We start from the raw sequence: 53,751 nt of genomic DNA, 5'->3' as shown, positions 1-53,751 counted from the left end.
GTCGAGGATATCGATCTCCATGGCAGGTTCGATCTCCTCGGCTTCATCCTTCTAAACCGGTGATATCGGCAGATACGATCGCTATTCAACACAGCAATTGAGATAGTTCTCTAGTGAAACTGTGGCACCGATATGATACAGATTGCTGGTCAGTTTTGAGCAGACAGCGGTCAGAGTGATCGCGGGTCGTTATCGACGATACGCGCGAATGCGACGTTCTCCTGAACTTGTTCAATCTCGACAGTAGGTTCGTCTCCTGGTTGGGCGCCAGGAATGATCACGACGTAGCCACGTTCGACTTTCGCAATACCGTCGCCCTGATCGCCGACAGTCTCGATCGTTACCTCACGGACTTCACCTTCGTCGACGGGCGGCTCCGACGGCTCGCGGCTTTCGGTCTCTGGAGAGGAAGACTGCGGTGACTCCGGTTGTCTCGATCCCTCTGTCGAGGTCGACGACTCGAGAAGTGCTATGCGATACGTTTCGCCAGCTGACACTGCGTTCTTATTAATTTCACTTGAAGGAACTTCGATACTATACGTCCCATCTTGCTCTTCGATCGGCGCGCTGAACAGAGATTGAAGGGAATTCGGAATTTCGACCATTGAGGTTCGTATCTCCTGTTCAGAACCCACTAAATAAGAAAGTTTGATGTGAGGCATTCATGAGCCCGCCAGTCAAAATTGAGGATATACGATGCTTTCGAGAGAGCTGACAGAGAGATTACGCTCTGATTTCACAACACATTTTTAGAAATTTTTAGAGGTGATACTCGCTCACGCGATCGCGCGCGACGTACATCGAAACGGCACCAACAAGACACGCGAGTGCGGCCGAAGCGACCGTCCCACTAAGACCAACCACGAATCGCTCAACACCAACAAACGAGGCGAGCGCGTGCCCAGCAATGCCCGAATGAGCGATAACAGTCGGGAGTGCAACGATAAGCACCGCGACTGAATAGATCACAAAGGCGAAGACGCTCGGAACAATCGCCTTGGTGCTTCGAGAGACGCTCACGGCCTCGAAGCGTGGGAACCCGACGCCGATCCCGGTCGCGATCGCACCCGACACGACCGATAGGACGAGTGCCGACACGCCGAGGCTCGCGACGACCGGTACCGAATGCGGACTCAGAAGCCCTGCGATAACGGTCGCCACAACGGTCACCGGCGCGATCAGGAGGGCACCAGAAATGACGTGTCCGATGACCAGCGAGCGTTCAGGCGCTTCTGAGAGCAGTGTGATGGGCAGTGCTGCGCCTTCTTGGCCCACCACGTTGAGCGCGAATAGCGACCCGACGATCCATGTTCCACTAACGAGCAGCCATAGTGGAAGGCTTGTGCCTATCTCGCCGGTCTGGACGGCAGTAACGATTGGGCCGGCAAGGACGATCAGTGGGTACAAGGCGAACGACAGTGAGATTGGCGACCGGCGGGCGCGTTTCCAATCGACTGCGACGACGGCAAAAATCGGTTGTGAGAGCACTCGTGAGAGCCCTTTGAACCAAGAAGAGCTGTCGGCCGGCCGCTCAGCCTCATGAGTAATGTGAACCCCGTCGGCGTACCAGAGCCACCCTGCGAGTCGGAACAGCGATGCAACCGCTGCGGCGACGAACACACCTGTGAACCCCACCGCGCCGATCGCTCGAAACGGTGACGCCCCGACACCAAGCCCTATTGCGGCCAGATCGCCGAACCAATCGATCGGCGTCGGTGCGAGCACTCGATAGATCGGCTCCAAGACCGACGCAAACGCGTTCGTGAAGATCAGCGCGAAGTATCCAATACCGAGTAGAACGAGAAACAGCGTTCGCAGACGGCTGAGCAGCCGCGAGCGAACGCCGGCGTTTCGCACGCCTAGTGCGAGAATGAACCCGGCCGGGATCCCGGTTACGAGGAGGAGACACAGTGTGAGCAACAGGGCGGGGATTGTGAGTAGTGAGCCGGCACCGACGGCGAACGCTACTGTGGCGGCGCTCCCAACCGTGAGGAAGAATGCAGACCATAGCACGAACTCGGTGAGGACGAGGCCGCCGATCACCTCTCGATGTGACACTGTCGTCAATAAGCCATCGAGATTGTCGGGACGAAGTGCGACGGTATACGCACGATATCCACCGAATCCGACCACGAAGATCCACCCGTAGACGAACGCCATCCGCGTCCATTCGATGAGTGGTTCGGTCTCGCTTCCAGCGACGAATCCGCCGGCGAGATACGCCCCGAACACACCGCCGAGCGAGAACGGAAGCAGCATGACGGCCGCGAACGCCATCGCCAACAGCTGCGTCGTATTCGCTTTCATCGTCCGCCAGCGACGTCGGAGTTCGGTCAGAACGATGAGCCGCGGCCGTTTCGCCCGCGTCATCGGTCCTCAACCCGACCATCCTGTAGGTCGGCAGCGTCTCCAGTGGTTTCAGAAGCTGAGTCGGAGACGGCTGGTCCACGTTTGGCGGTGACCGAGAGGAACACGTCCTCGAGCGTCGTTCCCTCCTCGGCTTCCATCCGCGCAGTCAGTTCCGCGGGCGAGCCCTCGGTGACGAGGTCACCCTCGTAGAGGACGCCAACCACGTCCGCAAGCTCCTCGACAACCGAGAGAATATGCGTCGAGAGGAACACCGTGTGGCCGTCGTCGGTCAGTTCCGCAATGACGTCGAGGACGGTCCGAGCCGCTCGCGGGTCCAGCCCGCTGGTCGGCTCGTCGAGAAACACCACGTCGGGCTCGTGTAACAGCGCCTGAATCAGGCCGATCTTCTGACGCATCCCCTTGGAGTAATCGTCGATCCGCTTGTCGGCATCGTCGGTGAGATCAAACCGATCTAACCAGTCTGTGATCCGAGTCTCTATTTCCGGAGCAGGGAGATTACGGAGCCGACCGAAGTACTCGAGTTGTTCGCGGCCCGTGAGTTCATCGAAGACCGGCGGTTCCTCGGGAAGATAGCCGATCGATGCCCTGATCGCATCGCGATCCGAGACAGGGTTCCCGTCGATCCACGCCTCGCCGTCGGTTGGCTGCGTCAGCGATGTTAACATCCGCATCGTGGTTGTCTTTCCGGCGCCGTTCGGTCCGAGAAAGCCGTACACGGTGCCGTGGTCGACGGTTAGATCGAGTCCGTCGACGGCGGTCTCGGTCCCGAATCGTTTCGTCAGGCTACGCGTCTCGATGGCGTCTGTGTCTGGTGTCATTGTAAGGGTCGGGTGGTTGGTTTCGTACTGCAGTCGGTCATAGAACGATGCCTCCAACTCCGACAGCAACGAACGCCATCGCGATTACCGCCGGAAATGACGCTTTCCAGAGGCGTGTAAGTGCGAACTGTCTCGGAGAGCGATCGGTAATGATGAGATTGCCTGTGAGGACGGTCTCGTTCTGTTGGTGTTCTGTGTGTCCCGCAATGAGGTACTCCTCACCAGGATCGATCCGTCGTTCGACGTACCGCCGCGTGCCGAGTCCCGGAACAATTCGCACCCATCTTGCGACCGGTTCGAGGTCATCTCGCACGTCGACAAACTGTTGAATACGTTTCGGCGGCGTATCGCTGGCTTCGACCGTGATGACCGTCGAGTCCGTATCGAGCGCGAATCGTTTTGCGGACGGGACGACGTTGAGGGTCCCGCTCGGACCGTCGAGGGTGAACGGGCGTGTCGCCACGCCATCGTCGAGATGTGCCTGAAACCACGGGACTCCGATTCCGAACGGCTGCCGTTCGGTGACCTCAAACTCGAACCCGAGGCAATGAGACCCCGTGAACGGAGCCGTAATGGTCTCGCTCGATTCGTTCGCAACGCCGCGGCAGACGACGAAGGAGCCGGTGTCCGTCACCTCGCTTGGGTCTTGGACGTTGGTACGGAGGACGCTTGGCACAGTCGCGAGTGGCCGAAGACCGTACCAGCCGATTGCGAGGCCGAGGGCAATGAATCCAACTCCGCCGACAATGTATAGCATCAATCGGAGGGGTACTAGCCGTCGAACGTGAAGCCGAAATCAGTCGTCGCCACATCTGACTGGGGCAGTGTTCCGTCTGCCTCGACGGATGTCCGATAGAAAACGAGGAATATCGTCACCAACACGAGCAGTATCAGTTGCTCAGGGAGGATCCGTGGGGGTTCGAGGAGGGCCATACCCTATATGACTACGAGATGTATAAATAATAATGGGATGGCCTAATCTAGAAAACGGAGAGACAAAAATACGGCACTCAATATTCTGAGGGCTCGTGAGTGTAGTTTCCGTGAGTCACCACCAGAAGGGCTAACTATGCGGTTTGCGTCTTCTGATACTGTCGGCTGAATATTCTTTAGGCTAGAGTGTGATTAAGAGGTATGGCTACGCTTGACGCAGCCACCCTCAACGACCTCCGCGACGCGCTCGCGGAGGTCGAGGGCAAGAAGTCGACACAGCGGCTGATGGCGGTGATTAACTACCTCGAAGAAGACGACGCAACGATGGCAGAAGTAGCTGAACGGTACGGATACACCGGTCCATGGCTGTCTCGATGGGTTGGCCGGCTCGACCGGCTCGCCGATGAGCCGGTCGAGCAAGTCGTCTACGACGATCCGCGTGAAGGCAGACCAACCGAACTCTCTGATGAACAGTACGACCAGTTCGTTGAGGCTCTCCACGAATCGCCCGAAGAAGTTGGATTAGACGCGCCCGCGTGGTCTGTTCCATTAGCGCGTCACTATCTCGTCGAAGAATTTGACGTTGAGTACTGTGAGCGGCACGTCCGGCGATTGATGTCTGAGGCCGGGCTGTCTTGGAAGACAGCCCGGCCGGAGTTCTACACATCCGACGAGAGAGCCCAAGAGGCGTGGCAAGAAGGCTTCAAAAAAAGCGCAACGACTTGGACGACGAATACACAATCCTGACCATCGATCAGACGCGTCAGGTACTCTCGACGCTGATTTATGCGTGGTTTCCGGAAGGGGAGCGCCCGTCACTGCCGGTGACGGGCGCGTGGGATAGCATCAAGCTGCTCGGTGCAGTCAGCGACGGCGGTGAGACGTTCTTTCTGCCCTGTGCCGAGAACTTCAACAGCGACACGACGATCCGTTTACTCGACGCACTCCAAACAGAGTTCGGCGAGAAAATCTGCGTCGTCTTGGATAACGCCTCGTATTTCACGGCCAACGCAGTGCAGGAATTCGTCGAAGACACACCGATCGAACTGTGCTACCTTCCGCGGGGTTCACCAGAGCTGAACCCCGCGGAAGAGTGCTGGAGACAACTCGATCAAGAACTTGGGAACCGCCTGTTCGAGACACTTGACGATCTCCGTGATGCTGCTCTCTCTGCGCTCAACCGAATCAACGTTCCAGATGTCTTTACGTATTTATATCCATGAGTATGAGTAGGAGATCGAGATTATTGAGGAGATCGTGGGAGACGTGAGCTTGGAATTCTATAATCGGCGCACTAGTCGATAAACTGTGTTGTGCCCTTCGCCACAACTCCCACACGGCGGCAGGGTGTCGTCTGCGTCGTCAAGCGTTACCTCCCACGAACAGTTGATACAACGATACACGCCTTTTCCGGGCTTCTCACCTACGTTGTAAGTCATTACATGCTAGTGTTAAACAGAATACATATGTAAGTGCGGAAACCGTACCGAAAGTAGTGTCTTGGACGGTTCTCGCCGAAGAGGAGTATCGCTCCCGATCTGTCGCGTGTGGATATACAGTATTACCTATGTATTTACAAAACTATCGGATATCTTTAGTTACCCGGAATCGGTGTGGCCGTGTCGCGCTCGCGACCGCTCAAAACCGGATCGAAGCCGTTTTACCCGCCAGATCGACCCGTAATCGACGTTTCAGACCCTCTGACTCGTCTTGCCGCGCGTGCGCATCCGCGATTTCGATGGGATGCCGTGGAACGGTCATACGCTGACGGTACGTCCTCGATCGCCGGGGTTGCGGGTGTAACGCGCTCAAATCCGATCTGTGTCTGTCGTAGGTGGATAGCGTCGATCTACTCGGCTTCCGGAACGAGATAATATATAATTGATATTAGATATACAATGAAGTATGATATATTCGCCTAGTCCGTCCGTCTCGACACCGGTCGTGCGGACGAATCGGAGACGCCGATGCCGGACCGGCTTATCCACCGGAAAAGCGTCGACTTATTCCACACATGCGAGATACCACTCCGCAGCGGCGGCCGGAGAGTCCGCGCCGTTCCTGCGAGTGGATATCACCGTCCGGATGAATCGGGAATTTCCCCGGACGCGATCGATCGCCACGAATTTGCATTACGTGTCTACAATCGTAATGAAAATATCATGCACGACGAACGTCCCTAGCCGCGATTTCGGCGTTTCACGGAGGAAAGCCCTCGGCAGCAACGTCTGAGCCGAATTGGTGGATCGATCGGAAACGCCTTCGTCGGGCGGCGGCCGGCGTGGTCCGAGCGCGATTCACGGGGAGGTTCATCGTCGGTTGTGTTCCACGATACGTGGATTTATATGTCGCCGATGAAACACGGGGACGTGAGCGAAGACAGTCAACTGCTGCGGACGACCGAGAGGTCGCTCGGCGTGATCGAGGCGTTACGGTCGGGCGGCGAGATGACGCCGGACGAGCTCGCGTCGGCGCTCGACCTCTCGCGAAGCGCGACGTACAAGCATCTCCACACGTTGCGAAAGCACGGATACGTGGTCGTCGAGGGGGCCGAGTACCGTCTCGGCGGCCGGTTCTACGACATCGGGATGTACGTTCGGAACCGTGAGAAGGCGTATGAACTGGCCGGCAAGTACGTCGTCGAGATCGCCGATCAGGCGAACGAGGAGTCGGACTTCGGCATCGAGGAAAACGGCCGCATCGTGACCCTGTTTGACTCGGTGGGTCCCTCGGCACAGCCGAGCAGCCGTATCGAGAACTACGAGTTCATGCACACGACCGCGATCGGCAAGGCCATGCTCGCACGGTTCCCGAGCTCGCGCGTCGACGACATCGTCGATCGATGGGGGCTGCCGGCCGTCACCGATCGGTCGATAACCTCGCGCGACGCCCTCGAGGCGGAACTGGCCGCGATCCGAGAGCGGGGGTACGCCACCAACGACGAGGAGTCGATCCCGGGAAAGCGCGTCGCCGGAGTGATAGCCGAGGAACCCTCAGGGAACGTCATCGGTGGCTTCACCCTCTCCGGCCCGGCGTACCGAATCGAAGACACCGACCTGCACGGCGAGTTTCCGGACATTCTCAACCGCGTGGTCCCGGAGTTCGAGACCGATCTCACCTCTCAGGATCTCGTCTGAACCGAAGGACGGCGTCTGCTTCTCGGCCCTTCTCGACAAACGAGAGATGAAGGTATTGATCGGTGCGCGGAACCGGTGAAACTGAGCACGCTCTCGGATGAACGATCGGTTCGTGTGTGGCACACGTGAAAACAGTTAAGTGGAACCTCCCTACAGGTAGGTACCGTATGACATATCAGGCGCTTCCGTTCGCGGCGCTAGCGTTGGCGCCGCCGCTGCTCGCGATCGCTCTCGCAATGTACACCCGACAGGTGCTCGTTTCGCTCTTTGCGGGCGTCTGGGTCGGTGCACTACTGATCGCTGACTTCAACCCGATCGCGGCGACGGCGCTGTCGATGGACTGGCTCGTGGAGGTGGTGCGATCGCCGTTCGACACGAAGTTCCTCATCCTCATCATGTTCATGGGGGCCGGTGCGGCGTTCATCTACAAATCGGGTGGCATCCTCGCACTCGAACACTGGATCGGTCATCGGGTGAACACCGCCCGCGACTCGCAGGTGTTGACGTGGGTGATCGGGGTGTTCATCTTCTTCGACTCGTACACGAGCACGATCGTGACCGGCAACGCGACCCGCGATCTCTCGGAGGACAACAACACCTCGCGTGAGATGCACGCGTACGTGCTCGACTCCACCACCTCACCGGTCACGACGTTCGGGCCTGTCTCGAACTGGATCGGCTACCAGGTCTCGATGATCATTGTCGGCTTCGAAGCGGCACGCTTCAGCGCCGATGAACTCGGCGTCACGGCATTCGGGCTCTTCTTACAGAGCATCCCGTGGAACATCTACTGTTTCCTCGCGTTCTTCATGGTCGGGTTCATCTCGCTCACGCAGCGGTTCTACGGACCGATGCTCGACGCCGAGTGGCGGTCGCGCTCGACGGGGCAGACCCTCCGGGAGGACGCGACTCCGCTCTCGGACGTCTCGACCGACGTCGGCGAACCGAGCGAGGCGAACCCGTCGCTCGTGAACTTCTTCGCGCCGATCCTTTCGCTTCTCGCGGTGGGGATCGTTTCGATGTGGTGGCTCGGCGGCGGTCACCAGCCCGGCGTCGACATTGCGACGGCGTTCCAGGAGACGGACGTCGCACTCGGGCTTCTGTACGGGTCGTTCGCGTTCCTCGCCGTCGGAATGGTCGGTGCGCTGGGCCTCGGGACGATGGATCTCGACGAGGCGAGCGACACGGTTATCGACGGGTTCAAGACGATGATGATCGCCGCCGCGATCATCGTGCTCGCGTGGAGTATCGGCCACGCGGCGGAGCAGGTTGGGACCGCGGAGTACATCGTGGACGTGATGGTCGGCAGCGGCGTCCCCGGCTCGCTGTTACCGCTCATCGTGTTCGTCGCCGCGATGTTCATCGCGTTCACCACGGGCACCTCGTGGGGGACGATGGCGATCCTGACGCCGCTCGCGATCCCGCTCGGCTACGAGCTGGTCGGTGCGTCCGTCCTTCCGGTCCTCATCGGCGTGCTCTTCGGCGGTTCGATCTGGGGCGACCACGTCTCGCCGATCAGCGACACGACGGTCATGTCGTCGATCTTCGCCGGGTCCGACCACGTCGACCACGTCAACACGCAGATTCCGTTCGCCATGACGGCCGCGGGCGTGACGGTTATCGCGCTGCTGCTGTACGCCGTCGGGCTCACGTCGGCGTTCGTGCTCCTCCCGCTGTCGATCGCGCTCGTCGTGGTCGCCGTGCTCGGGCTGAACAAGTTCGACGCCAAGCGCAAGGGGCTCCCGGAGGTGATGCCGACGGCCGACGAGATCGGCGAGGACGACGAGCCCGTCGAGGGGAGCTACGGGTACCTCACGTCGCTTCCGGTGATCGCGGTCACCGTCGTGATCGCGTATCTCTCGCTCGTGTTCCTGTTCGTCTCCTTCGGGGGGTGAAGCGAGGGGACCGAAAGCGGCTCGACGCGACCGGAGCCGTTATCAGTCGCTCCGGCGGACTCTGAGCCACGATCCGCATATGTCCTCGATCCATATCGTCGCCACCGGGGGGACCATCGCGGGAACTGACGGTGGTCGTGGCGTATCGCCGAGCCGGTCCGGCCGGGAGCTGATCGAGAGGGTTCCGCAGCTCTCCGACCGGTTCGACATCACCGTCACGCAGGTCACACAGCGACCGAGCTCCGAACTCTCGACCACCGACCTCACGGCGATCGCGAAATCGGTCCGACGGGTCGCTGAGGCGGCTGACGGCGTGGTCGTTCTTCACGGAACCGACACGATGGCCGAGACCGCCTACTACCTCGATCTCGTCGCCGGCTCGTCTGCCCCGGTCGTTCTGACGGGGTCCCAGCGGACGGCGGCGGACACGAGCCCCGACGGTTCCGCGAACCTCGTCGGGGCCGTCGAGGTGGCGGCACACGACGAGGTCGAAACCGGCGCATACGTGTTCTTCAACGATCGGCTCCACGCCGCGCGCGCGGTCCGGAAGCGACACGCGAGCAACCTCGCCGCGTACGACTCGGGACACTACGGGCTCGTCGCCGAGCGGGTTCCTGACGGGCTGTGGTTCTACCGACGCCCGAGGAGCCTGTCCGCGACGCTCCCTGCCACGGAGCTCACGGCCCGCGTGAGACTGGTCACGACATCGACCGGAACGGACGGCAGCGGGCTCCGGCACGCCGTCGACCGCGGTGTCGACGGGCTCGTCGTCGAGGGGCTCGGAATGGGTAACGTGCCGCCCGACGTGGCCGCCGCCCTCGAAACGGCAACCGACGCGGGCGTCAGAGTCGTGGTCACGAGCCGCTGTATCGCCGGGACTACCGCGCCGGTGTACGGCGGACGCGGCGGCGCGGCGGCGCTCGCGGAGACGGGCGCGATCCTCGGCGGGACCCTCCCGGCACACAAAGCCCGGATAGCGCTGCTCGCGGCGCTGTCAGCGCCGGAACAGATCGACGTTGCGGCCCTGTTCGATCCCCGCACCGCCGAGGGCCACGGCCTCGCCGAAGTCGGTGACGAACGCTAGGTGGAAGACGAACGCTAGGTGGAAGACGAACGCTAGATCGGCGGCGGACGCTAGATCGCCGGAGACCGCGCGATCGTGATATCGGTCGTCCCTGAAGGAACGGTTCCCCTCCCACGCATTAATAACAAAAAATATATAATATTCTGTTCTGTTCATATTTCTATAATTCTTAACGGTAATGGCATCTCGCGGGTTCGCAGGGAGCGTCCCGGCCGCGCCTTCCAGTGCCACTTCGTCCGGTGTCCGGAGCACCGCGAACCGGTGTTTAATCGCGGTGCGTGGCCGCTCCGAAGCGCTCATCGAGGGGACGGTCGGCGAACCCGATCGAGGCCTCGGAGCCGGCGATCGGGGTCCGACCACGGACGCCCGTTCATCGGAGAACCCCGACGCTCGTGCCGAACGAGACGCCGAAACGGGTCGAAAATCCTCCTCGCGCCACCCCTGCGGACAGTTCGACTCGGGGTTGCTCTCCGGCCGTCGGTCCACTTTCTGAGCCCGGCTGTGAACGGCAGTTCTGCTTCGATTCTCGTCAAAAATAAGATATTGATGTATTATTTGAAACTGATAGTTAGGCAGAGTGAGCCCGACCGCCGACCGCTATCGCTCGTCGGGACTCCGTCATGCTTCTCGAACGCCCGGTCGGTACGCGGCACCCGCGCTGCGGCAGACAGATACGGCTGAAGGGGCCCCGAAGACGCGACGGGCGGTCCCGCACGGAACACGATTCGACCCGCTCACCTGATGGCGTACATCCGGCCGTCGGTTCCGCTGACGTACAGCGTTCCGTCGACGAGCGCGGGGCTCGATCCGACGCCGCGGCCGCCGATTTCGATGAACCACGCCTCGTCGCCGTCGGTCGTGAGTCCGTGAACGCCGAGGCCGCCGCGCTCCGTCTGGCCGTGCGTGCCGAAGTAGAGCCGGTCGTCCGTGACGACTGGACTGCTGCCCACCTCAAGCGCGTCGGTCTCGAAGCTCCACAGCTCCTCGCCGGAGCGTCTGTCGAGCTTGAACATCTCGCCGTAGTGCGTGCTGGGATCGTCCAGCGTGTTGTACGGCGTGTCTCCCACGTAGACCCCCGAGTCGTCGACGGCGACGGACCCGGAAATGTAGCGCGCAAACGGGTCCGCGGTCCATTCGGCCTCCCCCGTCGCGGCGTCGACCGCGTGGACGATCCCGTTCCAGTCGCCGAAGTACACGGTCTCGAACGCCAGGGCCGGGCTCGACCAGACCATGTCCCCCACGTCGTAGGTCCAGACCTCCTCTCCCGATCCGGCGTCGAGCGCGTAGAACGTGTCGTCAGAGGCTCCGACGTACGCCGTCTCGTCGCCCACCGCCGGCGTACTCACGACCTCGTCGCCGACCGCGTACCGCCACTCGGTCTCGCCGGTGACCGCGTCCAGCGCGTAGACCCACCCGGCTTCGGTCGCGTTGGGCGCGTCGGACTCCGCCGCGAACGCCGCGCACGCGAGGTTGTGACAGCCCGCGCCGATGTACACCGTCCCACCGGCCAGCGTCGGGCTCCCCCGGATCAGCCCCCCGAGGTCACGATGCCAGCTCTCCTCGCCGCTGGCGGCGTCCACCGCGTACACACGCGTGTCGTAGGAGCCGACGTACACCGTGCCGTCGGCGTACGCGGGCGACCCCTCGATCCGGTGATCCGTCGCGAACGTCCACAGTTCCGCGCCCGTCGCCGCGTCCAACGCGTACAGCGTCCCGTCCGTGCTGCCGACGAACACCGCGTCGTCCGCGACCACCGGGCTCCCCCAGAACGGCCCGTCGGCGTCGTGGGTCCACTCGATCGACGGGTCCGCGCCCGTCGGTGAGACGCCCCTCGCGAACCCGGTGTTGTAGCGGTCGCCCCGGAAGGACGGCCACTCGGTCACCGGCTCCGAGACGGGGTGCGATCCCGAGTCGCCGCCCCGTATGCCGGCACATCCCCCGGCGAGACCGATCGTGGCCGTCGACACGGCGGCGAGAACGGCCCGTCTGTTACGCATCACCATGTCACGGTTCACCTGTCGTCGCGTAATAACGCTTTGGGCGTCGGTAATCGACGGACTGCGAGGGGAGATGGCCGATCGTCCGCAGGTAGTCGCCTCGGACCCGAGGTGTCGCGGTCGGCTTCAGACGACGAGGTAGTCGTCCAGGTCTTCGGCTTCGAGCTCCTCGACGGTCCCCTCGTAGACCATCTCGCCCTGATCTAAGACGTACCCGCGGTCGGCGAGTTTCAGCGCCTCGCGGACGTTCTGTTCGATGAGGAGGACGGTCAGTCCCTGATCCGAGATCTCCCGGATCGACTCCGAGACGGACTCGATGATCTGCGGTGCCAGCCCCTCCGTGGGCTCGTCGAGCAGCAGCAGGTCGAGGTCGGGTAACCGGAGGGTTCTGGCGATCGAGAGCATCTGCTGTTCGCCGCCGGAGAGCGTTCCGGCCCGCTGGGAGCGACGCTCCTCCAGCCGGGGGAACAGCTCGTACAGCTCGTCGATCCCCATCGTGGGAGATCCGCTTCCGGGCGCGCGGCGGCGAAGCGTGTTCCACGAGGCGCTGGCGATCTTCGACATCGTGAGATTCTCCTCGACCGTCAGCTCGGTGAACAGCCGGCGCCCCTCAGGAACCACGCCGACGCCGGCCCGCGTGATGTCGTCGGTCGGCCAGTCGGTGATGTCCGTCCCGTCGAACCGGATCGCGCCGGAGCGGACCTCGGGCGGTTCCGCGCCGGCGATGCTTCTGACGGTCGTGGTCTTGCCGGCGCCGTTGCGGCCCAGCAGCGAGATAACCTCCCCCTCGTCGATCGCCATCGACACCCCGCGCAGGATGTGGCTCGCCCCGTAGTAGGCGTGGACATCGTCGAGTTCGAGCAGCGTCATATCTCTCCACCCCCCAAGTAGGCCTCGCGAACCGCGGGGTCGTCTTTGATCTCCTCGGGCGTCCCCTTCGCGATGATCGCGCCGTCGTTGAGCGTGAAGATCCGGTCTGAGACGTCGAAGATGACGTCCATGTCGTGTTCGACGAGGAAGATGGTCATGTTCCAGTCGGCGAGCAGTTCCCGGATGAGCGACACCGTCATCTCGGTTTCGCCCGGCGACATCCCCGCCGTGGGCTCGTCCATGAACATCAGGTCGGGGTCCGTCGCCAACCCGATCGCCACCTCCAGTCGTCGCTTGTCACCGTACGGGAGCGACTTCGCGGTCTCCGCTGCGTCGTCTCCCAGCTCGATGGTCTCGAGGATGCGCTCCGTGCGCTCCCGGACCTCGTCGTAGCCGTCGCGTCGGCTGAGGAAGTTGACGCTGAACGACCCGTGTTCGGTCGCGAACGCCGCCACCTGGACGTTCTCCCTGACCGTGAGCTCGGGGAATATCGACGCGGTCTGGAACGATCGACCGACGCCGAGCTGCGCGATCTCGAAGGGGTCGAGGCCGACGAGATCGGTTCCCGCGTAGGTGATCTCGCCGGACGTCGGCTCCAACATCCCCGTGATGGTGTTGATCAGCGTCGATTTCCCGGCGCCGTTCGGACCGATGAGCGAGACGAGCTCGCCCTGATCGACCGAGACGGTCACCTCATCGAGCGCTTTCAGGCCGCCGAACGTCTTCGTGAGGTCGCGTGTTTCGAGTAGTGGCATCACTGATCACCTCTCTGTGATCGCAGCTGCGAGCTGACGCTCGTGATCATCCCCCAGATTCCGTCGGGGTACTTCCAGACGACCGCCGTGAACGCAAGCGCGAGCGTGAGCAGCCAGTAGCCGCCGATCACGTCGAGCCCGTTGACGACGCCCTCGAAGTAGAGGAAGACGATCACGCCGATGATCGGACCCGCGACCGTTCCCAGCCCGCCCAGCACGGTCATCATGACCACGTCGCCGCTGAGCGTCCAGTGGAGGCGTTCGACGCCGGTGAAGTACGTCTCCATCGGCAGGAGTCCCCCGGCGATCCCCGCGACGAACCCCGAGATGACGAACGCCGCGAACTTGTACCGCCAGACGTCGAGTCCGACGAAGGACGCCCGGGTCTCGTTTTCCCGGACCGCCTTGAAGATCAGCCCGTACGGCGACTTCCGGACGCGCGTGATGAACGCGACGACGGCGACGAAGAACGCCGCGACGAAGAGGTACATGTACGTCCCCCAGAGCGCGCCGAAGACCCCCGGGAGATCTGCACCCAGCTCGACGAGGCCGAAGAGCGGGTTCCGCTCGACCCCGAGGCCGTTTATCCCGCCGGTTATCCCCTCGAAGGGCTCTCTGGCCATGTAGTACAGCATCTGTGCGATCGCGAGCGTCACGATCGCGAAGTAGACCGTGTGGAGCCGGAGCAGGATGAACGGCGTCACGACGGCCAACAGGAGCGCGAAGCACACGCCGACGACGACCGAGAGGAGCGGGTCGGCGACGACGTTGTTCGCGAACAGAGCCGTCGCGTACGCCGAGCCGCCGAAGAACATCGCGTGACCGAACGACAGCAGTCCGGTCTGGCCCAGCAGGTGGTTGAACCCCAGCGCGAAGATTCCCCAGATGAGGATCAGGCGAACGAGCTGATCGTACCCGAGCAGGTCGCTCGGGACCAGCGGGGCGCTCGTGAACACCCACGGGAACACCGCGACGAAGACGACGGCGGCGATCAGCACGAACCGCTCCGTGTGCTTGATCCGGTCCCACGTCTCGAGCGCGCTCGACGCCGGACCGTCGTCGATGGTCTCCTCCGTGCCCTCCGAGATATCCGTATTCTCCGTGTTCTCCGAGATATCCGTATTCTCCGTGTTCTCGGTACTCATTGGCCGATCTCCCCCGTCGGGTAGATGCCGCTCGGTCGGAGCGTCAACACCACGATCGCCAGCGCGTAGATGCTCGCCGTCGCCATGCTCGGCCAGACCTGCGTCACCGCCGCGAACACGAAGCCCGCGAGCAGCGCCCCGACGGTGGTCCCCTTGATCGATCCGACCCCGCCCATGATCACGATGACCAGCGCGGGAATGATGTTACCGAACCCCATCCCGGCGTTCACGCCGAACAGCGAGCCGCCGAGGATGCCGGCGAGGCCGGCGTAAGCCGCGCCGATGGCGAATATCAACAGGAACGGCCGCCCGATTCTGATGCCGAGCAGCTCGGTCATCTCGGTGTCCTCGGTGCCCGCCCTGACCGCGAGGCCGTAATCGGTGTACTTGTAGAAGGCGAAGAGGACCGCCAGGAAGACGAGCGCGAGGACGACGACGTACACTCGCCACCGCGACACCGATCCGACGCCGGGGATGAGCACCGGTCCGGACGCCCAGCCGGGCCGGGCGTAGTTGAAGCCGGTCCGCCCGAACACGAGGTTGAATCCCTCCTGAAAGATCAGCAGGACGCCGAACGTCACCAACAGCTGATCGAGCAGCGGGCGGTCGTACAGCGGCTTCGCGAGGAGCCGCTCCATCGCGATTCCGGCGACGAACACGACGATCGGCGTCACGACGAGGGCGGCGAAGAACCCGAGATCGAGCCCCAGCGGCGCGAGCCCGTATCGGTCGAGCAACCCGCCGAACTCGACCTCGAACCCGACGATCAGTCCGACGTACGCCCCGATCAGATACAACGCTCCGTGGGCCATGTTTACGAACTGGAGGGAGCCGAACACGATCGACAGCCCCAGCGCCACGAGGAGGTACACCGACGCCACGCTCAGCGCGACGAACAGGAACTGGACGGACGATTCTACGAGACTCATCCGAACCGCCACCTATTGTCTACTGTTGCCATGTCTTGACGGTCCTTTCATTCGCCGTTGGATCGTGCGTCGCACCGGGCGGTCGTCGAACGGGAGCACGGGCTCGACGCGGGGCGCGCTACGAGTCGGACGCCGCCCCGAGACGGCCGTCCGAGAGGCGCGTTACTCGTCACCGTACTCGTTCTCGTCCATCGCACACTCGTTTGCCGGGTAGGCGTCGCACTCGTACACGATCGGATCGGTCGTCTCCATCACCTCGGTCCGAATGCCGATCTCCTCGGCCGTGGCGTCGTCGACGCCCTGCACGAGGTGCCACGGCCGCTCGACTTGGTGGTCGCACTCCCGGAACTGCGAGGACCCCCACGCCTGCTCCCATTCGAACTCCTCGAGGGTGCGCACGACCGTCGGCGGGTGGAACGCCCCCGCCTCCTCGACGGCGGCGGCGTACACCAGCATCGACTCGTAGGTGTGCATCGAGCTCTGGTTGGGGATCTCGTCGTACTCGTCCTGATACGCCTCGACGAAGGTGTTCGACGCCTCGTTGTCGTAGTTCGGGTTCCACGGCTCCATGCCGTAGACGCCCTCGGCGTCGGACCCCATGGGATCGAGGGTGAACGCGCTGACGTGCGGGATGAACACGTCGACGTCATCGGTGACGCCGGCGTCGACCATCTGCGAGAGCCCGCTGGCCGCGAACTCGCCGAAGCTGGCGAAGTGGACCACGTCGGCACCCGAGTCCTGCAGGTCCTGGATCTGCGTCTGGTGGTCGCTTTCCCCCTCGGCGATCGCCGAGCCGCCCGCGTCCTCCCACGGGCCGTTCTCCGTGAGGTGCGTGCGCATGGCGTCGCGGTTCGACTGGCCGTAGGAGTAGTCCATGTAGATGTGGAACAGCTCCCGGTCCTCGCCGAGCACCTCCGGGAGCAGGGTCCCGGCGGCCATCCCGATGATCTCCGCGTGGAAGGTCGGGTGGAAGTAGTACCGTGAGCAGTTCTCTCCGCTGATCCCGGACGAGGTCGAGTTCCCGCCCATGAACGGGACCTTCTCCCGCTGAGCGACGTCCTGCATCGCCAGGGTCACCGTACTGGACATGCCGCCGGTCCAGAACTGGATGTTGTCCTGCTGGATCATCCCGTTGATGTTGGAGTTCGCCGTGTCGGGGTCCCCACCGGTGTCGGCCTTCGTCGGTTCAATCTGGTACCCGAGGATGCCGTCACCGCTCAGGGCGTCCCAGGTGTCGACCAACCCGCCGCCGTTGTTCAGGTGTTGGACCGCGAGGTCGAACCCGAGTTCCTGATCCTGTCCGTCCGGACCGAGCGCCCCGGACAACGGGCCGTTGAATCCGATCGCGACTGTGTCGCCCTCCGGCGGGAAGTTCCCGATCGGTTCGTACTCGCTTCCGCCGTCGCCGCCGTCGCCGCCGTCTCCGCCGCCATCGCCCGTACAACCGGCGAAGCCGGCAGCGAGGCCACCGGCTGCGAGGCCTTTGAGGTACCGACGCCTGGATTCGTCTCCTGGTTCACGCTTGTTTGTCATGGTTGTTTGTACAACTCATAGACACATGGTATCATGCAGGATTTAAATCTTTGGTACTTATGTTTGTTATCGTATACTACTGCGGTCGCCCGCCGGACGGCCCCATCCGCCGGACGGCCCCATCCGCCGAACGGTCTCGCCCGCTTCCACGGGCCTCCCCGCCTTCGCGACTCACCGCTCCATGTACTCGTGGAGCCGTTCGGCCATCGCGACGGCGAACGACTCGTCGTTGACGTTCGCGTCTCGTTCCAACAGGTCCACGCTCTCGTCGAGGTTCGAACGGAGCGCGTCGAACAGGGCCTCGTCGGCGTCGGGATCGTGAAACGGTTCGCCGTCGGCGTCGAGCATCGAGACGCCGCCCAACGGGAGCGCGAGCGTGACTGGACCGGTCGCCGCGTTGAGCTTCTCGGCGATGATCCGTCCGATCTCGGTGGTCTCCGCCGGCGTGGTTCGCATCAGCGTCACCTGTGGATTGTGAACGTGGAACGTTCTCCCCTCGAACTCCGCCGGCACCGTCTCCTCGGGACCGAAGTTGACCATGTCGAGCGCTCCCGTGGAGACGACCTGGGGAACTCCCGCCTCGGCCGCCGCGTCGAGTCGATCCGGTCCCGCAGCCAGAACGCCGCCGACGTGTTCGTCGGCCCACTCGGTCGTCGTCGCGTCGAGGACGCCGTCGATGACGCCCTCCGCGATCAGGTTCTCCATCGCGCGGCCGCCGGTTCCCGTCGCGTGGAAGACGATCGTCTCGTAGCCCCGCTCTTCGAGCCACTCGCGCGCCGTCTGAACGCAGGGCGTGGTGACGCCGAACATGGTGATACCGATCGTGGGCCTGTCGGGCGTCTCGACGGCCGGGTCGTTGGTCACCATCCCGGTCATCGCGAGGGCGGCGTTCGCGATCACCGTCCGGGAGAGCCGGTTGAGCCCCTCGATGTCCGCCACCGAGTACAGCATCGCGATGTCGCGCGTGCCGACGTAGGGCTCGGTGTCCCCCGACGCGACCGTCGACACCATGAACTTCGGGACCCCGACGGGGAGCGCTCGCATCGCCGCCGTCGCGATCGAGGTGTTCCCCGACCCGCCGAGACCGAGGATTCCGTCGAGGTCGCCGGCTTCGTGGAGTCGCTTCGCGATCGCGGCGGCGCCGTCCCCCATCGCCTCGACCGCCCTGCCTCTGTCGGCCGCGTCCCTGAGGCCCTCGAGGGTGGCGCCACCCGCCTCGGCCGCCTCCGCGGCCGAGATGTCGGGACCGATCTCGGGGTCGCCCATGACGCCGACGTCGACGAGGGTAACTCCGACGCCTTGGGCCGCGAGCACGTCCCGCGCGAAGCCGATCTCTTCGCCCTTCGTGTCGAGCGTCCCGACGATGACGACGGTCGCGGGCGCCGGTTCGGAACGGTCCGTTGAACTCATCAGAACTCGATCTCCTTGAACTCGCGCGCCTGGTTCTGGATGGCCTCCTCCGTCGGAAGCCGCTCGATACTGGAGGCGCCGAAGAAGCCGACGACCCCCTCGGTGTTGTTCAGGACGTCTCTCGCGTCGTCCGGCCACGCGATCGGTCCGCCGTGACAGATGACCATGATATCGTCGTCGACCGCTTTCGCGGCGTCGTGGTGGGATTGGACCCGTTCGGCCGCCGCCTCGAGATCCAGAGCCGTCTCGGCGCCGATGTCACCGGATGTCGTCAGGCCCATATGCGAGACGACCACGTCGGCACCGGCCTCGGCCATCGCGCGAGCCTGGTCCTCGTTGAAGACGTACGGACACGTCAACATCCCCTGATCGCTGGCCTCGCGGATCATCTCGACTTCCTTATCGTAGCCCATGCCGGTCTCCTCTAAGTTCTGCCGGAAGGAGCTGTCCTCGTCGATGAGGCCGACCGTGGGGAAGTTCTGAACGCCGGAGAACCCGCGGCGGCGGAGGTCCTCGATGAACACCTCCATCTCCCGGAACGGATCGGTCCCGTTGACGCCCGCGAGCACGGGCGTGTCCTCCACGACCGGGATCACCTCGTGGCCCATCTCGACGACGATCTCGTTGGCGTCGCCGTAGGGGAGGATGCCCGCCAAGGAGCCGCGGCCGTTCATCCGGTACCGCCCCGAGTTGTAGATGATGAGGAGGTCGACACCGCCGCGCTCGGCGAACTTCGCCGAGATACCGGTTCCCGCGCCGGCGCCGATGACCGGCTCTCCGCTCTGTACGACCGACTCCAACCGCTCAAGGGACTCGTCCCGTGTGAACTTCATGGACGATACGCACATTACCCCGCCAGGTATTCAAAGTTCGGGTAGCTCCCGACGTGACCCCGTTGCGCGCGCACGACGGCGGTTGCGGCGGAATCGTCGGTTGCGGAGGGGTCGTCACTCTCCGGGCGGAACGACCTCGCAGTCCGGGGCCTCGCGGATCTCCGACTCCGGACCCGGCGGCCCGTACATCGCGATGAACCGAAGAGGCTCCCACGAGGTGTTTTCGGTGCTGTGCTCGACGCCGGCGGGAATGTACACCATGTCGCCCGCGGCCACCTCCCGCACGTCGTCTTCGACGGTCTGGACGCCCTCTCCGTTCAGGAAGTACAGGACCTCCTCGCTGTCCGGATGGGTGTGCCGCTCGTGACCCTCGCCGGGTTTCAACACGACGACGCCGGAACTGAACGACTCGGCGCCGGTCGTTTCCGGGGTACTGAGCCACTTGATGGTCCCCCAGCTCAGCTCCAGCGTCTCCACGTCTTCCGGTCGGATGAACCGCTGATTGTCACCCATGACACCGGGAAACATGCGGCATCTCCGTAAAAATGTTTGGGGGCGAGAGCCGCGGAAACACGCGAGGACGCCCGAGAACGCGGCGTACTGAACGCGTCGGCACGGCCCCGAATGCGGAGGCACACCCGTTCGATATTCACATTATGCGAACGCATTTCATAGTATGGTTAGGTAACACGTCTCTCATTTCGAGCGCTCTCACATGAACCCGCCCGCGTTCGCCGATCGCTCGCACGGGTCGAACGGACGCCAGCCGTCAGCTCCGCGATCGGGCCGGTTGAGTGGTCGTACGACAGAGAATATCACGCGATGCGGTCGCCGTGTGGTACCAGCCACCGCCCTCGGGAACTCCGCGCCGAGTGCGACGCCGGTCGGCACGCGGTGAGTCGTATCCTGATTACGGCCATAGTACTGTAATTCACTTGTTCCTCCCCCCGGTGTAATTCACGATCCTGCGGCGCGCCATCCGGGGACACCCGTGCGGAACGCGTTCACATATCGTAAACGGACTCGACCCGTAAACGGACTCGACCCGTGAACGGGTCAGTCCGTGAGCGCGTTCTCCATTTCGCCGGCGGCGTCGATGACCGCCTCCGCGAGCTCCCCGTGTAGCCGCGACGTGTTGATCCGGTACTTCGGACCGCCGACGCTCACCCCGCCGATGATCTCGCCGTCGACGCGGACGGGCGTGCCGACGGCGACGAGCCCCGGCGCGAACTCCTCGTCGACGATCGCGTACCCGTCGTCGGCTATCTCCTCCAACTGCTCGTACAGCCGCTCTCGGTCCGTGATCGTCGCCTCAATCTCGCGCGGCATCCCCCACTCGTCGAGGATGCGTTCGACGCGCTCGGGTTCCAGCTGGGCGAGGATCGCCTTTCCGGCGGCGGTGTTGTGGAGATAGTACTCCGTTCGGAACCCCGTCTCCGCGTCTGGTCCGGACGACTGGTTCGAGGACCCGTGGAGGAGGAGCAGCCGGCCGTGTTCGAGGACGGTGAAGTTGGCCTCTTCGCCGGTGATCTCGGCGAGCCGTTCCACCGCCTCCGTGGCGACGGACTCGAGCTCGCTTCGTCTCGCTCGCTCGCCGCGCTCCGCGAACTTGAAGCTGGCCAGATACGTCCGTCCGTCCTTCACGAGATAGCGACACGCCAACAGGGTGTTGAGGTGGCTGTGAAGCGAGCTTTTCGGCTTGTCGACCATCCGATCGAGTTCGGCGAGCGTGAGTCCGCCGTGCTCCAGCACCAGATCGAGTACGTGCAACGACGTCTCCGTCGTCTTCAGCGTGCGGCCGTCCGTTGCCCCGAGCATACGCGTGTGATACGCGCGAAGTGGTAAATCAGTTTATATAATTCGCCCGGAAATGAGCGATATTAACATATCGAGAACGCGTCGTCCGGAATCCGCCCTCGGAATCGTCGGCGACGCGGGACGGTCACCCGGACCACGCGGTCAGTTCGCGGGCCGTCCCGCCCGTCGATCAGATCGCCCGAGACCGTCTCGTCCAGCCGATCCGCGTGATGGCCTTCGCGCCGAGCTGTCCGAGCAGACTCGCCGCCTCGACGTCGCGCTCGTCGAACGCGTTGACGGTGATGTCGCCGGCGCTCAACACGCCGTGATCGCCGATGGGCACGTACAGTCCCGAACGGAGGTCCCCGCGCTCCCAGTCGTCCTCGGTCGAGCTGTGATCGGTGTGCAGCTCCGGCTCTCCGGTTCTGAACGTGCGGGCCGCGGGCGTGTCCTCGTCGGCCGGGTAATCGGGCCGGGTTCCGGCCTTCGTGACGCACTCCTCGGTGACGACGACGACCTGTAAGGTCCCCTCGCTCTCGTCGACGAGTCTGATCGTCGTGTTGTCCAGTCCGAGGATGTTCTTCGCCGTGTCCGCCATGATCTCGGCGACGGCCTGTCTCGAGTTCGCTTCCCGGAGCTCCTGGCTCGTCTTCCGGAGCACCTCGATCCGCTGCTCCTGTCGTTTCGCGTCCGTGACGTTCTGAACGGTGCCGTGCAGCGCGCCGCCGCCCGACCCGTGCCGGTCCGGCGCACCGCAGATGCGGAGGTACCGCTCGGTCGTTCCGCCGTCGACGAACCCGACTTCGACCTCGAACGCCTCGCCCCGGTCGCGTGCCCGGTCGAAGAGCTCTCGCGTCCGTTCGCAGTCGGGCTCGACGAGCCGGTCGGCGACCGCGCCGAACGAGGGCCGCGTCTCGGGGTCGACGCCGAGGATCGCCTTCGCGCGGTCGCTCCACCACGTTCCGTCGGCGTCGTCGTGCGTCCACACCCCGATGTCGGCGAGCCGCTGGACGCTTTCCAGCAACGCCGTCGGTCGGGTCCCGTCGGGGACGCCGCCGAGCGTCGAGTCGGTCGCTCGCGGGCCGCCCGGCGTCGATTCGCTCGATCGGGAGTCGCTCATGCGCGATACGTCACGTTCGATCTACATATAACCCGGCGGCGACGGCTCCGGACGCCGGGGACTCCGACGGCGGGCGCGTCACTCCGGGACCCAATCGACGTCCGCCTGCTTGCGTAAGAGCCCGTCTTGGAGCATCGTCACGGCCTTCTCCAGTCCCTCCGTCGGCTCGGCGAGGCCGTCCTCCCACTCGATGCTGAGGACGTCGTCGTAGCCGACGAGCCGGAGCGTGCTGACGATGTCCCGCCACGCGTCCTCGTCGTGACCGTAGCCGACCGACCGGAACAGCCACGCGCGCTCCTCCTCGCGATCGAACCCCTTGTTGTCGAGCACGCCCTCGATCTCGGCGTTGGCGTCGTACACGCGGACATCCTTCGCGTGGACGTAGTGGATCGCGTCGCGGTCGCCTAGGTACCGGATCGCCTTCGGAATGTCTATGCCCTGCCACCAGAGGTGTGACGGGTCGAGATTCGCCCCCACGCGCTCGTGGGTCGCCTCCCGAAGCTCCACCATGGCGACCGGGTCGTAGACGAGCATGTTCGGATGCATCTCGATGGCGATGTCGACGCCGTGATCGTCGGCGTAGGCGCCGAGATCGCTCCAGTAGTCGACCGCGACCTCCCACTGGTACTCCAGCGCCTCCGAGTGCTCCTGTGGCCACGGGAACGTCACCCAGTTGGGGACGCTGTCCTCCGGACCGCCGGCCGGGAGACCGGAGAAGGTGATGACGCGGTCGACGTCGAGCTCGGCCGCCAGCCGGATCGCCTCTCGCGTCTCGGTGTCGACGCGGGCCTGTCGTTCGGGGTCCGGGTGCAGCGGGTTGTCGTGGACGGCGAGCCCGCAGACCTCGAGGTCGTGTTCCGCCAGATCGGCTTCGAGGTCCGCCCGCGCCTCGTCGCTGTCGAGCAGCTCGCGCCGATCGATGTGATCGGAGCCGATCAGACCGCCTGCGCCGAGTTCCACGGCATCGACGCCGAGCGATTCGAGGAACGCGAACGCGTCCGACCTGTCCATGTGTCCGAGCGGCTGCGCCGTGAGTACGCCGAGTTGCATACGTCGAGCGTTTCGAGGGAGAGACTATAATAATTATCCCTAGGAGATGCGGTCGCGCTCGTCGGGCGGAAGGCGCGGGGCGGACGCCGTCGCCGCTCGCCGTCTCGTCGATCCCGGCGCCGCGGACGTGGGGCGGCGCTCCGCGTGACCGTTCTCGCTCCCAGAACACTTATGCCGATGTGTATGCCAAACGATCACTATGGACGCGAAACATCCGGTTCGGACGACGGAGAAGACCCTCACGCTGATTGAGACGCTGATGGAGCGGGGTCCCAGCGGAGTGACGGAGCTGGCCGACGAGGTCGGGATGGGAAAGAGCGCGGTGCACAACCACCTGACGACCCTTCGGAAACACGGGTACGTGATCCAGACCGACGACGAGTATCAGATCGGACTGAAGTTCCTCGAGGTCGGCGGGGCGACCCGGAAGTCGATGGAGCTCTACCAGGTCGCCGAGCCGGAGGTGAAATCCCTCGCGGACGAGACGGGCGAACTCGCGAACATGCTCGTCGAGGAGCAGGGGCTCGGCGTGTACCTGATGCGATCGAAGGGTCAGGCCGCCGTCGACCTCGACACCTACGCCGGACTCCGAACCCACCTCCACACGACCGCGCTCGGGAAGGCGATCCTCACTCACCTCCCCGAGGCTCGCGTGAACGAAATCGTCGAACGGCACGGGCTCGACCGAAAGACCCCGAACAGCATCGGCACCCGGGAGGAGCTGTTCGAGGCGCTGGACGGCGTCCGCGAGCGCGGGTACGCGATCGACGACGGCGAGCGCCTCGAAGGGCTGCGCTGTATCGCGGCCCCCGTCAAGGACTCGGCCGACGACGTGTTGGGCGCGATAAGCGTCTCGGCGCCCGCCAGCCGAGTCAGCGACGAGGAACTTCACGGGGACTTGGCCGAGCGAGTCCTCAGCGCCGCCAACGTCATCGAACTGAACATCAACTACTGACCCGGCTGCGTCCGCATCCCGCCGATCGCCGCCTCGGCCGCCAAAATCGTGGAAACCGTCGCAGTCGTCGAACCCGGCGAACCGTTCCGCGTGTCAGAACGCATTGCGGACGCAGTCGCGTCGAAACCGGCGGCGTCCGCCCCCAGCGCCGCACAGGGCCGAAGGACGACCCCGAAATCACGAAATCATTACAACCGTACGATTGTAATTTGTTCGGACGGTGTGGCGTCAAGCTGTTCTGAAATACGAAATGTCATGGCGGAATACGCGCAGATCAGATCCCTGCGAGCCGAACGCCCGCGAACCGAACGACCGCGAACCGAACGCCCGCGAACCGAACGCCAGTCGCTCACCGGGTCGTTCGGCGAAAATGCGGCGGGCGCTCCGCGATCAGTAGTTGTCGTACACCGTCGTCTCGATGGTGTAGAACTCGAGCCCGGCGTCCCCCTGCTCGCGCCAGGTCTCCGAGGAGGACCGTTTGACTCCGCCGAACGGTACGTGGAGTTCCAACCCGGTCGTCTTCTCGTTGACTTTCACCACTCCGGACTCGACCTCGTCGACGAACCGGTTCGCCTCGGTGTGATCGTCGGTCACCACGCTGGCGGACAGTCCGTACTCGATGTCGTTCGCGACGTCGACGGCCTCGTCGAAATCGCCCACCTCGATGACGGCGATCACCGGCCCGAACACCTCCTCCCGTGCGATCCGCATGTCGGGGGAGACGTCGGCGAAGACGGTCGGCTCGACGAAGTGGCCGTTTTCGACCGCGCTCCCCTCGGGCTCTCCGCCTCCCGCGAGCAGCGTCGCCCCCTCGTCTTCGGCGATCTCGATGTACTCCAGCGTCGAGTCCAACTCCGCCGCGCTGACCTGTGGACCCATCTCGTGGGCGTTGCCGGGCCCCACGTCGATCGACTCGGCGCGCTCCGCGAGTGCGTCGGTGAACTCGTCGACGACGTCCTCGTGCACGATGGCGCGGGAGCAGGCGGTGCACGACTGTCCGGTGGTTCCGAACCCGCCGCTCGCCACGATCTCCGCCGCCTCTTCCGGGTCAGCCGACGCCGAGACGACCGTCGGGTTCTTTCCGCCGAGCTCGGTTTGGACCCGCTTGCCGGCGGCCGCGGCCCGCTCGTACACCATCTCCCCGACCTCGCTGCTGCCGGTGAAGGAGACGGCGTCCACCGCCTCGTGGCCGACGATCTCGTCGCCGACGTCGCTCCCGGGGCCGGTGACGACGTTCAACACGCCGTCGGGGAGACCGGCCTCCTCCAGCGCCTCCGCGATGGCGATCGCGACGCCCGGCGCGAGCGACGCCGGCTTCAGAACGACCGCGTTCCCCGCCGCGAGCGCGGGCGCGAGCTTCCACGCGGGAATCGCTATCGGGTAGTTCCACGGGGTTATGAGGGCGGCGACGCCCACCGGGTCCTTCCGCGTGTACAGGTTCGCGTCCCTCCCGCTTGACGCCTTTCTCGTCCCGCTCAGGTCGGCCGCCTTCGAGGCGAAATAATAGAAGATGTCGATCGCCCGCTGCACTTCGCCGGCCGCCTCGGGGCGCGCCTTCCCCTCCTCCGCCACGAGCGCGTCGGTCAACGCCTCCTTCTGCCGGTCGAGTATCGCTCCCGCCTCTCGGAGCGTCTTTCCGCGTGTCGGCCCCGGGGTCTCGGCCCAGTCGTCCTGCGCCGAGGCGGCCGCCTCGACCGCCCGGGCGGCGTCCGCCGCACCCGACTGCTGGTACGCGGCGACGACGTCGTCAGGGTTCGCCGGGTCGTGAACCGCGACCGTCTCGTCGGTCGATGCGGTGACCCACTCTCCGTCGATGTAGTTTCGGTTCGGTTTCGCCATCGTCGGCAACGAGTTCCTCCACCCATACGACTCTTACGGTACCGGATCTCGGAGGCCTCAACCGCCGCGTTACCGACGACTCACACGAGCGCGCTGTGACCGTGTTCCACCATAACACCTAACTTGGCGTCGATCGAAGGTCGAACATGGAAACGCTCGACCGCGTGTTAGTAGCCATCGGACCGAACGATCGCGACCACGCGACCGACCTCCTCGACGTCGTCGCGCCGATCGCCGGACCGGCCGACGCGACGGTGTACCTGCTCCACGTGTTCCCGCGCGAGGAGTACGACCGACTGATGGACCAGCTCGACGTCGAACCGACGACCGGCGATCTCCAGCCGGACGCGCTCGCGACGCGGCACGACGACGTCAGGACGCCTGCGGCGCGCCTCGGGGACGCCGGCATCGAAACGGAGATCCGCGGGAGCATCGGCGACCCGCGAACCGAGATCGTTCGGATGGCGGCGGAACTCGACGCGGACCTCCTGTTCATCGGCGGGACCGGACGGTCTCCTGCCGGGAAGGCGATGTTCGGCGACAGCGCACAGCAGATCCTCCTGAACGCCCCCTGTCCGGTCACGTATATTCGCCGGGAGTAGCCGGGGGCGCCCCGAGACACGCGGCGGTCCGCGCGGACGGGAGGAGGGGAATCGACGGAACGCCCGTTCCGGAACGGACGGTCGATCCGGCGGACGCCTATTTCCGTAGGAAGATGTCGACGATAACGGCGCCGATGATGACGACCCCGGTGAGCGTCTCCTGAATGTCGACCGAGAGCCCGTTCAAAACGAGTAAGACCGGGATCACGGCGATGACGAGCGAGCCGAGGAACATCCCCGAGACGCTTCCCTCCCCGCCGAAGAGGTTCGTTCCGCCGATGACGACCGCGGCGATGATGAGCAGCTCGAATCCGCGGCCCGCGGACCCGAACATCGACCCGTAGTACGAGACCGCGACGATGCCCGCGAAGGCGGTGACGAGACCGGTGAGAACGAAATTCGCTATCTTCACGCGGTCGGTGTCGATTCCGCTCCGGCTGGCCGCGGACTCGTCGTCTCCCGTCGCGTACACATGGTGTCCGAACCGCGTCTTCTGGAGGATCGCGCCGAAGACGACGAGCAACCCGAGCATCCAGAACACCTGATACGTGACCTCGACGCCGGCGGCGGTGACGGAGCCGCCGAACACGTCGACCAACGCCAGATCGTCGGGCATCTGCTGGGACCCGCCCGACGTGAGCACGTAGGCGACACCGCGGAGGATGCTCATCATTCCGATCGTGGTTATCAGCGACGGGATACCGATCTTGGTGACGATGACGCCGTTCGCCGTGCCGACGACAGCCCCCATGAGGAGGACGGCGACCAGCGCCGCCGGAACCGTGAGCCGGAACTCGGTGAGCAGCATCGCGAACGAGAGCCCCGCGACGCCGTACATCGCCCCGACCGAGAGGTCGAACTCCCCGCCGATCATGAGGTAGGTCATGCCGATCCCGATGATCACGTACGGGGCGGCCTGCCGGAGCAGTCGCGAGAAGATGTTGCTGAGGCTGTCCCACTCGAAGAACAGGTCCGGACGCGTGACGGCGATGAGCCCGAACAGGAGGACGAACCCGACGAGCACGCCCATCTCGCGCCGCCGTACCAGCCGGAGGAGCGCGTTGTCTGATCCCCCACCAACGGCGCGTTCCAGCATTCCCGAACCGGCGTTGGCCGATCCCGAACCGGCGTCGGTCGACTGGGCATCGCCGCTCATGCTGACGCCTCCTCCGACGAGTCTGAGAGGTCGAGCTCCCGGATCTCCGATTCGTCCTCGGCGCCCATCATCAGCGCGATGACCTCGTCACGCGTCACGTCGTCGGCGTCTCGGACGCCCGCCAACCGGCCTTGGGCCAGGACGGATATCCGGTCTGCGATGGTGATCACCTGTCGGATGTTGTGGCTGATGAGGATGATCGCCAACCCTTGGTCGCGGAGGTCGTCGATGACGCGTAGCACGTTCCGTGCGCCCTCGATCGAGAGGGCGCTCGTCGGCTCGTCGAGGATCAGGATGTCCGGGTCCGATTGCAGCGCGCGGGCGATCGCGACCGCCTGCTGTTGGCCTCCCGAGAGATCGCTCACCCGCGCGTGCGGGTCCACCGGGATCTGGACCCTATCGAGGCTCTCTCGGGCCCGTTCGACCATCCGAGCCTCGTCGACGACGCCGAACAGCTTGCCCAGCGGGTCCTGTCGGACGGGTTCGTGGCCGAGGAACACGTTCGCGGCCACGGACTGCTTCTCCGCGAGCGCGAGGTCCTGATACACCGTCTCGATCCCCCTCTCGCGGGCGTCGCTGTAGTCCTCGAACGCGACCGGCTCTCCCCGGACGTAGATCTCTCCCCGCGTCGGCCGGTGAACGCCGCAGAGCGTCTTGATGAGCGTCGATTTCCCGGCGCCGTTGTCGCCGACCAGCGCCATCACCTCGCCCTCCCGCAGCGAGATGTCGACGTCCTCGACGGCAACGATGCTACCGAAGTGCTTCGTGAGTTCCCTCGTGTGGAGAACGCTGTCTGTGTCTTCCATCGTTTAGCTTGAGTGTGGGATGGTGCGCGGTGTTCGAAGGGTCATGCGTCGTGGTACTCGATGAGGTCTCCCCAGTTTCGACGCTCCAGGGCGAAGTCGATGTTCCCTTGATCCACGATCTCCGCGCCGGTCAGGTACTCCTTCGGCGGCATCCCCCGTTCGAGGTACGCGAACGCCTGGATCACGGGGACGTACCCCTGACTGTACGGGTCCTGTCCGGTCGTGTAGTTCATGACGCCCCCCTGAATGTAATCGAGCGTGTTCTGATCGAGATCGAACCCGCCGATGACCAGATCGTCCGCGGTTCCCTCCTCTTCGGCGGCTCGTCCGATGAACCAAGAGTAGACGTCGCTCCCGACCATCGCGTCGAGGTCCGGGTTCGCGGAGAGGTGGTTCGCGATGCGCGAGACCCCCTCGCTGGAGTCGTCGGTGTAGTTGACTCGCTCGGTGATCTCGATGTCGGTGTTCTGCCGGACTGCGTCTTCCGCGCCGCTCGCCCGCGCGGCCTGCCCGCTGTGAGCCGGGTCCGCCAAGCCGACGGTGATCTTGCTCGCGTCGTCCGGGAGCTTCTCGATGAGCGCCATGCCGTTGGCGTACCCCGAGGAGTACTGATCCTGACCGGCGAAGGGAAGGACGCGACCGAACTCCTCGCGCATGTACGACTGTCCCTCCGCCCGGAGGCTGTTCGTGTTGAACGTCAACACGACGATGTCGTTGTCGATCGCGTCGTTGATGACCTGGTTGTACGCTTCCGAGTCGCTGACCGTCGTCGCGATGACGTCGGGGTCAGACGCGACGACGTTCTCGAGGATGTTGACCTGCTCCTGCACGCTGAATCCGCCGGACGGACCGGTGAACGTCGCGTTCCATCCGAGTTGGCTGGCCGCGTCGTGGAGGCCGCCGATCGTCGGGTTCCAGAACGAGATAGCGCCGTTGTGACACACCATCGTGATGTCCCTCTCCGGCGGGTCGCGGGAGAAGTCCATCTCCGTGGGCGGCGGCGTAAGATCGACGCGCTGGTACGACGGCGCCGAGCCGTTACCGCCGCCGTTACCGCCGTCGTCACCTGACCCATCGGACCCGTCATCGCCGGTGCTCTCCTGTTGCAGGCACCCGGCGAGTCCCCCGATCGCCGTGGCGGCACCGAGCTGACGCATCACACTTCGACGCGAGACGTTAGCACCAGCTGTAACGCTGAAGTGGCTGTCATCGTCTGCCATGGTCCCACATTTCATGGCCCGGTATTAATAGTTATGATTGATCATGGTTCATACCCCTCGGGCGCGAGCCGATCCGACCGAGGAGGTGTCGGAGCGGGGCGCGGACTCCGACGTGAGTCGGACTAGAGCGCGCTCGGTGCGAATCCGCCGTCGACGGTGAGCACCTCTCCGGTGACGTAGGAGGCGCTGTCGCTACAGAGGTAGATCGCGGCGCCGATCAGTTCCTCGCGCTCCCCGACGCGACCCATGGGGGATCGGCGTTCGATCCGCCGTCGCTTCTCGGTCCCCTCGGCGTAGGTCTCCTCGTTTTGCGGGGTGATGAAGAACCCGGGAGCGATGGCGTTGACCCTGACCTCGGGAGCGAGTTCCTTCGCCGCGGCGCGGGTGAACGCCTCCACGCCCCCCTTGGCGGCCGAATACGCCGGAAGATCCGCCATCGCGAGCCGCGCCGCGAGCGAGGAGACGTTCACGAAGCTCCCGCCGTCGTCCATCGCCGGGGCGAAGGTCTGGACGACGCGCATGACGCCGTCGAGCGCCACGTCGGTGACGCCGTCCCACTCACCGTCTCCGACGTCGCGGACCGACTCGCGAGAGATCGCCCCCTGAGAGGCGATAACGGCGTCGACGCCGCCGAGGACCTCCTCCGCGCGAGACCGCACGGCCCGGAGCGATTCGCGGTCGGTGACGTCGCACGTGACCGACGCCGTTTCCGCCCCGCGTTCCGAGAGGAGGGCGGCCGTCTCCTCGACCCGGTCCCTGCTCCGACTCGTCGCGATCACGTCGGCCCCGTCGGCCGCGAATCCGACGGCGAGCGCCTGACCGATCCCGCTGGTTCCGCCGACGACGACGACGCGCTTCCCCGAGACGGACACCGGACTGTGTGTGTACTCGTCCATACCCGTGACCTCTCGTGGGCGCTGATAAAGATTGTTGTTACCCCGACGGCGTCGGGGCCGCCGTGGCGGTCGGGTCCGAGTCGAGCGCCGCGAACGACGGCTCGGGGTCCGTTGCAGTCGGACTCCACGCGGTGTCCCGTGGGATCGCAGAATGGACGCTCACACGACCGTTGCGGTGTTGATCAGCTCGCCGATGCCCTCGATGTCGATCGAGACGCGGTCCCCCTCGCGTAGCGTGAAGTCCTCGGGGGGGACGAGGGCGGTCCCAGTGAGGAGGACGCCCGTTTCGGGGAGCCTGTTGTGACGCCGGAGGTAGTCGACGAGCGTCTCGCAGGTCGTCGCCATCTCGGCCGTCGACGTCGAGTCCTCGAACACGGTCACCCCGTTCCGCTCGATGGCGAGCGACATCGAGAGGTCGTGCGGGTCGCCGACCGACTCCGCCGAGACGACGCACGGACCTATCGAACAACAGCGATCGTACACCTTCGCCTGCGGGAGGTAAAGCGGGTTCTCGCCCTCGATGTCGCGGCTGGAGACGTCGTTGCCGACGGTGTACCCGACGACCTCGCCGCGGTGCAGGACGATCGCCAGCTCGGGCTCCGGTACGTCCCAGTCGGAGTCGCCACGGATACCGACGGCGTCGCGGGGACCGACCGTCCGTGACGCCGTCGCCTTCAGGAACAGCTCGGGCCGGCCGCTGTCGTACACGTCGATGTACACCTCGGGCTTTCCGCTCTCCGCTTCCCGGGCCTCCTCGCTGATGCTGTACGTGACGCCCGCCGCCCAGACCTCGTCCGGGACGACCGGCCGCAACGCGTCGTTCTCGACGGCGTCCGACTCGTACCGGTCCGCGTCGGGCAGCCGGTCGTGAGCGATGTTGTCGACCGATCGGCCGGCGGCGTTCGCCGCGCGGGCCAAGTCCGAAAACGATCCGAGATCGGCGGACGCCGACGTGAGGTCGTACGCGGCCCCGCCGTCGTCGACGGCGATCAGCGACGCCCTGGCAGTACCCTCTCCCGTCTCTGGAACGCGGTAATACCGCATGTGTCGTGCCTCTACTGAGAGGGTTAAAATAGTACCGCCCGGCGAACACGTCGTTCCGCGCCCCGTCAACCAACGCAAATCGGAGATTTGCTTGCCCGACGAAGCTACGCTTCGTCGAACAGCGTCTCCCCGTCGACCATGTGCTCCTCGACGGCGTCCAAATCGAGCGTGAGTCCGAGCCCCGGCTCCTCGGGTATCTCCATCCGACCGTCCTCGATGAGCCCGTCCTCCTCGACGAGGTCCTCCCACCAGCCGAGCTCGTACGAGTGGTACTCCACGGCCAGCGAGTTCGGAATCGCGGCGGCCACGTGCGCGGACGCCATCGTCCCGATCGGCGAGGAGACGTTGTGCATCGCGACGGGGATGTAGTACATGTCGGCCAGGTCCGCGACCTTTCGCGTCTCGCGCATCCCCCCGACGCGGGGGAGGTCGGGCGCGACGATGTCGACGGCCTGCGGCTCCAGCAGCGTTCGCTGGCCGAACTTCCGGTACACGTTCTCTCCGACGGCGATCGGGGTGGTCGTCGACTTCGTCACCTCCGCTTGGACCTCGTGGTTCTCGGGCGGGATCGGGTCTTCGAGCCACCACACGTCGTACTCCTCGACGGCGTCCGCGAGCCGTTTGGCCGACCCCGCGGTAAACGACCAGTGGCAGTCGAAGGCCACGTCGGCGCGGTCACCGACCCGCTCGGTGACGGCCTCCACGATCTCGACCTTGTGATCGATCTCCGGGTTCCGGAGGTGGCGGTTCGCCCGGTCCTTCTCGTGTCCCGACGGAACGTCGAGGTCGAACTTGATCGCGTCGTAGCCGAGCTCCTCCACGACCCGTTCGCCCTCGTCCGCGCAGGCCTGCGGGTCGGCCTCGTTCTCCGTGTGGAGGTCGCAGTAGATCCGCACCTCGTCCCGGTACTTTCCGCCGACGAGTTGGTACGCCGGGACGTCGAGGAGCTTCCCCGCGACGTCGTGAAGCGCGATTTCGATCCCCGAGATGGCCGAGACGGTCTTCCCCGATATCGATCCCTCCCCGGACATCTTCTGGACGAGGTGTTCGTACAGCCGATCGATGTCGAGCGGGTTCTCGCCGACGACGAACGGCTTCATCCGCTCGACGATCGCGGTGTCGCCACCGCCCCAGTAGGCCTCTCCGGTGCCGACGACGCCGGCGTCGGTGTACACCCGGACGAGAATCCACGGGTAGTTCCCGTTGACCATCGTCGTCTGCACGTCGGTTATCTCGACGTCGCGAGCGCCGCCGCGGGGATTCGAGATCCCCATCGTCTCCGAAGAGAGGTCACGCATCGTGTACTCCGCGTTCGGATCGGACAGTTGGCTGTAATCCATCGTCGGTTTGCAATTACGGGAGTCCGTAGTAAAACTTCCGCCCGGTGACGCTGCGCGCGTCGCCGCCGCCGATCCCGAACTCGTCGTGCGCGCCCCGACCGGCGCCGAGAGCCCTTTCCGTCCGGCGATGTCGCCCGACCGTCTCCGCGAGGGGGCCTAGTCGCGCAGGACGGAGACGTCGAAGACGGGCTTACACGTCTCGCCCCGGAGGAACGCGTCGAACGCCCCGTCGGCTTCGAGCAGGTCGAACCGCTGGTCGAGGAACGTCGCGTGGTCGACGCCGCCGGAGTCGATCAGGCGCAGCGAGCGCTCGAAGTCCTCGTACATCGAGGCGTACGAGCACTGCAGGTCGATCTCGGCGCGAACCAGGGGCGAGTACGGCATGGTCGTCTCGCCCGTCTGTCCGACGAGGACGATCTGGCCGCCCTTCCGGACCTCGTCGACGGCCATCGTCAGCCCCGAGGGATGGCCGGTGGTGTCGAAGACGACGTCGTAACCGACCCCATCGGTCAGTGCGTCTCGACGGGCCTCGAGGTCGTCTGCCTCCACGTTCACCGTGTCGAACCCGAGTTCCTCCGCGAGCGGCAAGCGGTACTCCGTATCGGCGCTCACGCCGGCGACGACGACCTCGCCGCCCTGTGCCCGCGCGATCTGTGCGGTGAGCTGTCCGATCGGCCCCGGTCCGGCGACGAGAACCCGGTCGCCCGGTCCGACGCGGGAGTTCTGAATAACGGCGCGGGCGCCGATGCTCGTCGGCTCGACGAGCGCGGCGTGCTTGGGGTCGACGCGTTCCGGGACGGGGTGGAGTGCCCGTTCCGGAACGGCGATGTACCCCGCGTACGCCCCGTCGTGGTCGACGCCGGTGATCACGGCGTTTTGACACACGTTCTCCTCGCCGATCTTACACTGGTAGCACTCGCCGCAGCCGCGGATCGGTCGTTCGACGACCCGATCCCCCACCGAGAACTCGGTCACCTCGTCACCGGCCTCGACGATCCGCCCGGTGTACTCGTGACCGATAACGGTGGGGAGATCCATCCGTTCGAACGCCGACTCGAACTCGTAGATGCCCGCGTCGCTGCCGCAGAGGCCCGCGAAATCGACTTCGATCAGCGCTTCGTCGGGTCCGGGGTCGGGTCGATCGCGGTCGACGATCTCCATGGCCCCACCGGTGCGTGCGGTTTTGGCTAGTCCGCGCATGGATCGCGATACCGAGCCGGGTATCATAATGGTTGCGGGTCCGTCCGCAGCACAACGGTTGCGCGCGTCCGTGAACCACCGTCCGCGACATCCCAGCCGGGAGCGCGTGAGAGCACCGGTGATTTTTATTGGCTAGGGCGATAGTCGCTACCATGCTGGAGTGGATAAACCGCTACGAGGACCGGGCGTGGCAGACGACGACGGACGGGACCGTCAGGTACGCTCTGATCGGCTTGGGCTGGTGGACGCTCGACGTTGCGCTGCCGGCGATCGAGTCGTCCGATCTCGGCGAGGTCGGCGTACTCGTCAGCAGCTCGCACGAAAAGGCCGAACGCCTGGCCCGCGAACACGGGGTCGACGCCGGCGTCGACTACGATGAGTTCCACGAAGGGGCGGCGAGCGAAGCGTACGACGCCGTGTACGTCGGCACGCCGAACGCCTTCCACCTCGAATACGCCGAGACGGCGGCGAGGCTCGATAAGGCCGTCCTCTGCGAGAAGCCGATGGAGGCCACCGTCGAGCGTGCGGAACGGCTCGTCGAGACCTGCGAGTCGGCCGGTGTCCCGCTGATGATCGCCTACCGAATGCACACGGAGCCGGCGGTCCAGCGCGCGCGAGAGCTGATCAGCGACGGGTTCCTCGGCGAGCCCGTGTCCGTTTACGGGCACAACAGCCAGCCGCTGTTGGAGATGATCCCCGATCCGGACCAGTGGCGTCTCGATCCCGACCGGGCCGGATACGGCACCTCGGTAATGGATCTCGGCATCTACTCGATAAACACCGCGAGGTACCTGCTTCGGCGCGAACCGAGAAGCGTCCGGTCGACGATGGCGTCGGAACACGAGGCGTTCAGTGACGTGCCGGACCAGTCGGCGTCGTCGCTGTTCCTCCTCGAAGGTGACGTGGAGATGGTCACGATGTCGAGCCAGCACGCACAGGACGACACCCACCTCAAAATAACCGGAACGGAGGGACAGATCGATCTCCGGCCCGCCTTCCACGGAGAGTGTTCGTTACGCCTCTCACGAGGCGACGTCTCTGTCACCGTCGAACACGGTTCATTCGACGCGGAGCGGGAGATGCGCGAGGAGTTCGACTACTTCGCCGATCGGCTGCTCGGCGACGGGGAGATCTATCCGGACGGACGACACGGGCTACGGGACATGGCGATCATCGAGGCGGTTCACGAGTCGGCGGAAACGGGAGAGGAAGTCGATATCGACGGGATCTGACCGACCTCGTCGTCGTCGACATCGACGTCGACGTCGGCGCTTTCCGAATGACCAGAATCGTTCTGAAGGAAAGAACGCGATGCGATCCACGGATGTCGGGCGTCGAGCATCGCTTTCGCGCCTATATGAGAGCGGCGTCCCCGCGTACCGATCCGAAAGCCAGCCACACAGCCGTTGCTCATCCGCTTCTCACCGGTCGTCTGCGACGGGCGTCGGTCGTCTCCGACGACGCTGTCCGGGAACGTTCCAGCCGTTCCGAGTGACCGCGTCGATCGCTCGTTCCCGTCGATCCGTCCGGTATTCTGATATACAGAACCACGTTTGGAACCGTCGAACTGCGAAACTGCCCGTTAAAATTACACCAGTACTACTGTAATGGATTTTCGGGTGCTCGGACACGGGAAACCGGTGACGGAGGACGCGCCAAAAGGAACAAGGGGGATCGACACGAGTCGCCCGGCTCACCGCCACCTCGCGATCGTTTTGTCAGAGAGAACACCGTCGTTCGGTCCGCCGTCGAGTTCCGCCTCGCCTCGGCGCTCCGCGAAGGCGACGCCGGCATCCGCGAGCGGACCGGCGAAGTCGACGGACGCACTCCCAGCGGCCGTCGCAGGTCGGCCACCGGGAGGCGTCTGGCTCGCGATCCGGCGAATACCGCGGGGATGCCACTCCGACCGAATACCTTATTCTCATTTATTAGATATAATAAGGAGTATGGAAGGAATGGCGGAAGACGAGGCTGATAAAACGGTCGGCGTGTTGCGCCGGTCTCTGTCACTCGAATAGATAGTATATAGGGTTAATCTCCGACAACCCACACGATCGAACGAAGATCTCCGTTTGACGCGTGAACTCCGCAGACGATCTCGCGGAAGTCGCTGTCGGCGTCTCTTCCCGCGAGTCGGTTGATCGGGGGTCCGCAGTCGCCCGTCGCCGCCCATCGCCGTCCGTCGCCGCCCGTCGGACGGAGCCGGACTCTCGCCACGAAACAGACGACCGGGTCGGTCAGCGTGTCGTCACCGAGCCCTCCGAGGGCGACCTCGAAACGTCCTTCGAGCCGGTCCCCAACGCCGTCAAGACGATCCGTGGACGACAACTCCCTCCCTCTCGAAATATACAGAACTTATCTAGTAGGTATTGGGAAATATAAGTTTACATACCTAAATTTGATCCGTTCCGATTTCCCGAGGTTTCATGCTCGCGGGAGCCGATCCGGGGTGTATGCCCTCCATCACGCGACGGAGAGCGGTCGCCACGCTCGCCGGATGTGCTGCCCTCGGAGCGATCGGCGGCGTCGTTGCGCACGTTACGCGGAAGGACGCGCCGCACCTGACGGTAAACGACCAAACCGGGATCGAACTGGATGTCGCGATGCTCGACGTCACCCGCGACGGCCGACGGGCGTTCGTCCGGAAACCGGACTCAACCGTCTCCGAGGGCTGACGATGCCGATCTACGATCGGGGTCCGGCTTCGGAGTACGAGGTGCTCGACCGGTGGGACGGCGGGATCGGGTGGCTCGCCCATCCGGACGAATCCGGTCGCCGGACGAGCCACGCGGCGACCGGATCGGACGGCGGCGTGTGGCTCTTCGATCCGATCGACGCGCCGGGGATCGAGGGGGAACTCTCGACGCTCGGTGACGTGCACGGCGTGATCGTCTGTTCGAACTACCACGTCCGCGATGCGGACGTGTTCGCCGCGCGCCACGGCGTTCCGGTGTACTGTCCCCCGTGGCTCTCCCGCGCGGCATCCGGGCTCGACGACCCCGTCGAACCGGGAGGCGGCGCGTTCAGTGCCTCCGGCTTCGAACTGCGTCGCTGCCGCCCGTTCCCGGGCTGGTCCGAGGCGGTGGCCTACCGTGCGACGGACCGGACGCTCTACGTCCCCGACGTGCTCGGAACGACGCCGCTGTTCACGGCGGGCGAGGAGCGGCTCGGGATGTACCTCCTGTGTCGGCTCGCACCGCCTCGACAGACGTTCGAGGGCCTGTCCCCGCGGCGAATCCTCGTCGGCCACGGGGCCGGCGTCTTCGAGAACGTCCCGGCCGCCCTGACGACGGCTCTCGACGGGGCACGCCGACGCTTGCCCGCGGCACTCCGATCCAACGGGCGGAGGCAGCTCCGGGCGCTCGCGGAGCGCGGCTAGTCCGGGCTCACGCCCGGAGACACGATCAAATCTGATTTTGATACTCCGGCCGACCTAATACGCGACGGCGGTGATTCACGGACACGATGGTCACGGTCTCCGCATTCAAAGACGGATCTGCCGCCCTCCGAACGAACCCGTTCCTGCTCGTCGCCGGCCTCCTCGTCGGAGGCGGGAGTCAGCTACAGTACGCGGATCACCTGATCGACTCACCGTTGCTGTCGGCGGGTGCCTCGCTGGCGTGGCTCGTCGCGTTTCCGTTCGTTCTCGGCGGCTTCATCGGGACGGCCCAGTCCGCGATCGAAGGGACGGACGCGTCGCCCGCCCGGTTTTTCGCCGCAGCCCGGACGAATTACCTCCCGCTGCTCCTCGGGACCGCCGTGTTCGCGCTGATCGTGCTCGGAACCGCCATCGGACTCGGGCTCGTCGGATTCGTCCTCGGTATCGGGTCCATGGCGCTCGCCGCGATAAACGAGATGGCCGCCTTCGCCGCGGGCGTCGGGTCGCTGATCATCTGGCTCGCGTCGATACTCGTCGTGATCATGTTCGTGCAGTTTTACGACACCGCGATCGTCGTCGAAAACGAGGGCGTTACCGACTCGTTCCGGAGGAGCGTCGGACTCGTTCGCTCGAACCTCAGAAGCGTCGCCGGATTCTCGCTGGCGTGGCTCGTCCTGATAAACGTCTTCCTGATTCCGGAGTACCTGCTTCAGTTGACGCTGACTGACGCCGGACCCGCCGAGGTGCTCCCGGCCGAACTCGGGATTCCGATGGCCGCCCTGATCCCGATCGGGGTCGGGCTTTCAGCCGTCGGTTTCGCGTACTTCTACACAGTGTACACGGCGTACTACCTGCGGTTGATCGCTGTCTCACCCTGACCCGGCGGCGACGTAACCACCATCAACAACTACGTGCGTCGGTCTCGAACGACCACTGACAGACCAACGTGCACGGACCACCGACGGACCAGCCTGTACGACCGCCCTCCGCAGACCCACCACACCCATGGCACGACTCCTCCCGACACGAACCGACGCCGCCGTCGAACGAAGCGACACACCGGCCGTACTGAGCCTCGAGGACGACGCGACGCGAGACGTGATCGAAGCGCTGTCCTCCGAGACCGCCTACGAGATATTCAGGCTGCTCAACGAGACGCCCGCGACGCCGTCGCGGATCGCCGACCGGCTCGACCAGAGCGTGCAGAACGTTCACTACCACCTGACGAACCTTGAATCGGCCGGCGTGATCGAGGTCACCGACACCTGCTACTCGGAGAAGGGCCGCGAGATGAGCGTGTACGTCGTTTCGGAGGACCCGACCCTGCTCTTCCTCGGCACCGAGGACGACCGGCCGGGGCTCAAACGGGCGTTCAAGTCGTTCGCCTCGCTGCTCGGCCCCCCGTCGGTTCTGCTTGCAGTCGGTGAGTCCATCTCGCGGCTCGTCACCGCCGAATGAGCGAACGCACGGACTCACCGATCCGAAGCACTTCTACCGATCACGACGCAACTGGACGCGATATGGCACCGACGGTCAGGACGCGAGACGACACCGAGGGCTGCGGCTGTCTCGACTGCCGAAACGTCTCGACGGTCGCCACCAACCGGACCGTCCTCGACGCGTTGGTCTGGTCCGTGCGCCTGTTCCGCTCCCGTCCATCGATCCCCGCTTCCGCGGGCGTGATCGTCCTCGTCAACCGGCTTCTCGAAACGGACGCCATCGACGTGCTCCCGACGCCCGCGATCGGCGTGATAGAGGCGCTGACGGCGTTCGCGTTCGTCGTGTTGCTCCGGGCCTACGTGGGAACGATCGCCGCCGGAGAGCTGACTAACGACCCCGTCACGATACGCGAGGGACTGCACCGGAGCGTCTCCCGAACGCCGGCGTTGGGTGGCGTGATTCTTCTCGTCGTGTTCGCCGTTATGACGCTCCCGTTCCTCGCCCTGCTTCCGCTCTTCGTTCTGGGCGGCGCGCTCCCGGGCAACCCCGTGGAGGTGATCGGTTTTCCCGCGGCGGCGGCAGTCGGCGGGGTCGTCTTTGCCGTGCCGTTTCTCCTCCTGCTGTTCAAGTTCTGGTTCGCACCGGAGGCCTGCGTCATCGGCCGGTACGGCCCCGTCGAATCACTCCGGGTCAGCTGGCACATGACGACGAACTACCGAGGAAAGCTCGTGCTCGTCGCGGTGATCGCCGTCGGGAGCGCACTCGGCCTCTATCTCCCGACACACCTCCCCGAGATTGGGGCGGGGGGCGTGGGCTCGGTGACCCCCGTTTTGACTGCGATATCGTCGAGCGTCGGCGAACTCCTTTCCATCGTGTGGGCAAGCGCTTACGCGCACATCTACGTCCAAGAACTGGTGTCGTGACCGTTCGAGAGCTGGTGTCGTGAATCACGCCCGCGTTTTCAGCTCCACCCGGTAGCCGAACGGGTCGCGGACGTACACGGCGGACGACTCGCCCGCCGCGCCGAGCGGCGCGTCGAGCGACTTCTCGATCGCGACGCCCGCCGCGTCCAGTTCGGCCTCGATCGCCGCCGGCGACTCCTCGACGACGACGGCGACGTGGTCGTAGTTCGTCGCCGTCGGCGGCTCGAACTCTTCGGTCGGCCAGCAGTGGATCACGGCGGTCGCCGACAGCCGCACGTCGAAGAAGGGCTTTTCCCCGGCCGCGTACGGACCGTCCTCGATCTCGAACCCGAGCTGTTCGCCGTAGAACTCCCGGGCGTCGTCGACGCCGTCGACGGGAATACGGAGGTTGACGTGATCGATGTGGCGTGCCTGCATGGTACCGGATTGGCCGGTAGGCCCAAAAAGCCGGCCGTCAGGCGAACGCCCGCAGGACCCCCGCGCCGTCCGTGCTGCGGCCGAGGTCCGGGAGCGTGGCGCGCTCGGGATGGGGCATCAGCACGGCGACTGACTCGCGCTCGCCCAGCACGCCGGCGACGTTGTCTGTCGAGCCGTTGGGGTTGGCCGCGTCGGTGACCTCGCCGTCGGCGTCGCAGTAGCGGAAGAGCACGCGGTCGTCGGCGACGAGGTCGGCGTGGGCGTCCTCGCTTATCTCGAAGCGGCCCTCGCCGTGCGCGATGGGAACCTCGATCACGTCGCCTGCCTCGTAGGCGGCGGTCCAGGGCGTGTCCGCGCGCTCGACGCGCAGGTGGACGGGTTCACACTGGAAGCGCGCGGAGGCGTTGGTGGTGAACGCGCCGGGCGTGAGTTCGGACTCCGAGCCGATCTGCGCGCCGTTGCAGACGCCGATCGCGGGGACGCCGGCGGCGGCGGCCTCGCGGACCTCCGCCATGATCGGGGACCGGGCGGCCATCGCGCCGGCGCGGAGGTAGTCGCCGTACGAGAAGCCGCCGGGGAGGATGATCCCGTCGGTGTCGGCCGGGAGCCCGTCCTCGTGCCAGACGCGCTCGGCGTCGACGCCGATGTGGTCGAGCGCGCGGACCGCGTCGCGGTCGCAGTTCGAGCCGCCGAACTGGACGACGGCGACCGTCATCGCTCCGCGACCGCGACCTCGTAGTCGTGGATCGTCGGGTTCGCGAGCAGCCGCTCGGCCATCTCGTCGGCGCGGGCGGCGGCCTCGTCGGCGTCGGCGGCGTCGAGGTCGACCTCGAACCGGTCGGCCGACCGGAGGTCCGACAGCTCGAACCCGAGGTGTTCGAGGGCCTGCTGGGTCGTCTCGGCCTCCGGGTCGAGGACGCCCCGCTTCAGGCGGACCGTCACCGTCGCGGTGTATGCCGTCATGTCCGGTAGTGCGGAGTCGTGTGTAAAAACCGTTTTGGAACGTCTTGTATATCCATATTCGTGGATATATGCCCGTCGATCGTGCGGGCGGCAGGGTCGGCACGGAGCGAAAGGGGCAAACCCCTTCGCGTTCTCGGTGGGGTGTATGCAGCCGTTCGAACCCGCGGAGGTGATCGTCGCATGACCCGCGAACTGACCGAGATCACGGTCGTCGGAGGAGACAAGACCGGACTCATCGCGCGGGTCACCTCCCTGCTGTTCGAGCGGGGAATCAACATCGAGGACCTCGACCAGGCGGTCCGCGAGGGCGTCTTCCGGATGACGACCCGCGTCGACGCCTCCGAGATGGACACCTCTCGGGGCGAGCTCCGGCGCGCGCTCGCCGAACTCGGCCGCGAGCTCGACGTGGACATCCAGGTCCGGTTCCCGAGCGACCGCGACGCCCGCCGGATCGCGCTGCTGGTCACCAAGGAGACCCACGCGCCCGAGGCCCTCTTGGAGGCTGAGGCCAACGGCGATCTGGCCGACGACGGCGAGGAGGCCGAGATCCCGGTCGTGATCGGCAACCGCGGCGACCTCCGCTCGCTCGCGGAGCGCTACGACAAGCCCTTCTACGACGTGGGCGACGGCAACGGCAACACCGACGAGGAGCGCCTGCTCGACCTGCTGGCCGAGTACGACGTGGACCTGATCGCCTTGGCCCGCTACATGCGCATCCTCTCGCCGGAGGTCGTCTTCCGGTACGAGGGCCGGATCATCAACGTCCACCCCTCCCTGCTGCCGGCGTTCCCCGGCGCGGAGGCGTATCGGCAGGCGACGGACGCGGGCGTCCGCGTCGCGGGCGTCACCGCCCACTACGTGACCACCGACCTCGATCAGGGGCCGGTGATCGCCCAGCGCGCATTCGACGTGCCCGCGGGCGCCGGCGTCGACGAGATCAAGCGCCGCGGGCAGCCCCTCGAAGCCGACGTGCTGCTCGACGCGGTCCGGCTCCACCTCGCGGACGCGATCGCGATCCATCGCGGTACGGTCCACGTCCGCGAGGACGCCGACGTCGACGCCCAGTTGGGGCTCAGCGAGGCCGCGATCGACGCGAACCCGGACGAGCCGGTCGACGGGGAGCCGCTGTCGCGGTCCCGGACACCGACCGCCGAGAGCGACTGAAACGCTCGGTCGCTGAAGAGAGCTTCTTGATCGAGAGCGGGAGTACGTGTATCGGGTTGGCTGAGTGGTTTATAAGTGAACGAGTGGTGTTGCCGTCGGCTGTGTATCCGTGATCGACGACGCTGCGGTGACGACCCCCAAAGCCCAGCCGCGCTCGGCTCCCACAGCTCGCTGCGCTCCTCAGTCGCTCACTCCGTTCGCTCCTTGCGGTGCTTACGTCGCTGGGGTTCGCCGAGCGCGGCTGCCCCTTTGAGTCCCGCCCCGCCCCGCACAGCACCGCAGCCTCACGCCTCCCCAACCTCGTCGCCGGCGGCGGAGCCGCCAGCGACTCCCTCGCGCGTGCAACTCGCGCCCTGCGGGCGCTCGTCGGCACGCGCCACCGCACCCTTAAGAATCGTCGATAGCGGCTCGCACTCGGGCGTGGAACTCTCTGAGCGCCGTCGACTCGTCGCCCGCGAGCACCGCGTCCGAGTCGACGAGCGTCGCGAGCCCGAACGCGAGCGGGGTCGGCGAGTCGACCGTTCGATCGACGACTCCGAGGTCGCCGGCGGCGATCCGCTCGGCCACCGCGCGGAGCCGAGGCGCGTCGAGTCGGTCCTCCAACAGCTCGCGGTACGTCTCCTCGATCACCGCGAAGTCGTCGAGCCCCTCCGCGAGCGAGAGCAGCGTCTCCGCGGACACCTGCTGTTCGGCGGCCGACTTCTCGTACCCCTTGTACCGCTTGAGGATCATGAGCGAACGGGTCGCGTCGATCCGGAAGTAGCGCTGGAGGAGGTCGGTCCCCCGCAGCGCAACCCGGAGGTCCTCGCCCACCGTCTCGGGGTCCAGATCGCGGAGGATCCCCGTCACGTCGACCTTGCGGTTCAGCGGGAGCGCGAGGCTGAACCCGCGGTCGGCGACCGCGACCGTCGGCTCGGCGTCAGTCCGGGCCGCGCACTCGGCTGCGACCAGCCGCGAGAGCCCCTCGTTGAACCGTCGGCCGTACGTCGCGTGGACGTGGAACCGCCGCTTGTACGCGTCGCGGTCGAGCACCTCCTCGACGGCGAGCCGCGACGGGGTTGACACGCTCTCCGCGCCCGCGTACGCGACCTGCTCGTCGTAGGTCCGAGTGATCGCCCGGACCGAGTTCCCGTCGATCGGGAGCTCCCGCAGCCACGCGCGGACCGCGGGGGGACCGCCGCGCTCCAGCCGGTCGAGCAGATCGGCCTGAAACGCGAGCACCTCCGCCGCCAGATCGCCGGACAGCGGGAGTCGCTCGGCGTACCACATGGGAACCGTCGGGCGCTCGTCGGTCCGGTCGGCGTACACCTTCGAGCCGCGGCGGTAGCGGAACGCGAACCGCTCGCCGCCCAGCGCGAACACGTCCCCGGGCGCGAGCGTGTCGAGGTAGTTCTCGTCGAGGGTCCCGACCGGCTCCCCGTCGCGGGTGACCACGTCGCAGCCGAACGAGTCGGGGATCGTCCCGACGTTCGTCATGTAGATGACCCGCGCGAGCCGGCCGCGCTTCCCGACCAGCGTCTCGCCGACCGGATACTCCTCGTGGTGATGCTGGCCGTCCGGCGGGTCGTTCGCGTCGCGCCACACCTTCGGGTAGACGTTCCGCTCCGCCAGCCCCTCGTGGTCGCCGGTGAGGTACCGCATGAGTCGCTCGTACTCGTCAGTCCCGAACTCGTGGTACGGATGGGCGCGCCGGAGCACCTCGCGGACCTCCCGATCGGGACGGACACGGTTGATCGCCATCCCGTAGACGTGTTGGGCGGCCACGTCGGCCGCGCCCTCCGGGATCGAGACGCCGTCGACGAACCCCTCTTCGGCGCGGGAGAGCATCGCCGCGCACTCGACAAGCTCGTCGCGGTCGAGCGCGAACACCCGCCCCTCGACGGTTTCGCCGGGGCTGTGGCCCGCCCGGCCGACGCGCTGGAGCAGCGCCGCGACCGACTTCGGCGACCCCACCTGCACCACCAGATCGAGGTGCGGCATGTCGATGCCGAGTTCGAGGCTCGTCGACGTGGTCACCACGTCCAGCGTGCCCGCCTTCAGCCCCTCCTCGATCCGGGTGCGTTGGGTCTCGCCGAGGCTCCCGTGGTGACAGCCGGAGTCCGACTCGTCGTAGTCGAACCGCTCGCGCAGCTCCCGGAGGGTGCGCTCGGCGCCCGACCGCGAGTTCGCGAACACCAGCGTGTTCTCGTGGTCCGAGATTAGCTCGTGGAGCGCGTCGTAGAATCGGTCGGTGACGACCGAATCGTCCGTGTGAATGGGGTCGGCGGCCGGCGTCCGGAGCTGCAGGTCGAACTCGCGGCCGAACCGGGCGTCCACGATCTCACGGTCGCGGGGGGCGAACCCATCGGCGTCACCCACCTCGCCGGCGACGCGCTCGCGGCCGACGAGGAAGTCGGCGACCTCGTCCAGCGGTTCGACCGTCGCGGAACAGCCGATCCGGGTCGGGGAACCCTCGGCCAGCTCCGTCAGTCGCTCCAGCGACATCGAGAGGTGGGTCCCGCGCTTGTTCCCCGCCAGCGCGTGGATCTCGTCGACGACGACGTACTCGACGGTGCGGAGCTTCTCCCTGAACCGCGGGGCGTTGAGCAGGATCGCCAGCGTCTCCGGCGTGGTGTTGAGCACGTGCGGCGTCTCCTCCAACATCGCCCGTCGGTCAGCCTCGCTCGTGTCGCCGTGGCGGATCGCCTGGCGGACGCCGGGGTCGGGATGGGAATCGTCATCGCTGTCCGGTTCGCCCTCGGCCGCAATCTCCGCCGCGATCCCGTCGAGCGGCGCTTCGAGGTTCCGCTCGATGTCGTTCGCGAGCGACTTCAGCGGAGAGACGTACAGGCAGTAGACGGAGTTCTCCAGCTCGCCGGCCCCCTCGCGCGCGAAGAGGTCGTCGAGGACCGCGGTGAAGGCGGCGAGCGTCTTCCCGCTCCCCGTCGGCGCGGCGACGAGGCAGTTCTCTCCGTCGTCGACGCGGGGGATCGCCCCGCGCTGCGGCGGCGTGAACAGGCCGCCGTTCTCGCCGACGTACGCGGCGAACCGCGAGACCCACCACCGGCGGACCGGCGGCGAGAGCCGGTCGAGCACGTCGGCGTCGGGGAGCGGGACGGTCTCCGGGTCGAACTCGACGGCGGGCGCGTCGTCGTCGGGCTTCGCCCGACTGCCAGAGGCGCGTTGCGCCTCGCTGTCGCCGGACTGCGTCCGGCTGTCACCGGGCGAAGCCCGGTTGCCCGAGGGACTCTGTCCCTCGCTGCCAGAGGCGCTTTGCGCCTCTCCGTCGCCCGCGAGCGCTTCGCGGAGGAGGGCTCGTGCCGACGGCTCGGCCGCGTCCGCGCTCGCGCCCGAGCCGCTGTCCGTGAGTTCGCTCACGGTCTGTTGCTGGGCGCGACGCGGGAAAGCGGTTGCGTCGGATTCGACGGGAGGACGGCTCGGTTTCGCGCGAACCGGCTCGTTTATCCGGGGTCCGCCCGTGGCGGCGCACGTATGAGTGGAACCTCGGCGACGGAGGAACGGGATATCGACCGGAACCTCTTTATCACAGTCTCGGGGCCGCCGGGCTGCGGCGCGACGACGCTGGTGGAGGGGATCGCGGCCGCGCTCGACTGCGGCTACGTCTCCGGCGGCGAGCTGTTCCGCGAGATCGCCGCCGAGCGTGACATGAGCCTCTCGCAGCTGATCGCGAAGGCCGGCGAGTCGGAGGAGATCGACCGCGCGCTCGACGAGCGGCTCCGGCGGATCGCCGAGAAGTGGGGGGCAGCGAACAAGGCGTTCGTCCTCGAATCGCGGCTCGCCGGCTGGATCGCCGGTAACCGCGCCGACATCCGGATCTGGCTCGACGCGCCCGACGAGGTGCGCGCCGACCGCACCCTCGACCGCGAGGAAATGACCTCGGAGATGCAGGTCCGCGAGGTGATCGAAGAGCAGCGTTACCAGTCGTACTACGGGATCGACCTGTCCGACCGCTCCATCTACGACCTCGCTATCAACACCGGGCGCTGGGACGCCGAGGCGACGCTGGACCTCGCGCTCACGGCGATCGAGGGGTACGACGTGGAGTCCGACGAGGGGGCGTTCGACACGCCCGACTTCGATATCTAACTTCCCGGCCACCGCTTTCTCCTTCGCCATCGCCGGTGCCGGCGGTCAGACCACGACGGAGCCGAACGGGTACGCCGGCGCGTCCGCCGACCAGACGGTCCCGCCGTCGACGTCGACGAGGGACACGCGGTCGTCGTCGTAGTGCGAGACGGCGAGCCGCCCGCCGCCGACTGGGGTCGCGACCAGCCCGGGCGCCGGCGTCTCGACGACCGCGCCGTCGAGCGACCGGAGCCGGGCGGCGTCCGCGTCGAGCACCCACCGCTCGCCAGCGATCTCGAGGAGGTCGACCGGACGTGAGAACCCCTCGTGGACCGCGATCGGCTCCAGATCCCGGTCGAACTCGTGGACGACGCCGTCGCCGCGGCCGGGAACGAACACGCGGTCCTCGGTCGCGACGAGGTCGTACGGGTCGGCGCCGACCGCGGCCTCGCCGTAGATCGGGTCGGCGGAGGCGGCGTCTCTCCCGACATCGCCCCCGACCTCGAAGGCGACGACGCGAGCGCCGCGCTGGTCGACCGCGTATCCGCGGTCCCCGTCCGGCGAGAGTGCGACGCCCTGCACCCGGGCGTCCGGTCCGGCGTCGACGGCGCCGATTCGCTCGTGGGTCTCGGTGTCGACGACGTCGACGACGCCCTCGCGCCGACTCCCGGAGTAGAGTCGGTCGCCGCCCGTGGCGACCGCGAGCTCGTGCGGCTCCGCGCCGACGGCGACGCGGTCGACGAGCGTCAGGGCATTGGGGTCGACGACTGCGAGGGCGTCGCCGGCGGAACAGGAGACGTACAGCTCCCCGTTCGCGGCTGCGAAGTGCGACGGTCCCAGCACGCCGGTCTCGATCCGGGTCACCTCGCCGCTCGGGTCGACCGCGGTGACGGTGCGCTCGCCCATGGTCGCGACGACGGTCCGGCCGCGACACGTCGTCGCGTGGACCGGGTGGCTCCCGACCGGGACCTCGCCGAGCCGGTCTCCCGTGTCGAGCGCGAACAGCGCCAAGAGGTCGTCGCCCTCGCAGGGGACCGCGAGGACGCGGTCGGCGGTCTGGTCGTCGCCGTTCTGCCGCTTCTCGGCGGTCATCCCGTACAGGAGAAGTCGCCGCCGTCGTCGTCGCCGCCGACGCTCCCCTCGGTCTCGACCACGACGTTCGTCGCCGTCTCGACGGGGTACCGGCCGCGGTCGCCCTCGACGTTCGCCCACTCGCCGAAGCCGCCGTCGTACAGCCGGACATCCTCGAAGCCGATCGCCTTCAGCGTCAGCCACGTCGAGGTCGGGTCCACGTTGTCGTCGCCGTAGACGACGACGGTCCCGCTCCGGTCCAGTCCGGCCTCGACCTCGTACAGCTCGACGAGTCGGCCCGGCTCGGTCATCCGCCGGCCCGCGACGTTGCCGACCCAGTGGACATCGATCGCGCCGGGGAGGTGACCGTGGCGGTCGTGGTCGTCGTTCAGGGCGTCCGACCCGGCGGCGGCGAGGTACGCCTCCGGAACGCGCACGTCGACGAGCCCGGGGCCGTCCCCGTTGAGCGCCCCGACTCCGTCGGCGAGCCACTCGCGGGTGACCCACGTCGACGCCGCGGGGTCCGGCTCGTAGTCGGCCGACGAGATACGGTCTCGCGACCCCGTCCCGAGGCGACCGTTCCAAGCGGAGAGCCCGCCGTTGAGCACGCGGATAGACCCCTCGTGGCCGACCGCGGCGAGCGCGAATGCGACGCGGGTGACCCGGGATCCCACGCTCGCGCCGTAGACGAGCACGTCGTCGTCGGGGGACACGCCGATCTCGCTGAACGCGGCCGCGATCGCGTCGGTGTCGGGGACGGCCCCCTCGTCGGTCGATTCGCGTGCCGTGATCGCGTCGAAGGGGACGCGTCGGGCGCGGTAGATGCGCTCCTCGCGGAACCGCTCCGCGTCGCGCGCGTCGAGTACGACGGTCTCCTCGCGGTTGTCGGCGAGCCAACTCGGCCCGACGAAGTGTCTCACGTTCCCCGACACCTCGCTCTGTGCCGCCACGTCCGCGGGGGTCGTCACGCCGAGACAGCCGGCCGTGCTCGCCGCGCTCGCGACGGTCGCACCCGCGGCTGCGCGCAACAGGCCGCGTCGGGTCGCGTTCTCCGAGGCGTCGAACTCGTCGTCGGCGGCGTTCGGTGTCTCGCCCGTCATCTATCCGCAGTAGCAGTGGTCGTCCATACACCACGACGCCTCCATCTCGCCGAAGGTGATCCCGAGCGAGGCGAGCGACGCCTGCACCCTCGCCACGGCGTCGCCCTCCGGGCGGACGGTGCCGGCGGCGGCCCCGGTAGGCGCCTCGCCGACCTCGATCGTCTCCGTGACCTCGCGGCTCGCGCGGTCGATCACGGCGACGTGGTTGGCGTCTTGCACGGGGACGTACAGCTTCTCGCGGTTCGGTCCCCACGACGCGGAGATGCTGCTCCCGCCCACGTCCAGCGTCGTCTCGTACTCGAAGCTCTCCAAGTCGATCACGCCGACGCCCTCGCCGGGGATGAGGAGGTACGCGGCCTCGCTGTTCGGGTCGACCTCGCTCGTGATCGGCGCACCGGGGAGCCCGTCGTCGCGGGTGATCTTCCCGACCTCCTCGGGGCTCTCGGGATCGGAGACGTCCCACAGGCTCTCGGAGCCCTCGCGGGGCACCTCGGGCTCGCTCCCGAGCGTCCCCTCGCCGTTCTCGACGAGGAGGTACTCCCCGTCGAACGCGGCGGTGCACATGAACGGGAGGACGTTGCCCTCGGTGACCGGCTCGCCGGCGTCGACGCGCGCGACCGTCTCGAACGGGTCGACGCTCAGCACCCGGAGCGCCTCGTCGGCCACGTCGACGACGAACGCGTAGTCGCCGTCGGGCCCGAGCGTCATGTCGCAGGGGCCGACGTAGCCGGTCTCGATCTCCGCGGTCACCTCGCCGAACGTGTCGCTGTCGCGGTCGGCGTCGACGCGGAAGATGGCGTGGTTCTCGTCGCCCTCGGGATCCATCCCGGTGGTCCCGCCGGAAGCGATGAGCAGGTGGTCGCCGTCGGGGGTGACGTTCGGGTAGTTCGGGCCGTATCCGGTCTCGACGAAGGCGACCTCCTCTAACGTCCGCTGGTCGATGCCGCGGACACCCCCGGAGACGTTGAGCCAGAGCACGTCGTGGTCGGCGTCGATCCCGGTGGAGTACTGGTTTGCCGGGAACGAGGCGGTCGTCCCGAGGAACGCGGAGGTGAGCAGCTCGTCCGCCTCGGCGTCGATGACGCTGACGGTTCGGTCCCCGTTGTTGAACACGAACATCGTCGGCGCGGGCTCGTCGCCGCCGCCTCCGCCCCCGCCGGAACAGCCCGCGAGCGCGGTCGTCGCGCCGACGGCGCCGGACGTTCGGAGCAGGCGCCGCCGGTCGATCCCCTCCGCGAAGGGGTTCCGGCGGTCGTCGTTCGCCAGATCGCTTCCCTTGGCGGGGCGCGGGTCCGCGTCACCCGCCGAGGGACGCGAGGCCGCGTCGTTCTCCGAGGGACGCGAGGCCGCGTCGGTCGTCCCGCAGCCGCAGTCGTCGCTCATACCCGTGTGACGCGTCTCGCGGCTAAAGGCTCCCCGGACGCCTCGTTCGTTGCCCCGTGTGTCATGTAACGGCAATTATTGCATATTCCTCCGACCCGAGGGAGCCGTTACCGTCTCCAGCGACGCTTTACGTGCGGACTGGTGTTATCCGGTAATGTTGCTGTCGCCCGTCGCCTACGTCGGCGTCTCTATCGCGGTCGGGTTGTCGTTCGGGATCCTGTTACAGAAGGCGCGGTTCTGCTTCGTCAGCGCCTTCCGCGACTTCGTCGCGTTCAAAGACACCCGCGTGCTGAAGGGACTGCTCGCCGGGATCGCCGTGATGACCGTGTTCTGGAGCGTGCAGGCCACGTTCGGCTACTTCCGCGGCTTCTGGACGCCGGCGTGGGGGCTCGGCTCGCTGTTCGGCGGCTTCGTCTTCGGGCTCGGGATGACCCTCGCCGGCGGCTGCGCCTCCGGCACCCTCTACCGCGCCGGACAGGGGTACCTCCAGTTCTGGCTCGTCCTCCTGTTCATGTTCGTCGGCTACGTCCTCTTCGCGTTCGCGTTCCCCGTCGCGGAGACGTACTACTTCCAGACGCTGAACCCGTTCGAGGGGCAGACGCTGTACCTCTCCTTACCGTTCTCGCCGGCGGTCACGGGCGCGCTGGCGGTCGCCGTGGGGACGCTCGCGTACGCGTTCGTGAAGGGGAAGAGTCAACTCCCCGACGACCCCTCCGGCGGGACCGGCGTGGGGGCCGACACCCGCGCGCAGGCGGCGATCGGCGCCTCCCGAACGCTCTCGGCCGTCTCGGTCGGACTGCGCGGCATCGCTGACGGGACCGTGGCGTACGTCCGCGCGCTCCGCACCGACGACCGCCCCCTGAAAGTCCGGCTCCGCGACTCGTGGGACGCGCGGACCGCGGGCGTGGCGATGGCGCTCGTCGCGAGCCTCTGGTTCTACGTGCACGGCCACTGGGCGATCACCGGCAGCGAGGCGCGCTGGGCCGGCTACCTGCTGGCGGGCGCCGGATTCGATGTCGCGAGCGTCGAGTACTGGGGGTCGATCCTGTTCCGCGACGGGAACATCTCGCTGACCATCGACATGGTGATGATCGCGTCGCTGATCGTCGGCTCCTTCGTCGCCGCGTACGCCTCCGGCGACTTCCGGGTCCGGAAGCCGAAGCTGAACCGCGTCCCCAACTACGCCGTCGGCGGGCTCCTGATGGGCGTCGGCTCGCGGCTCGCCGCCGGCTGTAACATCGCGAACCTCTTCTCGGGGATCGCGCTGCTGTCGGTCCACTCCTTTTTGGCCGGCGCGGGGATCATCCTCGGCGTCTACGTGATGACCCACTACATGTACCGCGAGGTCGGCTGCGCGATCTGAGACAGAGCGGGAGTCGATTGCGGAACGGAAATGGCCTGAGCCGCAACTAGATGTCGACATCGAAGGCGACAGCGACAGACCCGCCTTCTGTGGCCTCCTCGTCGAGAACTCCGTAACAGACTTGAACGCGATCCGTGTGCCGGCTCGCCTCGGCGATTCCGACCTCGGTCAGTTCGAGATTCCACGTATGACCGCCATCGACATTCTCATCGGTGTTGCTCAGGGGACGGTCCTCCTCGACGACACGGACTTCGGTCCAGCCCCGTTCCGTGTACACCTCGAAATTCCACTTGTCCGCGTTGCCCCTCTCGGGCGCTGTCAGCGTGATCTCGACCGTGTCACCGTATTCGTACGCCAACGAGTCCACGCGTATCATGGTGTTTCCCAACTCTCCCCACCGTAGTTCGCTCGGAGCGTACATCGCTGGATATCGTTCGAACTCGTCGTCTTCGCAGTTGAAGTCCGTCGGAACGGTGTCCGGATCCGTCTCGGGTCGAACGTTCCCTTCGGAGCCGCCGAGGCATCCCGAGATCGTCGCGAGTGCCGCTCCGCCGATGACGCTCGTCAGAAAGTCCCGCCGTCTCACCGTCGAGGGCGGGAGATTACTCCTGGAGAGCCTGTCATAGAAAGCCTCCCAAGGGAGGCTGCAGGGTTTGGAAACTGTGTCCACCAGCTCCAACGCCCTGCAAAACGTAGCTTCGGTCAACGNGAGCCTGTCATAGAAAGCCTCCCAAGGGAGGCTGCAGGGTTTGGAAACTGTGTCCACCAGCTCCAACGCCCTGCAAAACGTAGCTTCGGTCAACGAGTTCTTGAATGCGGCGGCTACCGAGACAGTTCCGCTGTTTGAACATCTCAACTTTGGGTTTCTGCTGGAGTACGACGTGTTCGCCCCCGCTCGACGGGGGCGAACACGAGTTCACAAACCACCAGATCTCTTTTGCGGCTTTTTGCACTGCTACTACGAGAACGTCTACGGCACTCGTCCGGTTACACGAGAACTCCAGCACAGTCTTGTCTGGTACTATTGCGGCCTCGACAAACCGCCATCTAGAGACACCATTGACCGGTTTCTCACTGATCTCGAACATGTTGTCGATGATGTCTTCGGCAGGCTTGTCGAGCAGGCCGCCGCCCGCGGCCTGCTCGACTCCAGGTACTCTATCGATTCGACCCACGTCGAAGCGATCCAACACAACGCCGCCGCCTCGTGGAACTACGATCCAACAGCCGAGGAGTACTACTACGGCTTCGGCTGTACACTCGTCTCAACTGGAGCAAAGATCCCGATAGCAGCGGAGTTCACACAAACGAAGCAAGCGGATCAGGAGACGGCGATGCGCGTCACGCGTGACGCGCTCGCCGTCGATACACCCATCTGGATGCTTGGAGACAGCGCCTACGATATCCTTGACTGGCACGACCACCTGCTGGCCGCAGGGGTCGTGCCAATCGCTCCGTACAACCCGCGAAACACTGACGACCCACTGGACGTTGAGTACAGGGTTGAAGACCGCATTGAGGAACACAGCGAGGACGTGCAGCTGAAACAATCCAACTTGGACGAGACGTACAACCACCGGACAGGCGTCGAACGAACTAACGACGCGGTCAAGGACTGCGGCCTCGGGCACGTCCGCGCCCGAGGCCGCGTCCATGCACGAACAGAAGTATTTCTTGCACTGTGTCTCCGAATTGTCGTTGCTATTACCAATTTTGAGCGGGGAAATAATCCGGGCCGTGAGAAGCTCA

General features: G+C 65.8%; 50 protein-coding genes. 16 read left to right on the top strand and 34 right to left on the bottom strand.

Going from position 1 to position 53,751, the window contains the following annotated elements; genetic code table 11:
• Positions 1–170 precede the first annotated feature (170 nt).
• From ESO89_RS14125 to ESO89_RS18610, 5 genes are all read right to left on the bottom strand, one after another.
• Positions 171–605 carry a TRAM domain-containing protein gene (locus ESO89_RS14125; protein WP_128906112.1) on the bottom strand — a complete coding sequence of 145 codons (435 nt, stop codon included), beginning with the start codon at positions 603–605 and terminating at the stop codon, positions 171–173.
• 154 nt (positions 606–759) lie between these two features.
• Entirely contained in the window at positions 760–2,277 is a 1,518-nt protein-coding gene (locus ESO89_RS14120) for a hypothetical protein (protein WP_241686242.1), read from the bottom strand.
• An 89-nt stretch (positions 2,278–2,366) separates the two neighbouring features.
• On the bottom strand, positions 2,367–3,188 hold the full coding sequence (locus ESO89_RS14115; RefSeq protein WP_128906105.1) for an ABC transporter ATP-binding protein: 822 nt from the start codon (positions 3,186–3,188) through the stop codon (positions 2,367–2,369).
• 37 nt (positions 3,189–3,225) lie between these two features.
• Positions 3,226–3,945, bottom strand: coding sequence for a hypothetical protein (locus ESO89_RS14110; protein WP_128906104.1), 720 nt, complete (start codon positions 3,943–3,945; stop codon positions 3,226–3,228).
• Positions 3,946–3,959: 14 nt separating this feature from the next.
• Positions 3,960–4,121 (bottom strand): hypothetical protein, encoded by a 162-nt coding sequence (locus ESO89_RS18610; protein ID WP_164932803.1) that lies wholly within the window; start codon positions 4,119–4,121, stop codon positions 3,960–3,962.
• 201 nt (positions 4,122–4,322) lie between these two features.
• On the opposite strand from ESO89_RS18610, the gene ESO89_RS14105 reads away from it, so the two are divergent.
• Positions 4,323–5,344 (top strand): IS630 family transposase gene (locus ESO89_RS14105; protein ID WP_128906103.1). Its coding sequence is split into 2 segments (ribosomal slippage): positions 4,323–4,826 and positions 4,829–5,344, totalling 1,020 coding nucleotides; the frame shifts between segments, so codons are not numbered across the junction.
• A gap of 57 nt (positions 5,345–5,401) precedes the next feature.
• On the opposite strand, the gene ESO89_RS19415 is transcribed toward ESO89_RS14105, so the two are convergent.
• Entirely contained in the window at positions 5,402–5,560 is a 159-nt protein-coding gene (locus ESO89_RS19415) for a zinc ribbon-containing protein (RefSeq protein ID WP_128906102.1), read from the bottom strand.
• 930 nt (positions 5,561–6,490) lie between these two features.
• Between ESO89_RS19415 and ESO89_RS14095 the strand changes: the two genes are divergently transcribed.
• The 3 genes from ESO89_RS14095 to ESO89_RS14085 all read left to right on the top strand — a co-directional run bounded on the left by ESO89_RS14095 (position 6,491) and on the right by ESO89_RS14085 (position 10,237).
• Positions 6,491–7,258: an IclR family transcriptional regulator gene (locus tag ESO89_RS14095; protein ID WP_206731769.1), complete on the top strand. Its 768-nt coding sequence runs from the start codon at positions 6,491–6,493 to the stop codon at positions 7,256–7,258.
• A 167-nt stretch (positions 7,259–7,425) separates the two neighbouring features.
• On the top strand, positions 7,426–9,153 hold the full coding sequence (locus ESO89_RS14090) for a Na+/H+ antiporter NhaC family protein (RefSeq protein WP_241686241.1): 1,728 nt from the start codon (positions 7,426–7,428) through the stop codon (positions 9,151–9,153).
• A gap of 79 nt (positions 9,154–9,232) precedes the next feature.
• Positions 9,233–10,237 (top strand): asparaginase, encoded by a 1,005-nt coding sequence (locus ESO89_RS14085; protein WP_128906101.1) that lies wholly within the window; start codon positions 9,233–9,235, stop codon positions 10,235–10,237.
• 734 nt (positions 10,238–10,971) lie between these two features.
• On the opposite strand, the gene ESO89_RS14080 is transcribed toward ESO89_RS14085, so the two are convergent.
• From ESO89_RS14080 to ESO89_RS14025, 12 genes are all read right to left on the bottom strand, one after another.
• Complete coding sequence (locus tag ESO89_RS14080; protein ID WP_128906100.1) at positions 10,972–12,240, bottom strand: outer membrane protein assembly factor BamB family protein; 1,269 nt, start codon at positions 12,238–12,240, stop codon at positions 10,972–10,974.
• A gap of 120 nt (positions 12,241–12,360) precedes the next feature.
• Entirely contained in the window at positions 12,361–13,104 is a 744-nt protein-coding gene (locus ESO89_RS14075; RefSeq protein WP_128906099.1) for an ABC transporter ATP-binding protein, read from the bottom strand.
• Positions 13,101–13,859 carry an ABC transporter ATP-binding protein gene (locus ESO89_RS14070; protein ID WP_128906098.1) on the bottom strand — a complete coding sequence of 253 codons (759 nt, stop codon included), beginning with the start codon at positions 13,857–13,859 and terminating at the stop codon, positions 13,101–13,103. Before ESO89_RS14070 ends, ESO89_RS14075 begins: the two co-directional genes overlap by 4 nt.
• Positions 13,859–15,004, bottom strand: a complete 1,146-nt coding sequence (locus ESO89_RS14065; protein ID WP_241686239.1) for a branched-chain amino acid ABC transporter permease — start codon at positions 15,002–15,004, stop codon at positions 13,859–13,861. Before ESO89_RS14065 ends, ESO89_RS14070 begins: the two co-directional genes overlap by 1 nt.
• Complete coding sequence (locus ESO89_RS14060) at positions 15,001–15,933, bottom strand: branched-chain amino acid ABC transporter permease (protein ID WP_128906097.1); 933 nt, start codon at positions 15,931–15,933, stop codon at positions 15,001–15,003. The genes ESO89_RS14065 and ESO89_RS14060 overlap by 4 nt, the downstream gene beginning before the upstream one ends.
• Before the next feature lie 162 nt (positions 15,934–16,095).
• Positions 16,096–17,466, bottom strand: a complete 1,371-nt coding sequence (locus ESO89_RS14055; protein WP_128906096.1) for a substrate-binding protein — start codon at positions 17,464–17,466, stop codon at positions 16,096–16,098.
• Between the two features lie 171 nt (positions 17,467–17,637).
• Entirely contained in the window at positions 17,638–18,876 is a 1,239-nt protein-coding gene (locus ESO89_RS14050; RefSeq protein WP_128906095.1) for a Tm-1-like ATP-binding domain-containing protein, read from the bottom strand.
• Positions 18,876–19,709, bottom strand: coding sequence for a phosphoenolpyruvate hydrolase family protein (locus ESO89_RS14045; protein ID WP_128906094.1), 834 nt, complete (start codon positions 19,707–19,709; stop codon positions 18,876–18,878). The genes ESO89_RS14050 and ESO89_RS14045 overlap by 1 nt, the downstream gene beginning before the upstream one ends.
• A 114-nt stretch (positions 19,710–19,823) precedes the next feature.
• Entirely contained in the window at positions 19,824–20,222 is a 399-nt protein-coding gene (locus ESO89_RS14040; RefSeq protein ID WP_128906093.1) for a cupin domain-containing protein, read from the bottom strand.
• A gap of 543 nt (positions 20,223–20,765) precedes the next feature.
• A complete protein-coding gene (locus tag ESO89_RS14035; RefSeq protein WP_128906092.1) occupies positions 20,766–21,527 on the bottom strand; it encodes an IclR family transcriptional regulator in 762 nt (253 codons plus the stop codon).
• Between the two features lie 169 nt (positions 21,528–21,696).
• The gene (locus ESO89_RS14030; RefSeq protein WP_128906091.1) at positions 21,697–22,626 is read right to left on the bottom strand and encodes a GAF domain-containing protein; all 930 of its coding nucleotides are present in this window, start codon (positions 22,624–22,626) and stop codon (positions 21,697–21,699) included.
• A gap of 78 nt (positions 22,627–22,704) precedes the next feature.
• Positions 22,705–23,676, bottom strand: coding sequence for a sugar phosphate isomerase/epimerase family protein (locus ESO89_RS14025; RefSeq protein WP_128906090.1), 972 nt, complete (start codon positions 23,674–23,676; stop codon positions 22,705–22,707).
• A 199-nt stretch (positions 23,677–23,875) separates the two neighbouring features.
• Here ESO89_RS14025 and ESO89_RS14020 point away from each other — a divergent pair, with 199 nt between their 5' ends.
• Entirely contained in the window at positions 23,876–24,631 is a 756-nt protein-coding gene (locus tag ESO89_RS14020; protein WP_128906089.1) for an IclR family transcriptional regulator, read from the top strand.
• A gap of 390 nt (positions 24,632–25,021) precedes the next feature.
• Here the strand turns inward: ESO89_RS14020 and xacF are convergent, their stop codons facing one another.
• Positions 25,022–26,470, bottom strand: coding sequence for a 2,5-dioxovalerate dehydrogenase (gene xacF / locus ESO89_RS14015; RefSeq protein WP_128906088.1), 1,449 nt, complete (start codon positions 26,468–26,470; stop codon positions 25,022–25,024).
• Positions 26,471–26,616: 146 nt separating this feature from the next.
• Between xacF and ESO89_RS14010 the strand changes: the two genes are divergently transcribed.
• Positions 26,617–27,072 carry a universal stress protein gene (locus ESO89_RS14010; RefSeq protein ID WP_128906087.1) on the top strand — a complete coding sequence of 152 codons (456 nt, stop codon included), beginning with the start codon at positions 26,617–26,619 and terminating at the stop codon, positions 27,070–27,072.
• A 97-nt stretch (positions 27,073–27,169) separates the two neighbouring features.
• Here ESO89_RS14010 and ESO89_RS14005 read toward each other — a convergent pair whose 3' ends face one another.
• The 7 genes from ESO89_RS14005 to ESO89_RS13975 form a co-directional block, all read right to left on the bottom strand.
• Entirely contained in the window at positions 27,170–28,228 is a 1,059-nt protein-coding gene (locus tag ESO89_RS14005; RefSeq protein WP_206731768.1) for an ABC transporter permease, read from the bottom strand.
• A complete protein-coding gene (locus ESO89_RS14000) occupies positions 28,225–29,034 on the bottom strand; it encodes an ATP-binding cassette domain-containing protein (protein ID WP_128906086.1) in 810 nt (269 codons plus the stop codon). Before ESO89_RS14000 ends, ESO89_RS14005 begins: the two co-directional genes overlap by 4 nt.
• Before the next feature lie 41 nt (positions 29,035–29,075).
• Positions 29,076–30,254, bottom strand: coding sequence for a substrate-binding domain-containing protein (locus ESO89_RS13995; protein WP_128906085.1), 1,179 nt, complete (start codon positions 30,252–30,254; stop codon positions 29,076–29,078).
• Positions 30,255–30,376: 122 nt separating this feature from the next.
• Complete coding sequence (locus ESO89_RS13990; protein WP_128906084.1) at positions 30,377–31,150, bottom strand: SDR family NAD(P)-dependent oxidoreductase; 774 nt, start codon at positions 31,148–31,150, stop codon at positions 30,377–30,379.
• A gap of 159 nt (positions 31,151–31,309) precedes the next feature.
• Entirely contained in the window at positions 31,310–32,194 is an 885-nt protein-coding gene (locus tag ESO89_RS13985; RefSeq protein ID WP_128906083.1) for a fumarylacetoacetate hydrolase family protein, read from the bottom strand.
• Between the two features lie 104 nt (positions 32,195–32,298).
• The gene (locus tag ESO89_RS13980; protein ID WP_128906082.1) at positions 32,299–33,534 is read right to left on the bottom strand and encodes a mandelate racemase/muconate lactonizing enzyme family protein; all 1,236 of its coding nucleotides are present in this window, start codon (positions 33,532–33,534) and stop codon (positions 32,299–32,301) included.
• A gap of 156 nt (positions 33,535–33,690) precedes the next feature.
• Positions 33,691–34,734 (bottom strand): zinc-dependent alcohol dehydrogenase, encoded by a 1,044-nt coding sequence (locus ESO89_RS13975; protein ID WP_128906081.1) that lies wholly within the window; start codon positions 34,732–34,734, stop codon positions 33,691–33,693.
• Between the two features lie 152 nt (positions 34,735–34,886).
• Here ESO89_RS13975 and gfo6 point away from each other — a divergent pair, with 152 nt between their 5' ends.
• The 6 genes from gfo6 (at position 34,887) to ESO89_RS13945 (ending at position 40,476) form a co-directional block, all read left to right on the top strand.
• Positions 34,887–35,966, top strand: coding sequence for a D-xylose 1-dehydrogenase Gfo6 (gfo6, locus tag ESO89_RS13970; protein WP_128906080.1), 1,080 nt, complete (start codon positions 34,887–34,889; stop codon positions 35,964–35,966).
• Between the two features lie 1,221 nt (positions 35,967–37,187).
• Positions 37,188–37,409 carry a hypothetical protein gene (locus ESO89_RS13965; RefSeq protein WP_128906079.1) on the top strand — a complete coding sequence of 74 codons (222 nt, stop codon included), beginning with the start codon at positions 37,188–37,190 and terminating at the stop codon, positions 37,407–37,409.
• 2 nt (positions 37,410–37,411) lie between these two features.
• Entirely contained in the window at positions 37,412–38,113 is a 702-nt protein-coding gene (locus ESO89_RS13960; RefSeq protein WP_128906078.1) for a hypothetical protein, read from the top strand.
• A gap of 86 nt (positions 38,114–38,199) precedes the next feature.
• Positions 38,200–38,991 (top strand): DUF7847 domain-containing protein, encoded by a 792-nt coding sequence (locus ESO89_RS13955; protein ID WP_128906077.1) that lies wholly within the window; start codon positions 38,200–38,202, stop codon positions 38,989–38,991.
• Between the two features lie 127 nt (positions 38,992–39,118).
• On the top strand, positions 39,119–39,571 hold the full coding sequence (locus ESO89_RS13950; protein ID WP_128906076.1) for an ArsR/SmtB family transcription factor: 453 nt from the start codon (positions 39,119–39,121) through the stop codon (positions 39,569–39,571).
• Positions 39,572–39,633: 62 nt separating this feature from the next.
• Complete coding sequence (locus tag ESO89_RS13945; protein ID WP_241686238.1) at positions 39,634–40,476, top strand: hypothetical protein; 843 nt, start codon at positions 39,634–39,636, stop codon at positions 40,474–40,476.
• A 24-nt stretch (positions 40,477–40,500) separates the two neighbouring features.
• Here the strand turns inward: ESO89_RS13945 and ESO89_RS13940 are convergent, their stop codons facing one another.
• The 3 genes from ESO89_RS13940 to purS are packed head-to-tail and all read right to left on the bottom strand — an operon-like array spanning position 40,501 to position 41,856.
• The gene (locus tag ESO89_RS13940; protein WP_128906075.1) at positions 40,501–40,893 is read right to left on the bottom strand and encodes a VOC family protein; all 393 of its coding nucleotides are present in this window, start codon (positions 40,891–40,893) and stop codon (positions 40,501–40,503) included.
• 37 nt (positions 40,894–40,930) lie between these two features.
• Complete coding sequence (gene purQ, locus ESO89_RS13935; RefSeq protein WP_128906074.1) at positions 40,931–41,608, bottom strand: phosphoribosylformylglycinamidine synthase I; 678 nt, start codon at positions 41,606–41,608, stop codon at positions 40,931–40,933.
• Complete coding sequence (purS, locus tag ESO89_RS13930; RefSeq protein WP_128906073.1) at positions 41,605–41,856, bottom strand: phosphoribosylformylglycinamidine synthase subunit PurS; 252 nt, start codon at positions 41,854–41,856, stop codon at positions 41,605–41,607. Before purS ends, purQ begins: the two co-directional genes overlap by 4 nt.
• 180 nt (positions 41,857–42,036) lie before the next feature.
• On the opposite strand from purS, the gene ESO89_RS13925 reads away from it, so the two are divergent.
• The gene (locus tag ESO89_RS13925; protein ID WP_128906072.1) at positions 42,037–43,020 is read left to right on the top strand and encodes a formyltetrahydrofolate deformylase; all 984 of its coding nucleotides are present in this window, start codon (positions 42,037–42,039) and stop codon (positions 43,018–43,020) included.
• Positions 43,021–43,407: 387 nt separating this feature from the next.
• On the opposite strand, the gene ESO89_RS13920 is transcribed toward ESO89_RS13925, so the two are convergent.
• Positions 43,408–46,377: an ATP-dependent helicase gene (locus tag ESO89_RS13920; protein WP_128906071.1), complete on the bottom strand. Its 2,970-nt coding sequence runs from the start codon at positions 46,375–46,377 to the stop codon at positions 43,408–43,410.
• Positions 46,378–46,491: 114 nt separating this feature from the next.
• Here ESO89_RS13920 and cmk point away from each other — a divergent pair, with 114 nt between their 5' ends.
• Positions 46,492–47,106 carry a (d)CMP kinase gene (gene cmk / locus ESO89_RS13915; protein ID WP_128906070.1) on the top strand — a complete coding sequence of 205 codons (615 nt, stop codon included), beginning with the start codon at positions 46,492–46,494 and terminating at the stop codon, positions 47,104–47,106.
• A gap of 45 nt (positions 47,107–47,151) precedes the next feature.
• On the opposite strand, the gene ESO89_RS13910 is transcribed toward cmk, so the two are convergent.
• From ESO89_RS13910 to ESO89_RS13900, 3 genes are read right to left on the bottom strand one after another with little or no spacing between them, the layout of a single operon-like run.
• Positions 47,152–48,177 (bottom strand): YncE family protein, encoded by a 1,026-nt coding sequence (locus ESO89_RS13910; protein WP_128906069.1) that lies wholly within the window; start codon positions 48,175–48,177, stop codon positions 47,152–47,154.
• A complete protein-coding gene (locus tag ESO89_RS13905) occupies positions 48,174–49,256 on the bottom strand; it encodes a sulfurtransferase (RefSeq protein ID WP_128906068.1) in 1,083 nt (360 codons plus the stop codon). Before ESO89_RS13905 ends, ESO89_RS13910 begins: the two co-directional genes overlap by 4 nt.
• Positions 49,257–50,639, bottom strand: a complete 1,383-nt coding sequence (locus ESO89_RS13900; protein ID WP_128906067.1) for a twin-arginine translocation signal domain-containing protein — start codon at positions 50,637–50,639, stop codon at positions 49,257–49,259.
• Positions 50,640–50,793: 154 nt separating this feature from the next.
• On the opposite strand from ESO89_RS13900, the gene ESO89_RS13895 reads away from it, so the two are divergent.
• Complete coding sequence (locus tag ESO89_RS13895) at positions 50,794–52,002, top strand: YeeE/YedE family protein (protein ID WP_128906066.1); 1,209 nt, start codon at positions 50,794–50,796, stop codon at positions 52,000–52,002.
• Positions 52,003–52,048: 46 nt separating this feature from the next.
• Here ESO89_RS13895 and ESO89_RS13890 read toward each other — a convergent pair whose 3' ends face one another.
• A complete protein-coding gene (locus ESO89_RS13890; protein WP_128906065.1) occupies positions 52,049–52,672 on the bottom strand; it encodes a hypothetical protein in 624 nt (207 codons plus the stop codon).
• Positions 52,673–52,760: 88 nt separating this feature from the next.
• Between ESO89_RS13890 and ESO89_RS13885 the strand changes: the two genes are divergently transcribed.
• A partial coding sequence (locus ESO89_RS13885) for a transposase (RefSeq protein WP_164932804.1) occupies positions 52,761–53,751 on the top strand: 991 nt, incomplete at its 3' end.

This window comes from Halorubrum amylolyticum (assembly GCF_004114995.1).
GTDB classification, from domain to species: domain Archaea; phylum Halobacteriota; class Halobacteria; order Halobacteriales; family Haloferacaceae; genus Halorubrum; species Halorubrum amylolyticum.
This window is presented reverse-complemented; position numbering and strand designations above follow the sequence as displayed.

Bases quoted from the DNA above. Each gene is read 5' to 3' on its own strand.
- ESO89_RS14125 (WP_128906112.1), bottom strand. From the start codon at position 605: ATGGTCGAAATTCCGAATTCCCTTCAATCTCTGTTCAGCGCGCCGATC.
- ESO89_RS14120 (WP_241686242.1), bottom strand. From the start codon at position 2,277: ATGGCGTTCGCGGCCGTCATGCTGCTTCCGTTCTCGCTCGGCGGTGTG.
- ESO89_RS14115 (WP_128906105.1), bottom strand. From the start codon at position 3,188: ATGACACCAGACACAGACGCCATCGAGACGCGTAGCCTGACGAAACGA.
- ESO89_RS14110 (WP_128906104.1), bottom strand. From the start codon at position 3,945: ATGCTATACATTGTCGGCGGAGTTGGATTCATTGCCCTCGGCCTCGCA.
- ESO89_RS18610 (WP_164932803.1), bottom strand. From the start codon at position 4,121: ATGGCCCTCCTCGAACCCCCACGGATCCTCCCTGAGCAACTGATACTG.
- ESO89_RS19415 (WP_128906102.1), bottom strand. From the start codon at position 5,560: ATGACTTACAACGTAGGTGAGAAGCCCGGAAAAGGCGTGTATCGTTGT.
- ESO89_RS14090 (WP_241686241.1), top strand. From the start codon at position 7,426: ATGACATATCAGGCGCTTCCGTTCGCGGCGCTAGCGTTGGCGCCGCCG.
- ESO89_RS14085 (WP_128906101.1), top strand. From the start codon at position 9,233: ATGTCCTCGATCCATATCGTCGCCACCGGGGGGACCATCGCGGGAACT.
- ESO89_RS14080 (WP_128906100.1), bottom strand. From the start codon at position 12,240: ATGGTGATGCGTAACAGACGGGCCGTTCTCGCCGCCGTGTCGACGGCC.
- ESO89_RS14075 (WP_128906099.1), bottom strand. From the start codon at position 13,104: ATGACGCTGCTCGAACTCGACGATGTCCACGCCTACTACGGGGCGAGC.
- ESO89_RS14070 (WP_128906098.1), bottom strand. From the start codon at position 13,859: ATGCCACTACTCGAAACACGCGACCTCACGAAGACGTTCGGCGGCCTG.
- ESO89_RS14065 (WP_241686239.1), bottom strand. From the start codon at position 15,004: ATGAGTACCGAGAACACGGAGAATACGGATATCTCGGAGAACACGGAG.
- ESO89_RS14060 (WP_128906097.1), bottom strand. From the start codon at position 15,933: ATGAGTCTCGTAGAATCGTCCGTCCAGTTCCTGTTCGTCGCGCTGAGC.
- ESO89_RS14055 (WP_128906096.1), bottom strand. From the start codon at position 17,466: ATGACAAACAAGCGTGAACCAGGAGACGAATCCAGGCGTCGGTACCTC.
- ESO89_RS14050 (WP_128906095.1), bottom strand. From the start codon at position 18,876: ATGAGTTCAACGGACCGTTCCGAACCGGCGCCCGCGACCGTCGTCATC.
- ESO89_RS14045 (WP_128906094.1), bottom strand. From the start codon at position 19,709: ATGAAGTTCACACGGGACGAGTCCCTTGAGCGGTTGGAGTCGGTCGTA.
- ESO89_RS14040 (WP_128906093.1), bottom strand. From the start codon at position 20,222: ATGGGTGACAATCAGCGGTTCATCCGACCGGAAGACGTGGAGACGCTG.
- ESO89_RS14035 (WP_128906092.1), bottom strand. From the start codon at position 21,527: ATGCTCGGGGCAACGGACGGCCGCACGCTGAAGACGACGGAGACGTCG.
- ESO89_RS14030 (WP_128906091.1), bottom strand. From the start codon at position 22,626: ATGAGCGACTCCCGATCGAGCGAATCGACGCCGGGCGGCCCGCGAGCG.
- ESO89_RS14025 (WP_128906090.1), bottom strand. From the start codon at position 23,676: ATGCAACTCGGCGTACTCACGGCGCAGCCGCTCGGACACATGGACAGG.
- ESO89_RS14020 (WP_128906089.1), top strand. From the start codon at position 23,876: ATGGACGCGAAACATCCGGTTCGGACGACGGAGAAGACCCTCACGCTG.
- xacF (WP_128906088.1), bottom strand. From the start codon at position 26,470: ATGGCGAAACCGAACCGAAACTACATCGACGGAGAGTGGGTCACCGCA.
- ESO89_RS14010 (WP_128906087.1), top strand. From the start codon at position 26,617: ATGGAAACGCTCGACCGCGTGTTAGTAGCCATCGGACCGAACGATCGC.
- ESO89_RS14005 (WP_206731768.1), bottom strand. From the start codon at position 28,228: ATGAGCGGCGATGCCCAGTCGACCGACGCCGGTTCGGGATCGGCCAAC.
- ESO89_RS14000 (WP_128906086.1), bottom strand. From the start codon at position 29,034: ATGGAAGACACAGACAGCGTTCTCCACACGAGGGAACTCACGAAGCAC.
- ESO89_RS13995 (WP_128906085.1), bottom strand. From the start codon at position 30,254: ATGGCAGACGATGACAGCCACTTCAGCGTTACAGCTGGTGCTAACGTC.
- ESO89_RS13990 (WP_128906084.1), bottom strand. From the start codon at position 31,150: ATGGACGAGTACACACACAGTCCGGTGTCCGTCTCGGGGAAGCGCGTC.
- ESO89_RS13985 (WP_128906083.1), bottom strand. From the start codon at position 32,194: ATGCGGTATTACCGCGTTCCAGAGACGGGAGAGGGTACTGCCAGGGCG.
- ESO89_RS13980 (WP_128906082.1), bottom strand. From the start codon at position 33,534: ATGGATTACAGCCAACTGTCCGATCCGAACGCGGAGTACACGATGCGT.
- ESO89_RS13975 (WP_128906081.1), bottom strand. From the start codon at position 34,734: ATGCGCGGACTAGCCAAAACCGCACGCACCGGTGGGGCCATGGAGATC.
- gfo6 (WP_128906080.1), top strand. From the start codon at position 34,887: ATGCTGGAGTGGATAAACCGCTACGAGGACCGGGCGTGGCAGACGACG.
- ESO89_RS13965 (WP_128906079.1), top strand. From the start codon at position 37,188: ATGCCCTCCATCACGCGACGGAGAGCGGTCGCCACGCTCGCCGGATGT.
- ESO89_RS13960 (WP_128906078.1), top strand. From the start codon at position 37,412: ATGCCGATCTACGATCGGGGTCCGGCTTCGGAGTACGAGGTGCTCGAC.
- ESO89_RS13955 (WP_128906077.1), top strand. From the start codon at position 38,200: ATGGTCACGGTCTCCGCATTCAAAGACGGATCTGCCGCCCTCCGAACG.
- ESO89_RS13950 (WP_128906076.1), top strand. From the start codon at position 39,119: ATGGCACGACTCCTCCCGACACGAACCGACGCCGCCGTCGAACGAAGC.
- ESO89_RS13945 (WP_241686238.1), top strand. From the start codon at position 39,634: ATGGCACCGACGGTCAGGACGCGAGACGACACCGAGGGCTGCGGCTGT.
- ESO89_RS13940 (WP_128906075.1), bottom strand. From the start codon at position 40,893: ATGCAGGCACGCCACATCGATCACGTCAACCTCCGTATTCCCGTCGAC.
- purQ (WP_128906074.1), bottom strand. From the start codon at position 41,608: ATGACGGTCGCCGTCGTCCAGTTCGGCGGCTCGAACTGCGACCGCGAC.
- purS (WP_128906073.1), bottom strand. From the start codon at position 41,856: ATGACGGCATACACCGCGACGGTGACGGTCCGCCTGAAGCGGGGCGTC.
- ESO89_RS13925 (WP_128906072.1), top strand. From the start codon at position 42,037: ATGACCCGCGAACTGACCGAGATCACGGTCGTCGGAGGAGACAAGACC.
- cmk (WP_128906070.1), top strand. From the start codon at position 46,492: ATGAGTGGAACCTCGGCGACGGAGGAACGGGATATCGACCGGAACCTC.
- ESO89_RS13910 (WP_128906069.1), bottom strand. From the start codon at position 48,177: ATGACCGCCGAGAAGCGGCAGAACGGCGACGACCAGACCGCCGACCGC.
- ESO89_RS13905 (WP_128906068.1), bottom strand. From the start codon at position 49,256: ATGACGGGCGAGACACCGAACGCCGCCGACGACGAGTTCGACGCCTCG.
- ESO89_RS13900 (WP_128906067.1), bottom strand. From the start codon at position 50,639: ATGAGCGACGACTGCGGCTGCGGGACGACCGACGCGGCCTCGCGTCCC.
- ESO89_RS13895 (WP_128906066.1), top strand. From the start codon at position 50,794: ATGTTGCTGTCGCCCGTCGCCTACGTCGGCGTCTCTATCGCGGTCGGG.